Raw genomic sequence first — 55697 nt, forward strand, 5'->3', positions numbered from 1 at the left:
CCCCAATTCAGGGGATTCGCGACACTCACAATGTCATTTTTTGTATCTTTTGCATCGACATGACTTTGGTCATAGAGCCGCTGATCAGCATCCTCGATCAGCGGTCCCCTTTGACAGCCATGACCGATTCAAGCTCGGAATGCCTGTGGCTTGACCATCTCCCCGAGGCAGTGGGCGCCAACGCCCTGACTACAATGCCAAGGGCGTACCCAGCCGTCCTTCAGCTCTCGGGTATGGATAGTGCGATCCGACCGCTCAACGAAGAACAAATGGCGAGGACATTTCTGTATGAGTTGTGATTCATGCTGGACATGAAGCACGCGGTACGCATTACGTTGAATCTGACAACAGAGGCACAAGCCTTCGCAGGGAGCCAAGTCTCATGAAATCCGTTCTGGTGGTATGCATCGGCAACATCTGTCGCAGTCCCATGGGGGAAGCACTGATCGCTGCCGCATTGCCACAGGTTCAAGTCACGTCTGCCGGGACGGGCGCTCTGGTCGGTCACCCCGCAGATCCGATCGCGCGCAAGTTGATGGCCGCACGCGGCATCGACATCGAGAACCACCGCGCACGCCAACTCACAGGGCAGATGTGCCAGCAGGCCGATCTCATTCTTGCGATGGACGAAGCGCAACGAATCCACATTGGCCAACGCCACCCGCTGACCCGCGGCAAATTGTTCCGGCTGGGTGAGGTTGCGCGCGTCGACATTCCCGACCCCTACCGCCTGGGCCTTCCAGCTTTCGAACACGCCCTGCAGCTCATTGCTGACGGTGCCCATGCTTGGGCCGAACGCATCCGCAAACTCTCATGACCGCTTCCGCTTCTACATCGGCCCCTTTGGCACCCAACACGATACGCCCACGCGACGATGATGACGACGTCATCAATTTGTCCGAGTACTTCGACATCCTGCTTGACCGCAAATGGCTGGTGGCAGGTGTCACGGCTGCAGCTCTTGCGCTCGGAGTTGCTTACGCACTTCTGGCGACACCGATCTACCAGTCCAATCTGCTGATTCAGGTCGAAGATTCTGCCCCCGACGCCAAGAACTTTCTTGGCGACACTGCGAATCTCTTCGATGTGAAGACGCCGGCCACGGGTGAAATCCAAATCATCCGTTCGCGGATGGTCATCGGGGGTGCGGTTGAAGCAAAGCAGTTGTACATCGACGCTCAGCCACGTTATCTGCCCGTCATCGGAGAATGGCTTGCGAGACGCGCGAAAGAACTATCAAATCCCGGCTTTCTGGACATGGGCGGATATGTTTCTGGCACCGAAGCTATCGACATTGCCAAGTTCAACTTGCCCTCCACGTTTGAAGAGCAGAAGCCTTTCACGATCACAGCGCTGGCCGGTGGCCAGTACACACTGGCCCATCCCGATCTTGCGGAGCCGCTAACCGGCACTGTTGGCAAGGTACTTAATCAGCAGTTACCCGAAGGCACCATCACATTGGTGGTTTCGCGACTTGAGGGCAAGCCTGGCGCCGAGTTTCTGGTTTCCCGTGCGTCACTGCTCGCCACTACCGAAGATCTTCAGAAACGCCTTCAGCTCTCCGAGCAGGGCAAGCAGTCCAACGTGATCAACGTTTCGCTCGAAGATAGCGACCGCGATCGCCTCCAGCGCACACTCAATGAGATCGGCGCCCAATACGTCCGTCAGAACGTCGAGCGCAAAGCTGCCGAGGCTGAAAAAACCATCGAGTTCCTTGATCGGCAGCTTCCCGAATTCAAGCAGCAACTTGAAGACTCTGAGGACGCCTATGCACGCTTTCGCAATAAAAACGGCACTGTAGCTTTTGATGAAGAGGCCAAGGCAGCCTTGACCATGTCGGTGCAATTGCAAACCAAGCTCTTGGAGTCCCAGCAGCTGCGACGCGAATTGCTGTCGCGGTTTACCGAAAGCAACCCGAAGGTGCGCATGCTCGACGGGCAGATTGCAGCTGTTCGCCATGAAATCGAAGGCCTCGAAACCCGTGTCAGCGCGATGCCCGCCATTCAGCGCGATGCCCTGCGACTTGAACGCGATGTTCGTGTCAATGGCGAACTTTACAAGTCGATGCTCAACAGCTCACTGCAGCTGCGTCTTGTGAAGGAGGGCAAAATCGGCAACGTGCGGCTGCTGGACACTGCCGTCGAACCCAGAAAGGCGGTCAAACCACAAAAGCCATTGGTCGTTGCACTGTCTCTGGTGCTGGGGCTATTGACCGGTGTTGCACTTGCCATCCTTCGGAGCAAGCTCTCGAGCGGCATCCGCAATCCCCAGGAAATCGAGGACCGTCTTGGCCTGAACGTCTATTCCGTCGTGCCACTGGCACTCGAGCAAGAAACGATCTTGGAGCACATTGCGGGTGGTGCGAAGGGCGTCCAACTGCTGGCGGTGACCTCCCCCGAAAGCCTTGCCATTGAGAGCCTCCGCAATCTGCGTGTCTCTTTGCAACTGACATTGATGGAAAGCGGCAATAACCGCGTGCTGATTACCGGTGCGACACCGGGGGTGGGCAAGAGCTTCGTCTCCGGTAATTTCGCCGTCATCATGGCGCAAGCCGGCAAGCGCGTACTGCTGATTGACGCCGACCTGCGCAAGGGTCACCTTCAAAAGGCCTTCGGGCTGCCACGCAAGGGCGGGTTGGCGGAAGTGCTGGCGGGCGACATGACGCCCGAGCAGGCGATCCATATTCAAGTGATCCCGAACCTCGACGTCCTGACGACTGGCGCCTACCCGTTCAATCCCGCGAACATGATGCTGTCGTCCGCCCTGGGTGAGCTGCTGAACGATTTCTCGGAACGCTACGACCTGGTGGTGATCGACAGCCCGCCGGTGTTGGTGGCCGCTGATGCTGCCGCGGTTGCTGCACATGCAGGCGCCGTGCTGCTGGTCGCCCGTGACAACCTGACCCAACTGGGTGAGCTGAACGAGAGTATCAAGCGGCTCGCGCATGCAGGCCAGCAAGTCAACGGTGTGGTCTTCAACGGCATGGACCTTTCGCGTCGGCACTACGGCAGCTATGGCTACAAGTACGGTGGCTATCGGTACACCGAGTACAAGTACAAGGAAGAAGCTGCGTAGAAGTCGCGAAGAGCCGAACTCGCTGGGCCCAATACGGCGCCTCTGCGCTGCGCCGTATGGATCTTGGTGAAGCTGTACCGTTTTCGGAGCGCTGCTCGAACACCGATATCAATTAGGGCGAACGGACGATGGCCAGTCGCTGCACCATCGAAGCGAGAACAGCACCGATCAGCAGGCCGACTCCATCCGCCCACAGATCGCTCCACTCGGCCATGCGATCAGGTGTGAGCGACTGCAGCACTTCAATCAAGGCTCCGTAGCCGAGCAGTCCCAACAGCGATAGCAGGATGTGTCCCGGCCACGCCCAATACGCGAGGAATGCCAGGACCGCAAAGCCTAGCGCGTGGTTGCTTTTGTCCCAGCCCGTACCTGGCACCGAGAGAGACGCAGGCATCAAGCTGAGCACCAACAACGCCAGCATGGCACTGGCCAGCAGCCAGCGCCACAAGATCACGTGGGCTGCGAGACGAGCCCACAACACACTCAAGCCGACGCCTCTGCCAGCACCTGCCCGATGACCTGACAGCTCTTGTCCATCTCGGCCGAGGTGAGTGTCGGATGCACAAGAAACATCAGGCTTGTTTCCCCCAGTACGCGTGCAACAGGCAATCGCTCAGTCGGTCGCCAGCCCGTGTCATCGAACGCCCGCTCCAGGTAAACCTCGGAGCAAGACCCTTGATAGCAGGGCACGCCATGTGCCTGTATCGCCTCGACGATCCGATCGCGGCTCCAGCCGGTTGCCAATTTTTCCGGCTGCACGTAAACGTAGCACTTGTAGTGTGCATGGGCACTGCCCGCCGCATCTTGCTCTACAAAGGCAGGCACACGCACCGCTGGATGAGGACTGGCAGCCTTCCACAGGGCCTGTGCATGGCACGTACGTGCAGAAGTCCAGTCGCTCATCCGGCGCAGCTGGATTCGCCCGATAACCGCTTGCAGTTCCAGCATTCGCCAGTTGGTGCCGAAGCTCTCATGCACCCAACGAAAGCCCGGCGGATGCTCGCGCTCGTAGACGGCTTCGTAGCTCTTTCCGTGATCCTTGTACTGCCACATAGTGCGCCACAACGCTTCGTCGTTGGTCGTCACCATTCCACCCTCCCCGCCCGTAGTCATGATCTTGTCTTGGCAGAACGACCAAGCGCCAGCATGACCGATGGAGCCGACGGATCGCCCCTTGTAGCGGGCACCATGCGCCTGAGCGCAGTCTTCGATTACCTTGAAATCATGCTTGGTCGCAAGCGCCATGATCGGATCCATGTCACACGGCCAACCGCCCAGGTGCACGCAAATGACGGCCTTGGTGCGCGACGTGATGACCTGCGCAATGGTCTTGGCCGACAGGTTGCCGCTTTCTGCATCGACATCCGCGAACACCGGCGTTGCGCCCGCATTCACCACACACGACACGCTCGCGATGAAGGTGCGCGGCGTGACGATGACCTCGTCACCCGGTCCGATGCCCATGCCATTGAGGATCACGTCCAGGGCCAGCGTGCCGTTGGCCAGTGCGAGCGCATGCGCGGTGCCCGCCCAAGCGGCGAATTCCTTTTCGAACAGGCGGCATTCCTGCCCCGTCCAGTAGTTGACCTTGTTGGACAGGAGCACGCGTTGCACGGCATCGGCCTCTTCGGCGGTGAAACTCGGCCAAGGGGAGAAGGGGGTGTTCAACACAACAGTTCAACCTTTTTTGATGAATGGTTTGGCGGGGTTGCCGACCACAGTGATGCCGGGCGGCACGTCGCGCGTGACCACCGCGCCCATGCCGACCAGGGCACCGCGGCCAACCACCAGAGGCTTGCCTGGCTTGCCTTGCTTGATGACAGCGCCGGCCCCGATGTAGGCGTGGTCCTCGATGTGCACATTGCCATTGCACTTGGCACCGGGCGCGAAAGTAACGAAGTCGCCGACCACGCAATCGTGTTCGACATAGCTGTACAGGTTTGCGTGAAAGTGCCTGCCGATGCGGATGTTGGAGGTGAGCGTAACGAACGGACTGAGCGCAGCGCCCTCGCCCAGCGAGACATCGTCCATGACCAGTGTGTTGGCAGCCCGGACCGTCCAGGGCTGCACGCCATCGGCCGCGCAACGGTCAGCCAGCACCTGGCGGACGACGCTGTTCGAAATGGCAATCACGATGTGTCTTGTGCTCGCATCGGTCCGCAGGAAATCCGCATAGCGCAGCACGCGTTGTCCATTGACCTCAGCGGCTTCGGGCTGGTCGTCCACAAACACCAACTGGGATGCCGGAATGCCTTCGCGTGCCAGTTGTGCGCGAGCCAACGGCATCACGCCGCGGCCACAGCCACTGGCGCCGTACACGGCATAAAGCGGCAACGTCATTGCTCGTGCTCCATTCGCGATCCGGTAAAGCGCGGCATCGTGGCCTCGCCCGCCGCACTGATGCCATCACGCACCAGCACCTTGCGCACTGTCAGCCACAAGATCTTGATGTCGAGCCAAAGCGAACGGTTGTCCACGTACCAAACGTCGAGCTTGAATTTCTCGTCCCAGCCCAACGCATTGCGCCCGTTGATCTGCGCCCAGCCGGTGATGCCGGGGCGTACTTCATGACGACGGGACTGCTCGGCGGAATACAGCGGCAGGTAGTCCATCAGCAACGGACGCGGGCCAACCAGGCTCATGTCGCCCTTGAGCACGTTCCAGAGTTCGGGCAATTCGTCGAGGCTGCTGGCGCGCAGGAAGCGGCCGAAGGGCGTCAACCGGTCCGCGTCGGGCAACAGTTCTCCATCAGCACCGCGCGCATCCGTCATCGTGCGGAACTTGATCATGTTGAACGGCCGCCCATGCATGCCAGGCCTCGTTTGGCGAAAGAACGCGGGGCTGCCCAGCTTGCGGCGCACCTGCCATGTCAGGAACAGCAGCGGAAGACCTAGAAGCAGCAACGCCACGCAAGCGAGCACGATGTCAAAAAGGCGCTTCATCTGGATTTCGACCTGTTCGCCAGCCGCGTGAAGATGGCGCCGAATTTTGCGACGCCAACCTTCAGGGCCAATTGTTCACGGTAGTAGCGCTGCGCCTGCTGCCCCATGGCCGCCAAGACGTCAGGCGGCATGGCTGCGAGCGCATTGGCGGCGTCGGCCAGTGCGCTGGGGTTTTCGGATTCAACGACCACGCCACCGCCCGACTGCGCAACCAACTCGGCCGCATCGCCATCGACCGCCATCAACAGCGGTTTGCCGACGGCCATGTAGGCCTGTGTCTTGGAAGGGATAGTGATTTCGAAGAGCGGGTCCTTGCGAAGGTGCACCAGCAGCGTGTCGGCTGCGTTCAGCAACGCACCCACTTCCGACATCGGCACCGGCGGCAGAAAGGCCACGTTGCGCAACCGCAGGTCTGCGGCGCGCTGCTTGAGCCGGGCCACTTCCACGCCGCCACCCAGCAGCACGAAGCACACCCGCGAGTTGCGCGCTTGCAGCAGAACAGCCGCCTCAAGCACGGCGTCTAGCGCCTGGGCCTTGCCCATGTTTCCCGCAAAGAGAACGCGGAACTGATCCAGCCCCGGAAAGCTGGCCGGCGGGTGGCCTTGCGGTGAAGCCAGCGCGACTTCGTCGGCCCAGTTGTAGATCACTTCCACCTTGGACTCGGGCACGCCACGCTCCGACAGCAAGCGCTTGAAACCCGGTGAAAGAACCGCGATGTGGTCCACGCGGCGATACACCCATTGGCACACCGCAGCCACCGCACTCAAGGCCCGGGCGTTGTTGACCATGCCCGTGGCACGCAAGGTGTCGGGCCACATGTCCTGGATGTCGTAGACCACGGGAACGCGGCGCAACAGCCGCAGCAGGCCGGCGGTGATGCCCACCGTGAGCGGCGGATGGTAGGCGTAGATGACATCGGGCCGGCGCGCCATGAACAGGCCATAGACCAGCGACGACGCGGCGAAGCTCGCGTAGTTCAACACCCGCTTGATCGCCGACTGGTCATGGTTGGGATAGAGCGGCACGCGCGTTACCTGCACGCCGTCGATCGTTTCGCGCTGCAGCAACTTGATGCGGTAGCCCGGATACACTTTGCCGCCCGGGTAGTTGGGGAAGCCCGTCAACACTTCGACCTCGAAGCCCTGGCGCACCAGTTCGCGGGCGAACACGATGCCCTTGAACGTCGGCTCCGGATCGAACCACTGCATTAGCAACAACACGCGAATTGCCATGCGTCAGTACTTCTTCCAGACCACGCGATTCACGTAGTCGGTGTAGCTGTGAACGATGCGCAGCACCTTGTCCGACACGTTGGGCATGCTGTAGTCGGCCACCTGGCGCAGGCCGCGCGCCTCGCCTCGCGGCTGGCTCTCCAGAATGGCCAGCCCCTGGCGCACACGGTCCACCTCAAGGCCCACCATCATCACGGCCGCCTCTTCCATCCCTTCGGGCCGCTCATGCGCTTCACGCAAGTTGAGCGCCGGAAAATTCAGGATCGACGACTCTTCGTTGATCGTGCCGCTGTCGGACAGCGTGGCGCGTGCCGAGAGCTGCAGCTTCACGTAGTCGTGAAAGCCCAGCGGCTTCAACAGGCGCACCTGCGGATGAAAGCGTGCGCCGGTCGCGTCGATGCGTTTCTGCGTGCGCGGGTGCGTCGAAACAATGACCGGCAGACCATGATCTTCGGCCACGGCATTCAGTACCGCCACCAGCTTGGCAAAGGACTGCGGCGATTCGATGTTCTCTTCGCGATGCGCACTGACCACGAAGTACTGCGCAGCCTCCAGGCCCAGGCGCTGCAACACGTCGGACGCCTCGATGCGCGGGCGATAGTGCGTGAGCACCTCGAACATCGGGCTGCCGGTCTTGATGACCAAATCGGGCGGCAGCCCTTCGCGCAGGAGGTAGTCGCGCGCGATCGTGCTGTAGGTCAGGTTGACGTCCGCCGTGTGGTCCACGATGCGGCGGTTGGTTTCTTCGGGCACGCGCTGGTCGAAGCAACGGTTGCCCGCTTCCATGTGAAAGATCGGAATCTTGCGGCGCTTGGCCGGAATTACCGAGAGGCAGCTGTTGGTGTCGCCCAGCACCAGCATGGCCTCGGGTTGCACTTCGCCCAGCACCTGGTCCACCGCGATGATGAGGTTGCCGATGGTGTGCGCCGCGCTGGTGGCGTTGGCTGCGCTATTCAGGAAGTGGTCGGGCTTGCGCACGCCCAAGTCGTCGAAGAAGACCTGGTTGAGTTCGTAGTCGTAGTTCTGGCCGGTATGCACCAGCACGTGGTCGCAGTGCTCGTCGAGCCGGGCCAGCACACGCGACAGGCGGATGATTTCGGGTCGAGTGCCGACCACGGTCATGACTTTGAGTTTTTTCATGGGGAATGGATCCAAAGCCGAGCGACTACAGCGGGCAAGCGAAGGTGTCCGGCCGCGCGCGATCGAATACCTCATTGGCCCAGAGCATCACGACCATTTCTTCGGTGCCGATGTTGGTGATGTCGTGCGTCCAGCCCGGCACCGTCTCAACGATTTCAGACGTGTCGCCCGCAGTCACCAACTCGTGGGTTTCGCCGGTGTGCATGTGCCGGAACTTGAAGCGCGCCTGTCCCTTGATGACGAGGAACTTCTCGGTCTTGCTGTGGTGGTAGTGGCCGCCACGCGTGATGCCGGGGTGCGCGGTGAAAAACGAGAACTGCCCGGCGTCTGGCGTCTTGAGCATCTCGACGAACACACCCCGCACGTCCCCGTGTTGCGGCACCGTGTAGGCAAACGACTCAGGCGGCAGGTAGCTCACGTAAGTCGAATAGAGCGCGCGCACCAGGCCCGCTCCCACGCGTTCGATCATGAGCGTATTGCGGCTGTCTTTGAACGACTGGATCTGCCGGGCCAGCTCGCCCACCGTGGTGGTGTATTGCGGCGTGACCGTCGCGAAACCGTCTGCGTCCACGGTGGCGTCGGCGCCATCCATGAGCTGGACGAAACGCTCGATGACATCGTCGACGTACACCAGCGTGACCGGCGCTGCCGGGTCGTTGACCTGGATCGGGAGGTCGCGCGCAATGTTGTGACAGAAGGTGGCCACCGCAGAGTTGTAGTTGGGCCGACACCACTTGCCGAACACGTTGGGCAAGCGAAAGATGTGCACCGAAATGCCAAGGCTGCCGGCAGCGGCTTGCAGCGCTTCTTCCGCACCGCGCTTGCTGTTCCCATACGGGTTGTCGCGGCCCGCCTGTGTAGACGACGTGTAGACGATCGGCACCTTCTTACCAGTCGCCTTCGCCATGTTACCGACGGCGCTGCAGAGGCTCTGCGTGAGCTCCGCGTTGCCGGTGGCGAATTCCTGCGGGTCTTGCGGGCGGTTGACGCCAGCGAGATGGAACACGAAGTCCACGCCTTCCAGCAGAGCTGGCAATTGCTCCACGCTGTGGTCACGCGTGAAGCGGACCACCTGCACGTCCTTGCGCTCGGCCAGGTGCAACTGCAGGTTCTTGCCCACGAAGCCGCCGGCGCCGGTAATCAACACCTTCATCAGATCACCCCTGTGCCTCGGCAGGCTCACCGCGCGCGATGCGCTGCATGAAGTCAAGCTTGAGCAGCAGCTTCTTCATGCCGTCGACATCGAGGCGGGTGGTGTTGTGCGAGTTGTAGTCTTCACCGTGCGAGCTGCGCGTGATACGCTGTTCGCCCTGCTCCACGAACTTGGCGTAGTTCAGGTCGCGGCCATCGGGCGGCACGCGGTAGTAGTCGCCTTGGTCTTCGGCGCAGGCCATTTCTTCCCGGCTCAGCAGCGCTTCATAGAGCTTCTCGCCATGGCGAGTGCCGATTTCGCGCACTTCGTGATCCGGCTTTTGCATCAACTCCAAGATCGCCTTCGTCAGCACCTGCACCGTGGCAGCCGGCGCTTTCTGCACAAAGATGTCGCCGTTGTTGCCGTGCTCGAAGGCATGCAGCACCAGTTCGACAGCGTTCTCCAGCGTCATCATGAAACGGGTCATGGACGGGTCGGTCACGGTGATGGGCTTGCCCGCCAACACCTGCTCCACGAACAACGGAATGACCGAACCGCGGGAGGCCATGACGTTGCCATAGCGGGTGCCACAGATGACTGTGTTGGTGCTCTCCAGATTCCGGCTGGCGGCGACCATCACCTTTTCCATCATGGCCTTGCTGATACCCATGGCGTTGATGGGGTAGACCGCTTTGTCGGTGCTGAGGCAGACGACGCGTTTTACGCCTGCGGCGATTGCGGCCTCCAGCACGTTCTCTGTCCCAAGGACGTTGGTACGGACTGCCTGCATGGGATGGAATTCGCAGGATGGGACTTGCTTGAGAGCCGCTGCGTGAAAGACGTAATCCGCACCGCGCATCGCGGCACTCACGCTGCGTGAGTCCCGCACATCGCCGATATAGAACTTGAGCTTGGGATGGTCGTAGCGCTTGCGCATGTCATCCTGCTTTTTTTCGTCTCGACTGAAAATGCGAATCTCAGCGATTTCGGTGTCTAGAAACCCCTTGAGAACGGCATTACCGAACGAACCGGTGCCGCCTGTGATTAACAAAATTCTATTTTTAAACATCTTAAACTTTTGCCTCAATCTTAGAAATAAGACCTTTCAAAAAGTCAAATCTATTTCTTGGTTGATTGTCCGACACCAAATCTTTTATTGATCCTTGCAAGCTTGAGAAATTTTCTTGAAAATAATCCAAGCCAGCTAAAAATCCATGCAAATCAGCAGCCTTAACAATGGCAGGGTCCTCATAAAATGCCGGCATACCATGTGTGACAATCGGCAATCCACGCGACATCAGTTGAAGCGATTTATTGGACATTGTCACCGCCTCGATATCAGCAACATTTTTCTTGTACGGAATGATTGCCGCGAAAAAACTCTCAAGTGGAAGCTCATCCAGTTTCGCTGAAGAAATAACCACCACATTTTTGGCCGACTCAATCTGGGCAAGCTGATCTCTCGCATAGAGCCCTTGCGGCCCCACAATATAAAAAACCACGTCCGGCCGCAATGAAATGGATTGCTGCAACAGATCAAAATCGATGCGGGTATCAATATGGGCCCACAACAACACCGCATTCCTCTGACTACCAAGGACTGGTTTCCTATACTCCGTATCGGCCCAAGGGAAAAACAATTCCGGAGCACACCACTCGGAGATCTGCCGCATCAATGGATAAGACACGGTCAAAACCAAATCGCTATTAATGCAAGTTTTTTTTAAACTTTCTCTGGCATGAACTCCAGAAAAAAACTTAGACTGGGCTACGAAGTCGTCATTAATAATAGTGACTATCTTGCTATTTGGAAAAATATCTCGCAAGAAAAAATAATCATAGTTGAAGTTAATAATGACAGCATTATTTGGAATTTTTGCACCAAGCATGGTGCGAATACTTCTTTTTTCCACGAGTGCATTTAGCAATCTCAGCAGAGGAAAAACTCGCAGCTGATGATGGATTAGTTGGCGAGTTCGAGCAAGAATCAAATTATCACCGACATGCACGAGCTCTTTCTGAGTGTGAGGCTGCCAAACAAAAAGCGGCTTTTGACAAAAAAGAACTCTCCCCCCAAATTTTCTGATTAAATCAGCCAGTTGATGGCGAAGTCGCGGAGCTTCATTCCAATTACTTTTGCTAAAAAAAATGTAATCATCCATTTTATTTTCGAATGCCTTAAGCCCCAACGGCCTCGAATTGAGAGTTTTCCAAAATATTGACGACAATTGACTCGGCCGCCTTGCCATTGCCATAAAAACTAGTTCCCGGAAGGAAATGGCGATCGGATTTCAATGCATTTGCTATTTTTTTCGGATCGGAACCCACAACGTCATTTAGACCCGCATCTACTAATTCAACCCACTCCGTTTCGTCCCGAAGAGTGATGCAAAATTTCTCATTGAAATATGCCTCCTTTTGGACTCCCCCGGAATCTGTCGCTACGAGCTTGCAATGTGCTTCCAGCCAAATCATTTCCAAATAACCAACCGGATCAACCCCATTAACGTTATTCGGCAGCACCAGCCCCATCTGCGCCAATTTTCCGCGAGTACGTGGATGGAGGGGCAAAATAATCGGAAGCTCTGAGCTCTCCAATCCTTGAAAAATTCCCCGCATTCGCGCAGCATCGTCGGTATTCTCGGCGCGATGCACCGTGCATAGTACAAACTCGTAGGCCGCAATGCGGAGTGCATCAAACCAGGCGGGCTTTCGTGCACGCGGTTTGTAAAAGGCAGCAGCATCACACATCACGTCACCTACTACTTGGATTTTTTCGTGCGGCACGCCTTCATTTAGCAAATTTTTACGAGCCAATTCGGTGGGAGCGAAAAGTAGCGAGGAGACATGATCGGCCAAGATGCGATTGATTTCCTCCGGCATACGGCGGTTGAAAGAGCGTAAACCCGCTTCAACGTGCGCTACCGGGATATGCAATTTGCTGGCAGCCAACGCGCCCGCCAGAGTGCTATCGGTATCACCATATATCAAAACCCAATCTGGCTTTTCAGTCAGCATCAATTCTTCGAGCTTCTCCAACATTCGGCCAGTGTTTTTTCCATGAGTCCCACCACCTATACCTAAATTATGCGTCGGGTGTGGAATTTCGAGCTCATCAAAAAAAACGTCCGACATATTTGCGTCGTAGTGCTGGCCTGTGTGAACAAGCAGCTCACGAACCTCTGGATAAAGCTCTCTAAATGCGCGGGAAACAACTGCGGCTTTAATGAATTGAGGCCGCGCACCAACCACCGTAATAATTTTCATATGCACCCATTTAGACGTAAAAATCGAAACGCAGCCCCGTAAAAGCCATAAATAAAATCAAGGCCGCATTACTCAAGCCTCAAATACATCGACGACAAACTGGGCGGGGGCTCAAAAAATTTCCACTCTAAAAATAGAATCTTTTGAGGGCAGCCTTCTCGGCGAAGACAAAAATCAACCAGCCCTAGGGATATAGCGTCTTTTGTTAATTCTCGAGTCTATTGATCCCGATATGACATTAGCGCAACAAATGACGAATAAAACCCCTTGGAGCCCAAATACCGTGAAGCCCCCGGCCTCAGCCAATTGATGAATCGCCAGTGAAGAAATAAAAGCAAATGATAACAAATAGGAGAATTCGTTTTTTGAAGTTTTTACTAACCTATAGGATTTATACCAAATCCCAAACAAAAACAACAAAAAAAATGAAGTAGCCAATATCCCGACATCAGCAAGTGAATTTATATAGTAATTATGGGCACTATATACAACACCATCTTCGACATACTTGTATGATCCGGGGCCAACTCCAAAGAAAAAGTTTTTATAAAAAACTGAAAAAGCATCTTGCCAAATGACATCCCGATTATTGAAAACATCGTCGCGCGCAAGTCCATCCGCCAGATAACTGTTACCGGATAAAAAGAAAAGCCCCATTGCCGGAATGACAACAAATAAAAAAAACCCGAGCTTTACTCGCCAAGAACTAAATAAAACAAAATAAATAAAAATCAAAGTGACAAACGCGACAAGCGCGGCTCGCGACAGCGTTGCAGCGACTCCCACCCCAGCAAGGACTAATAAAACAACGCACACTTTTCTGAACGCCGAACTATTTGTCGCTTTGATTTGATGGCAAAGCAATGCGGCATAAACTGAAAAAAGGATCCCCAATCCATTTGGATTGCTGTATACGCCGGTATATCGAGAACCCTCCAAATCCACGCTATCTGTCAGTTCGTTTAGACTGTAATTATAATAATTGATATTAATCGCCCCCACGCCAATCAGAATTGAAACGAATACGAGCGCGCTACAAAAAACAAAACAAGCGAAAAACAACCCCTCCACTCCGTTCTTTCTTATATGCAGCACAACCAAATGCATGACGATGAATGTAACAAATACATTGCTTACGGCCAAATTTAGACTGTGAGCTGGGTTTTCTCCTATGACGCAAGAGACGAAAAACAATAAACTATAAATCGCAAGCGCGCTGTAATAGGGGTTTTTTTTAAACCTCAAAAATCCACGGATATGCAGCACGCACAAGACCAATATCAACAAGTAAATTGCTAATTTTCCAATAGCCCTTGAATTTGGGTCTATAAAATGCACTGTATTCAAAAGAATACCGCCGATCACAAAATACAACAGCCCCACAGAGAACGAGGGGCGTTTTATTTGTACTCCAGAAAAACCAGTCATGCCCATAAAAATCAAACCCAATCATCGATGAACTTAAAAATCGAACATGTCAGGGATATCCTATTTTTTTATCCAGAAAATATCTAGAAAATACACGAACACACTTAAAAAGAAGAATTGGAAATAAAACAAACCAAACTATCCGAGCAGCATACGCTTCGCTAAATTTTTCTGCTAACGCCACACCAGAGGCAGTCAGCAACATGAAAAAAATAGAAATATAAATTTCGCGGCGACGGATGGGCCGCCAAACAACGCAAGAGAGCTCTGTTCGCGCGATTAAAAATACGAAGTATGCGAATGCATTGGATATCGCAGCACCAGCTGCCCCATATTCGGGGACAAGGAGTCGACAAAAAATAACGTTGAAAACGAATGCTACGGCGGCCGCAATCAATGAGTATCCCGATCGTTTTTTTATATTTAAACCAACCACTGTTGTTTCAGACAACGTATACAGCAGCGGTTGAGCCATGCAGCACACAACTATATATTTAACGGCCACGTAATCCACAGGCAATATATAGTCGATTACCCAAGCAACCACTCCAACAAAAGAAAAAATCAAACAAGCCAACAGCAGTACATGCTTTACTACAGCATCAACTTTTCCCAAGTCTTCTTTAGCTGCAACCCATTTATAAACCGTAGGCATCCATATTGTGGAAAATATCGACTGGAAAATTATTCCAAGTCCCGCAAAATTCATAGCCATCGAATAAATGGCAAGCTCTTTAAAATTCGAAAAATTTCGCAACGCCACAACACTTGTGGCACTCAAAACCCAATAAACCAACCCCGCCCCGATCAGCGGCAGGCCAAACCGGAGAAATCTCAATAATTCTCCCTCTTGAATTTTTTTGCCAATAGCAGGCATCCAATCGGATCGACTATTCCAGCCAAAAACCACGGCCGTCAAGGTTAGCGAAATAAAGTTGGCATATAACAGATATTCGTATTCTTGCCCCGCTCCAAGGGTCACATATCCGAGCAGCAAAACTATTAATGCAAACTTTGGCAGAACTTGACTAACTGAATATGCTAGCCCCCGTTCTTGCATGCGTATTACAAGAGAAAAAAAACGAGTCAAATAACTTAACGCCACGCAACCGCTTGTTAAGAAAAACCAGGACGACCTGATTTCACCGTATAACAGATTCGATATTAATCCAGAAAACGGAATGGTTATAAGCGTAACAGTCAATAGAAAAACAAATCCAGCACTGAAACAGGTTTTAAATAACCTCAAGCGATCTTCAGCTTCGTGGAATTCTCGTATGTAGGCCTGATCAAGTCCGAGAGTAAATATCAACATCGAGAGTGATACGGATATCTGAAATACGCTGTTTCTCCCAATTTCTTCCGGGCGAAAATGCCATGCAATTAATGGTACGGCAATAAAACTCAATGCTGCGCCCAAAATAGGTCCCAGCGCGAACTCAAGCACCTTCTTTCGATTCATGAACTTTGCATAAAATATGCCATTACATATCGATTAGGATATATTGTTTTTATAAATCTCTTTTAACCTACCAACAACTGCAGCCTCACTGAAGCGAAAAGCACATGATTTTCGAATTTCGAACGCATCATAACTGCCTCGGGCCGAAGCCATTTTTGACATCGCGCCTGCCATCTCTTCAACATTATCGATTGGGACGAGCACACCATCTTGAGTTCGAACAATTGATTCCGGCCCGCCGCAACGCGTCGCAATAACGGGTTTTCCTAGCGCGAGCGCTTCAATCACAACGACTCCGAATGTCTCATACCGACTGGCAACCACTAAGACATCAGACTCCGCCATTAGAGTTAACACTTGCTGGCGTGTTAAGAGGCCGCTAAATTTAATTTTCTCCAAGACATTTAGATCGCGCGCTAATTTCCTCAGATTATTTCTTTCAGGACCATCACCGCCGATAGTAAGAAAAATATTCGGATTTGTCTTGGCGGCCATTGAAAACGCTCGGATCATATTTGCATGCCCTTTGTTTTTGTTCAAATTTGCGATGCTTATAAATTCGAAAGAATCCTTCCTAATTCTTTCTAACATGGGAAAGTCTAAAAATCGTTGCTTAACGATATTAGGAAGCTCTTTCCACGTCCCTCGTTGCTCTTCCATAAGCCTGTCAAGCAGGATTGCCAACGACTCGGAAACCGCAAATCGCTGAGACGCGGAGTGCGCATTTTTTTTTGCGAGCATCATTTCTTTTTTTGAAATGACATTTCGACCAAACGCACTGCTATGCTCGGTAACAACAAATGGTATTTTGTGTTTTTTGCATAACGCAACTGCTACGGAGCTGGCGTATAGAAGTGAATGGACATGGACAATATCCGGCAAGCCATTCTCTGAAATATAGCGATCATAAAGACGCCTGCCATGCCATTCAAAAATTTTAGAGAAAAAAAATGGGCTTCGCGGAAGCCAGTTCATACCGTGCGACCGATATGTGATAACCCCTTCATCTTTTTCCTTGGCGATTTTTCGCTGGCCACTCCATATTGAGCGCCACGCCTTCAGTGACCTTAGCGCGGGATAAATAACACCTACCTTGCATCCATTTTTTTGTAGCGCAATAGCCTGTTCTCTAAAAAAACTCCCGTTGATATCGTTTTCATTGCTTGGATACCAAGACGGAATTATTAGAACATGCATCGAATTTTTACCTTCTATTAACTACGGACTTCCCGAAGGAATTCACAATACATTCTTGATCTCCACGCGATAGATAAGGATGCATGGGAAGGCTTAGAACTTGGCTCGCAACCAAATCACCAATTGGCACTCGAACGTTAAAATCGGCCACAGCAGGCTGCAGATTCAAAGGAATGGGGTAATGCACAACGGTCGGCACCCCCGCCAGCTTCATACGGGTCTGCAATGCCTCTCGATCACTCACGCGCACGGTGTATTGCGCCCAAGCACTCATGTTGTGCAGCTCAATATAGGGAGTAGCAGTAACACCAACCTCGCCCAACAAACGTCCGTATTCCGCAGCCACGTGCTGACGACTCGCGATTTCGTCCTCGAAGATCCCAAGCTTGGCCAACAAGACAGCTGCCTGCAAAGTATCCAGCCGGCTGTTCACTCCCACACGAATATGGTGGTATCTCCGATCCTGCCCATGCCGGGCAATCTGCCGCATCACCTTCGCCATTTCGTCATCGTTGGTGAATATTGCGCCACCGTCCCCATAGCACCCCAACGGCTTGCTCGGAAAGAAGCTCGCACACGCTATGGTGCTGAGATTGCAACTCTTGCGCCCCTTGTAAGTAGCGCCAAAACTCTGCGCCGCATCTTCAATCACCGGAATTCCGTGTTTGGCGGCAATCGCATTGATGGCATCGAAGTCCGCACACTGCCCATACAGGCTCACCGGAACAATGGCCTTGGTCCGCGGAGTGATCGCAGCTTCCAGCAATGCCGGATCCAGGTTGTAAGTGCGTGCATCGATGTCCACGTACACCGGCTTGGCGCCCAGCAGCGCCACCGTCTCGGCGGTGGCGATATACGTAAAGCCCGGCGTTATGACTTCATCGCCCGGCCCAATGCCAAGCGCCATTTGCGCAATCTGCAATGCATCCGTGCCGTTCGCCACGGTGATGCAATGCTTGGCGCCCGTATAAGCAGCCAGCTTCTCTTCCAGCTCGGCCACTTCAGGCCCAAGGATGTATTGACCGTGCGCCAGCACACGCTGAATCGCGGCGTCGATCTGGTCCTTGATGCGGGCTTGCTGGGTCTTGAGGTCGATGAATTCGATCATGGAGTCTTGGCATCCAACTTGGTCACGGCATTGCCGTCGAGTACATAACGCGCACCGGTGTGCGCGCAAACGGCTTCGGCTGCGCCTTGCAGCGGCAACGCGAGTTGCTCGCCGAATTCGCTCATCCAGCCGATCTGCTTGGCAGGCACGCCGACCATGAGTGCATAGGCCGGTACGTTCTTGTTGATCACGGCACCGGCACCCACAAAGGCATATTCGCCCACGGTGTTGCCACAGACGATGGTGCAGTTGGCACCCAGCGTCGCGCCGCGCTTCACGAGGGTGCGGCGGTATTCGTCCTTGCGCGTGACGGCCGAGCGCGGGTTGTAGACATTGGTGAAGACCATGCTTGGCCCGCAGAACACGTCGTCTTCCAGAGTAACCGCGTCATAAACGCTGACGTTGTTCTGGATCTTGACGTTGTGGCCGATGGTCACATCGTTGCCGACGTAGACGTTCTGTCCGAGCGAGCAGGCCTCGCCGATGGATGCCTGTGCGCTGACGTGCACCCAATGCCAGATCCGGGTGCCGTCGCCGATACGGGCGCCCTCGTCGATGATCGCGGAGGGGTGGGCTTTGTATGCCATGTCGAGTTCGCGGTGCGTCAGGCGAGCTGCCGCACGAACGGATGCACTTCGCCCTGCTCGCCTTGAACAGGCGTGGCGCTGCGAATCACGTTCACGGTCTCAATGCAGTGGCGCGCATCCTCGAGGCCATAACCGCGGCCGGCCAGGATTTCCTTGTAGCTCACCGTGTGCAGGTCGGTGAAACCTTCGGAGAACTCAAGCTTCTCGCCGCTCACGTCGATATTGCGGAAGGTCGTCTTCTTGCCCTTCACGTCGGCCGGCAGATCGTTAGCGTCGATGGACAGGAACCAGCGCACGCGTGCGCGCTCGTATTCGAGGTAGCCCGCCGCCTTGGCCGTGCCGCTGTAGTGCACCACGTTGCGTTGCAGCTTGCCGAAGATGAAGTGCAGCATGTCGTAGAAGTGCACGCCGATGTTGGTCGCCACGCCGAACGACTTGCGGTTGTCGCCCTTCCAGCTTTCCATGTACCACTTGCCGCGCGAAGTGATGTAGGTGAGCTCGACGTCGAACTTGGTGTCCGCCGGCGCCGCTGCCACCTTGTCGCGCAGCTTCAGGATGGCTTCGTGATGGCGCAGCTGCAGGATGTTGAAGACGCGCTTGCCGGTTTCCTTTTCAACGCGTTGCAGTTCGTCGACGAGGTCCGGAGTGGGCACCAGGGGCTTCTCGCAAATCACGTCGCAACCCAGGCGCAGGCCGGCGGCAATGTGCGGGTGGTGCAGGTAGTTGGGGCTGCAGATCGCCACATAGTCCAGCGCCGTGGCGGGGTTGCGCTTGAGCTGCTGCGCGTGCTCGTAGAACCGTTCGAACTCGGTGAAGAACTCGCTCTGCGGCGAGATGCTGTCGATGATGCCGACCGAGTCGTTGATGTCGTAGGCCACTGCGAGGTGGTTGTCCGTGTCCTTGATGGCACGCATGTGGCGCGGAGCGATGTAGCCGGCGGCGCCGATGAGAGCAAAGTTTTTCATGTCTGGGAAGAAGCGGAGAAACGGGAAATGGCTTACAGGCGGAACACGGAGAAGCCGCTGTCGCGGGCATCCTGTGCGTTGAACAGGCTTTTGACGTCGACCAGCACTGGCTGCTCGCCTCGGCACAGGGCACGCAGTTCGGACATCGTCGCGCTGCGGTACTCGTTGTGGCCCACGGCAACGACGAGCGCATCGACCGGGTGGTCCGCATCGACCTGGCCGAGTTGAAGGCCGTATTCGCGCGCCACTTCTTCAGCATCAGCCCATGGGTCCACAATTTCTACGGAGGCACCCCAAGCTTCGAACTCGCGCACCATGTCGACGATCTTGCTGTTGCGGATGTCCGGGCAGTTTTCCTTGAAGGTGATGCCCAACACACCGATGCGGCAACGTGGCACGTCCATGCCGTTCTTCAGCATCAGCTTGATGGTGTTGCGGGCCACGTAGCGCGACATGTTGTCGTTGATGCGGCGCCCGGCCAATATGACCTGCGGGTGGTAGCCGACCTGCTCCGCCTTGTGCGTGAGGTAGTACGGGTCCACGCCGATGCAATGGCCGCCCACGAGGCCCGGACGGAAGGGTAGGAAATTCCATTTACTGCCTGCGGCCTCGAGCACGTCGAGGGTGTCGATGCCCAGGCGCTCGAAGATGACGGACAGCTCATTGACAAGCGCGATGTTCAGGTCGCGCTGTGTGTTCTCGATCACCTTGGCGGCTTCGGCCACCTTGATGCTGGCGGCCTTGTGCGTGCCGGCGGTGATGATCTCGTTGTAGAGCGCATCCACCACATCGGCCACCTCGGGCGTGCTGCCACTCGTGATCTTCTTGATCTTGGTGAGTGTGTTGACCTTGTCGCCGGGGTTGATGCGCTCTGGGCTGTAGCCGCAGAAGAAATCGACATTGAATTTCTTGCCGCTGAATTTCTCCAGCACGGGCACGCACACTTCTTCTGTCGCACCTGGATAGACCGTCGATTCGAAGATGACGATCGCCCCCTTCGACATGACCTTGCCGACGGTTTCGCTGGCCTTGACCAGCGGCGTCAGGTCGGGCCGATTCGCGTTGTCGATCGGCGTAGGCACGGTCACGACAAAGACAGCGCAGTCACGCAAATCATCTGCATGTGAGGTGAACGCCAGTTGCGTTGCCGCCTTCAACTCTTCGCCGGTGGTCTCGAGCGTGTGATCGTGTCCACCCTGCAGCTCAGTAATGCGTTTGGCATTGATGTCGAAGCCGACCACCCGACGCTTCTTGCCAAATTCCACGGCGAGAGGAAGGCCCACGTAGCCGAGACCGATGATCGCGATAGGTTGAGTTGATTGGATGACTTGCATATTTGAAAGCGCTGGAGACGAAAAATTGGCGACAGACTCAATCAAGAGTCATGCCGCCACACCGCGTTCGCGGCTGCTGACTTCAAAGTGGACAGACCCGTGATGCGAACCTCAAGAACTCGCTCCGGATCCAGACTCGATTAGCGGTGCCTGATGTAAACCTCGCTGGCGTTGTTGACCACCTGTGCCGACGGCAGGATCAAACTGACCACGCGGTTCCACTTGACCAGCGGCACCGGGTCGACATAAACCACGTCATGCGACTGCAACCGGAACTGGCTTGCCAACGCCAACGTCGCCGGGTTCTTGGCGTTCAGATGGAAGATGGCTGGTGCGCCGGTCGCGCCTTGACGAATCACGTAGATCTGGCCGGCGTTGGAGGTGGTCGTCATCGGACCACCCGCCTCGCCCAGGGCCTCGCTAAGGCTCAACCGGCCATTGCTGCGCATGGACAGGGCAACGGGCGCCATGATTTCGCCCATCACGAAGACCTTGGAATCTTCCCGATGCGCCACGCGGACGGTGTCACCGTTCTTCAGTGGGATGTTGTTCCCGTCGTAGCCAGCCTCGCGCAGCCGGGTCATGTCGATCGGGACTGAGCGGCCATCGCGAATGAGCGTGACGGCCGCGCGATTGGCATTGGCCGTCATGCCACCGGCACGGTTGATTGCCTCGTTCAGCGTCATGGGCACATCAGTGAAGATCTGAGACCCCGGAACGCGCACTTCGCCTTCCACATAAGCTCGCCGGCTTCTGAAGGACTGGATGCGCACCGTCACTTGCGGATCGCGAACATGCGGCCGCAGCAGCTTTCCGATCAGGTCAGAAGCGTCGCCTTCGCTCAGACCTGCCACGCGCACGCGACCGATGTAGGGAAAGGCAATCTCACCATCCGCATCGACGATGAAGCCTGGCGCCACCTGCACACCAGTCGGGTCGGCCGACTGCGAAATCACAGCACCCGCATTGGGCAGCAACTCAGGGTGGTCGTACACGATGACGCCCACGACGTCACCCGACCCGATGGTGTAGCGAGCCCCTTTGCCGAATAGCGCCTTCACCTCAGGCGGCACCCCCTTAGGCGACACCTCCGCCAACGTACGCACCAGCGCCAGCGAGATGGGCGTGATTTCGCCTTCAGGCGCTTCATCGGGAAGGTAGCGGAACTGCGACGGCAACTCGCCGCCCGCTTCGTATGGCTCCACCGAACCCATGCCGGGCACCACGGCACAGCCCTGGAGCAACACCGCGCCGGCAAGCGCCACCCACGCGAGGGCTTTCGCATTTCTTCTCAATTCAGGTCCCTTGAAAGTCAGTCAGTCGTATCAACAACGAAGCGGCGAAAGAACGGCAATTCCCGGAGGCATGCGAGGCTCGCACATCCGCTCTCTTGTATCGCGCTTCTCTTTCAAACACTTGTGATCGCCGCCACTATGCGGCACCATTTATGTAAAAATTTGAACAGCTATAGTCGCGCTGAAACTGGCAAATTCAGGCAACAAAGGTGCAGAATTCATCGCGGGGTCACGCACGAATCTGGCGCACCCAGGGTGAATGCGCTCTGACAGACAGAAGTCTTGAAGGTCGATTTCGCGCGGCCGCTCCCCACTGCTCCCCTCTCATCGTACCAGTGCAGTGCACTGTCAATGGGGCTTTGCCTGCGTTCCAGGATGCTTCCGGAATGCCCGTACGGCGCCGTTTTGCCTTCTTTTCGAGAGCAAACCACGACGTATCCGACCGGTTCTACCCATCCCGCGAAATTGGAAACAAGACGTTCCAAAGCGTAGTCGGCAAGGTTTAGCTACGGAGACTGGGTACCCTCCGTCCGTTCCAGGCAAGAGCCGCTAGCGGTCATGCCTCAGTTGCAGTCCAGCATCACCCGCCGCGCCGCCCGTCTTGGCCTCCCGCTTCCGCAGGCATACTGGCACCCCTTTCAACAGCAGGTCTTCAGCACCCTTTCTGAATCATGAGCATCCTCAGCGAATTCAAGGAGTTTGCCGTCAAGGGCAACGTCATCGACCTCGCCGTCGGCGTGATCATCGGGGCGGCGTTCGGCAAGATCGTCGACTCGCTCGTGGCCGACATCATCATGCCGCTCGTGGGCATGGTGTTCGGGAAGCTCGACTTCTCGAACCTCTACGTGATCCTGGGCACGGTGCCGCCAGGCGTGACGAACACGCTGGCGGAGCTGAAGAAGGCCGGCGTGCCCGTGCTGGCGTATGGCAACTTCATCACGATTGCTGTCAATTTCGTGATCCTCGCCTTCATCATCTTCATCATGGTCAAGCAGATCAACAAGCTGCGCAAGACCGAAGAAGCGGCCCCGGCAGCGCCGGCCGCCACGCCGGAAGACATCACGCTGCTGCGCGAAATCCGCGACAGCCTGAAGCGTCCCTGAGCTTTTCTTACTGGCCGCGCGCTCAGGCGCCGGCCAACGTTCGAGCCATGCGCAACGCCTCGACGAGGCTCGAGGCATCGGCCACGCCCTGGCCCGCAATGTCGAACGCCGTGCCGTGATCCGGGCTGGTGCGCACCAGCGGCAGCCCGAGCGTCACGTTCACGCCCTTCTCCACCCCGAGGTATTTGACCGGGATCAGGCCCTGGTCGTGGTACATCGCGATCACCACGTCGAACTCGCCGCTGGACGGCACGCCGGCCTTGGCGCGCGCGCGCATGAAGACGGTGTCGGGCGCATGGGGCCCGTGGGCGTCGATGCCCTCGGCGCGTGCGGCCTCGATGGCCGGCGCGATGACGGTGCGCTCTTCCGAACCGAACAGGCCGCCCTCGCCCGCGTGCGGGTTGAGCCCGGCCACGCCGATGCGCGGCGGCCGGCCGAGCGCGTGGGTCAAGGCGCGATGGGTGATGCGCAGCGTGTCCAGCACGCCGTCGAAGCGCACGGCCTCGATGGCGTCGCGCAGCGACATGTGGATGCTCACGAGCACGGTGCGCAGCTCGTCGTTGGCCAGCATCATGCGCACGGGCACGTCGGCCACGGTGCGGCCCAGGTGGGCGGCGGCCTCGGCCTGCAGCAGCTCGGTGTGGCCGGGGTACGGAAAGCCGGCCGCGGCCAGCGCTTCCTTGTGCAGCGGCGCGGTGACAAGGGCCGATATCTCGCCGCGCAACGCAGCCCGCGCGGCCCACACCACGCAGTCGCCAGCGGCGCGCCCGGCCTCGGCGCTGACGCGTCCCTGCGCGATGCCTTTCGGCGGCGCGATCACTTGCAGCACCGGGATGCACCCCGGCGGCACGGCCGCCACTTCAGCGACGCTGGCGATCTCCACGATGGGCCATGCCAGCCGCCCCGGCGCCGCGAGCGCCTGCGAGGCTTTTCGCAGCGTGCCGACGTCGCCGGCCACGAACGCACCGCGCACGGCGTCGGGCGCGTCGCGGAAGGCCTTGGCAATGATCTCGGGGCCGATGCCCGCCGGGTCGCCGAGCGTGATCGCGATCGGCGCCTTCATGCGGGGTTGTCGATGTCGATGAATTCGTGTTTCAGCCCGAGCTGCGCCGCCACATGGGCCGCCACGGCCTGCGCGCCGTAGCGCTCGGTGGCGTGGTGGCCGCAGGCCAGGAAGGCCACGCCCAGCTCGCGGGCGTAGTGCGCCTGCGGCTCGGAAATTTCGCCGGTGATGAAGGCGTCGGCGCCAGCCGCGATGGCGGCCTCGAAGTACCCCTGGGCGCCGCCCGTGCACCACGCGATGTTCTTGATCGGGCGGTGGGCCGTATCGACCAGCGTGACGGGGCGTTTCAGCACCTTCTCGACATGGGTCGCCAGGGCCTTGGCGCTGGCGAAGTTCTCGCCGTTCTCGCGCGCACCCAGGAAGCCCAGTTCCTGTTCGCCGAAGCGCCCGGCCGACCCCGGGTGCGCCACGAGCCCCAGCTGCAGGCCGAGCTGCGCGTTGTTGCCCAGTTCGGGGTGCGCGTCGAGCGGCAGGTGGTAGGCGAAGAGGTTGACGTCGTCGCCCAGCAGCAGGCCCAGGCGCTGCTTCATCCAGCCGGTGACGCAGCCGTCCTGGCCGCGCCAGAACAGGCCGTGGTGGACGAAGATGGCATCGGCCTCGGCGTGGATCGCGGCCTCGATCAGCGCGCGGCTGGCGGTCACGCCCGAGACGATCTTGCGGACCACGGTGCGCCCTTCGACCTGCAGGCCGTTGGGTCCGTAATCCTTGAAGCGCCCGGGGGCCAGCAGCAGGTCGAATGCGTGAAGCAGTTCGTGGCGTGTGGTGCTCATCGCGACATTGTCGCGCTCCCTGCGGCCGGCGCGCCATCGCGCATCGGGTGGCCGCGTGCGGCCAGGGGCCACAGGGCCAGCAGGAAGCCCAGCGCCGCCAGCGCGGCGACGTAGTGCGCCGGCGCCATGGTGTCGTGCTGCAGCCAGAGCGTGAGGATCACCGGCGTCAGGCCGCCGAAGACGGCATAAGACATGTTGTAGGCGAACGAAAGCCCCGTGAAGCGCACCGGCGCCGGAAAGGCGCGCACGCCCGCGATCGGCACCGTGGCGATGGTGCCCACGAAGAGACCCACCAGCCCGTAGTGCCAGAACAGCGTGGCCGGCGTGCCGGGCAGCCCGGTGTAGAACAGGTAGGCGGTGGCAAAGAGGCCGCCCCAGCCGATGAGCATCACGGCACGCGTGCCGATGCGGTCGCTGGCCCAGCCGACGATCACGCAGCCGATGGTCAGGGTCAGCGTGGCGAGCGCGTTGGCCTCGAGCGCCAGCGCCGCCGGAATGTGGTGCACCTTCTGCAGGTAGGTGGGCGTATACAGCACCACCACGACGATGGCGGCCGACAGCACCCAGGTCTGCAGCCCCACGTACACGCTCGCCAGGCGGTGCTCGCGCAGCACGGTGCGCAGCGGCAGCTCGCGGGCGACCGTCTTGCGACCGGCCAGCTCCTTGAAGACCGGCGTCTCGTGCAAAAAGCGGCGCAGGTAGACCGAGAACAGCCCGAACACACCGCCCAGGATGAAGGGAATGCGCCAGGCGAAGTCGTTCACCTGCTCCGGCGAGTAGTGGCGGTTGATGGCCACGGCCACCAGCGAGCCCAGCAGGATGCCGCCGGTGATGCCCGAGGTCAGCGTGCCGATGCCGAAGCCATAGCGCTTGGCTGGCACGTGCTCGCCCACGAACACCCATGCGCCGGGCATCTCGCCGCCGATGGCCGCGCCCTGCAGCACGCGCATGGCCAGCAGCAGCAGGGGCGCCGCGACGCCGATGCTCGCGTAGGTGGGCAAGAGGCCGATCACCAGCGTGGGCGCCGCCATCAGGAAGATCGACAGCGTGAACATGCGCTTGCGCCCCAGCAGGTCGCCGAAGTGCGCAATGACGATGCCGCCCACGGGCCGCGCGAGGTAGCCCGCGGCGAAGATGCCGAAGGTCTGCAGCTGGCGCAGCCAGTCGGGCATGTCGGCGGGGAAGAACAGCGCGCCCAGCACGGTCGCGAAGAAGACGTAGATGACGAAATCGTAGAACTCGAGCGTGCCGCCGAGGGCGGACAGGGCCAGGGTCTTGTAGTCGCGCGCATCGAGCGTGCGCGCCGGAGCGGGCGTGGCGCCGTCCGTGTAGGTAGCTTCTGAGGTCATGGCAGCAGGGGTATCGTGGCCGCTCGCCTGCCTTGAACCGGATAGGGGCAGAGCGTGGCACGCCGACGAAAGAATCGCCTGGCCGCGTCCGCCGGGTGGGCGGCGCGGAAGGCCTGAGGGGGCGATCCGGGTCGGATCGCCTGCCGATACTAAGGGTTAGCCCGTATTCACGCCCCGCAGGCCGTGCAATCTCGACCCTGCCGCGCGGTCTATGGCGCCAGGCCGGTTGAGGGACAATTGCAACCGGCGCCGTCTTTCAGCGCTTTTCCAACGCTCTTTCTTCAAGCTTTCATGAAACGCACCTGGCTGCTCTTTGCCCAAGCCGTGACCGTCCTGCTGGCGGCCTACTTCGTCGTCGCGACGCTCAAGCCCGAGTGGATCCACAAGCGCTCGACCTCGCTGGGCGGCGTGGTGTCGATCGTGGAAGCGCCCAGCGGCGCGCCGGCCGTGCCCGCCGCGGGCAGCCTGAGCGCGGCTGCCAAGAAGGCTTCGCCGGCGGTCGTGAGCATCAACACCAGCAAGGCCGCGCAGCGCCACCCGCGCAGCAACGACCCCTGGTTCCGCTTCTTCTTCGGCGACCAGGCCGACCAGCCGCAGGTGGGCCTGGGCAGCGGCGTGATCGTGAGCACCGACGGCTACATCCTCACCAACAACCACGTGGTCGAGGGCGCCGACGAGATCGAGGTCACCCTGAACGACAGCCGCCACGCACGCGGCAAGGTGATCGGCACCGACCCCGACACCGACCTGGCCGTGCTCAAGATCGAGCTCGACAAGCTGCCGGTGATCGTGCTGGGCAACTCCGACGAACTGCTGGTGGGCGACCAGGTGCTGGCCATCGGCAACCCCTTCGGCGTGGGCCAGACCGTGACCAGCGGCATCGTCTCGGCGCTGGGCCGCAACCAGCTGGGCATCAACCAGTTCGAGAACTTCATCCAGACCGACGCGGCCATCAACCCCGGCAACTCGGGCGGCGCGCTGATCGACGTCAACGGCAACCTGCAGGGCATCAACACCGCCATCTACTCGCGCTCGGGCGGCAGCATGGGCATCGGCTTCGCCATTCCGGTGTCGATGGCCAAGATCGTGCTCGAGGGCATCGTGAAGGAAGGCCAGGTGCGCCGCGGCTGGATCGGCGTCGAGCCGAGCGACCTGTCGCCCGAACTGGCCGAGACTTTCGGCGTGAAGGCCGACGCGGGCGTGATCATCACCGGCGTGCTGCAGAACGGCCCCGCCGCCAAGGCCGGCATCCGCCCGGGCGACGTGATCACATCGGTGGGCGAGAAGAAGACCGACAGCGTGCAGGCCCTGCTGACCGCCGTGGCCGGCCTCAAGCCGGGCGACACCGCACGCTTCGCGCTGCAGCGCGGCACCGACAAGATGGAACTGGACGTGACGCCGGGGCTGCGACCGAAGAGCCCGATCCGGCAGCAGTTGCCCAACAACGAGTAGGCGAGAAACGACAGCGGCTCCGGCCGCAGATCAGACAGCAACAAAAAAGCGGCCCGAAGGCCGCTTTTGTTTTGGGGGCAGGAGCCGATCGATCCGGGGGATCAGGAACTGCCGGAAGACCCCGAACCCGCGCCCTCTTCTTCACCCTCGGGCGCCTTGCCCGTTCCTGCGAAGTAGCGCGCCCCGATGATCCCCACCTCGTACAGCAGGCACATCGGCACCGCCAGCGCGAGCTGCGAGACCACGTCGGGTGGCGTGAGCACCGCGGCCACCACGAAGGCGATCACGATGAAGTAGCCGCGGAACGAGCGCAGCTTCTCGATGGTGACCATCTCGAAGCGCACCAACAGCATCACCACGATCGGCACCTGGAAGGCCACGCCGAAGGCGATGTACAGCGACAGGATGGCCTCGACGTACGACGAGATGTCGGGCGTGGCCGCCACCGCCGCGGGCGTGAACTTCTGGATGAAGCCGAACATCTTGTCCAGCACGAACAGCTGCACGAAGGCGATGCCGCCGTAGGCCAGCACGCTGCCGAAGAAGATCAGCGGCAAGGCGAAGCGCTTCTCGTGGCTGTACAGGCCCGGCGCGACGAACATCCAGGCCTGGTACATGAGCCAGGGCAGCGCCAGCAGCACGGCCGCCATCATCAGCACCTTGAGCGGCACGAAGAACGGCGAGAACACGCCGATGGCGATCAGCTTGGCGTCCGGCGGCATGTGCGCGCGGATCGGCATGGCGATGATGTCCATGAGCCCGCTCGGGCCGGGCCAGATCGCCAGCAGGATGCCCGCGACCACGAGGCCGTAGACGCAGTACAGCAGCCGGTCCCGAAGCTCGACCAGGTGCTGCACGAACGGCTGCTCGGTGCCCGCCAGCTCGTCTTCTTTGTTCTTGTTGTCGGAATCGGCCATGGGAGAGGAGAAAGCGTGGGAGAAGACACAGGCGCACGGGGCGCCCGGGAACGCCGCGGGGCGTGCGCGTGGTCAGTTGATCTTGTGGGGGCGGAAGCGGGCGACCCGCGCCGCGCCCGACAGCGCCTTGGTGCGCACGCCGTTGCGCGCCTTGTACCAGTTCGGCGTGGCGCCCTGCTTCAGGCGCCAGTTCTTGCGGGGGTGCCTGTATTCGGGCACCGCCTGCTCGGGCTCGGCCAGTGCCGACAGGGTGTCGCCGGACGCGCCGGAAAACTGCTTCTCGAACTCGCTGGCGCCGGTGTGGATGCTGTGCTCCACGTCGCGTGCCGCGTCCTCGACCGTGGTCTTCATCTTGCGGAGCTCGTCGAGCTCCATCGAACGGTTGACTTCGGCCTTGACGTCGTTCACGTAGCGCTGCGCCTTGCCGAGCAGGGCGCCCACCGTGCGTGCAACGCGCGGCAGCTTCTCCGGCCCGATCACGATCAGCGCCACGACGCCGATGAGCGCCAGCTTCTCAATGCCGAGGTCGATCACGGATGTGTGCCTGCGGTGCTCAGGACTTCTGGCGCGCTTCGACGTCGATCGTCGACTTGTCGCTGTTGGCCGGCTGGCCGGTCACTTGCTGCGTGGGGGCCGGTGCAGCGGAGGCGTCGGGGGAGGCCGAGCCGTCCTTCATGCCGTCCTTGAAGCCCTTGACGGCGCCACCGAGATCCGAACCCATGTTCCGCAGCTTCTTGGTGCCGAAGATCATGACCACGACGAGCAGCACGATCAGCCAGTGCCAGATGGAAAAAGAACCCATGGAGAACTCCTAAGAATGTGTCCGATTTTAGTCGGGGGGAATGTGACAGTTTGGCTTAACCCTGCTCAGCCGCGAAGCCAGGGGCGAGGGCCGCCCATGACGTGCACATGGAGATGGTGAACCTCCTGCCCGCCCTCGGCGCCGGTGTTCACGACGACGCGGTAGCCGCCGTCCGGATAGGGCCGGCAGCCCTGCTCCAGCGCCAGCTGGGGGGCCAGCGTCATGATCTTGCCCATGAGCGCCGAATCCTCGGGCGTGAGCTGCGCCATCGAGGCGATGTGTTTCTTCGGCACCAGCATGAAATGCACCGGCGCCCAGGGCGAGATGTCATGGAAACCGAACAGGTCGTCGTCTTCGTAGACCTTGCGCGAGGGGATCTTGCCTTCGATGATTTTGCAGAAGACGCAGTTCGGATCAGATGACATCTTTGGGTTCCATGGGACGGCTGTCGTTCATGCGGATCATGCCTTTCACGATCCGGTAGAGGAACCACAGCGAAATCAGGCTCCAGGCGATCCAGCCCGGCACGAACAGCAGCAGCCAGAGCCACGAGGTGACGATGTACAGCAGGCCGGCCCACAGCACCGAGCGGATGCGCCAGCTGAAGTGCGAGGCCTGCCAGGTGCCGGCCGCGTCGTCGCGCTTCACGAAATCGATCAACAGGGCGATGAGCAGCAGCAGCACGGAGGCCTGCGCGCCCGGCACGACCGCGCCGATGGCCACGATCAGGTGCAGCACGTAGCTGACCCAGCCCCAGGTCTTGAGGGAGTCGTCGGGTTCCACGTTCACGATGTCATTGGCCATGGTCGATGCCCTTTCAATCGATCATTCAGTCGTTGGAAGCTTCGCGGGCCTGCACCTTGCGCAGGGCTTTTTCCTCGATGCCGCTGGTGCCCTCGCGGCGCTCGAGCTCCGCGACCACGTCGGCCGGCGAGAAACCGTAGTGGGCCAGCGCCACCATGGTGTGGAACCACAGGTCGGCCACTTCGTTCACTATTTTCGAGCGGTCGCCGCCGTGGTCCGCGTCCTTGGCGGCCATCACGACCTCGGTGGCTTCCTCGCCGATCTTCTTGAGGAAGGCGTCGGGGCCCTTGTGCAGCAGCCGGGCGACGTAGCTTTTCTCGGGGTCGCCGCCGTTCGCGGGCAGGCGGCTCTCGAGCACCGCGGCCAGGCGGGCGAGCGCGTCGGAGGTGTTCGAATCGTTCACTGTGGCGCTCATTTGTAGATCGACTCCGGGTCTTTCAAGACCGGTTCGACCACGGTCCACTGGCCCTTCTCGTACTTGCTGAAGAAGCAGCTGTGGCGGCCGGTGTGGCAGGCGATGCCGGGCTCGTGACCCAGCTGGGTCACCTTGAGCAGCACCACGTCGTTGTCGCAGTCGAGGCGGATCTCGTGCACGGTCTGCACGTGGCCCGACTCCTCGCCCTTGAACCACAGCTTGTTGCGCGAGCGGCTGAAATACACCGCGCGGCCCAGCTCGGCGGTCTTCTCGAGCGCCTCGCGGTTCATCCACGCGAACATGAGCACGTCGTTCGTGCCTTGTTCCTGGGCGATCACGGGCACTAACCCGTTCGCGTCCCACTTCACTTCATCGAGCCAATTCATGGGGATATTGTCGAGGATAGGAAAAGACCCTTCCGGTCCCGCTCAGGCGTCGATGCGCACGGGAATCCCGCGCTCGGCCATGCGCGCCTTGGCCTCGCCCACGGTGTGCTCGCCGTAGTGGAAGATGCTCGCGGCCAGCACCGCGTCGGCGCCGCCCTTCTGGATGCCGTCGGCCAGGTCGTCGAGGCTGCCGACGCCGCCCGAGGCGATGACGGGCACGTTGACCGCGTCGCTCACGGCGCGCGTCAGGGCCAGGTCGAAGCCGCTCTTGGTGCCGTCGCGGTCCATGCTGGTGAGCAGGATCTCGCCCGCGCCGCGGCGCGCCATCTCGGTCGCCCACTGCACCACGTCCAGGCCGGTGTTCTTGCGCCCGCCGTGGCTGTACACGTCCCAGCCCGCGCCGCGCGTGGCGGCGTCTTCGGGGCTGCGGCGCTTGGCGTCGATGGCGACCACGATGCACTGCGAGCCGTACTTCTGGGCCGCGTCGCTGATCACCTGCGGGTCGGCGATGGCGGCCGAGTTGAAGCTGGTCTTGTCGGCACCCGCGTTGAGCAGCCGGCGCACGTCGGCCACGGTGCGCACGCCGCCGCCCACGGTCAGCGGAATGAAGACCTGCGAGGCCACCGCTTCGATGATCGGCAGGATCAGGTCGCGGCCGTCGCTGGTGGCCGTGATGTCCAGGAAGGTCAGTTCGTCGGCGCCCTGTGCGTTGTAGCGCGCCGCGATCTCGACCGGATCGCCGGCATCGCGCAGCTCGAGGAAGTTGACGCCCTTGACGACGCGGCCGCCGGTGACGTCGAGGCAGGGAATGATGCGTTTGGCAAGCATGGGGTGGTGAACCAGGGAGAAATCAGAGAACGCAAAGCTGTTGCCAGCCCTGCCATTGGGCGCCGGGCGCCAGCACGACGGGTTCGTCGATGCGGGCCGCCTCGACGCACAGCATGTGGCGGAAGCCCTCTGGGGGCATGTCCGCGAGTGTCGCACCGAGCGCGGCGCCGGGGTTCCAGACCACGGTTTCGGTGCAGGTTTCGCTCTGGGTGATTTCGAGCGTGCCGCCGGGCTGCACCAGCCGCAGCGGCTGCGCCGGGGCCGCGTAGACGCTGTCGAACTCGGCGTCGAACTGCAGCGCGGCGGCGGTTTCGGTCTGGCGCACGTCGCGCACCGCGTCCCAGCGGGCGGCGCCCTGCAGGCCTTCGAGGCGCACCGCGGCGATGTCGTCCACGCGCAGGTAGGTGTGCAGCGCGGCCGAGAACGGCCAGGGCGTGTCGCCGGTGTTGGTCAGGGTGAGCGCGGTGCGCAGCTGGCCGGCTGCGAGCGTGGCGTCCATCCGCGCCTCGAAGGCATGCGGCCAGAGCCGGCGGGTGGCTTCGTTGTCGCGCAGCACCAGCCGCAGCGTGTCGGGCGCGCCCGATTCCTCGCGAATCCAAGGCAGATTGCGCATGAAGCCATGCTTGGGGAGCATGCCGCGCTGGTTGAACTGGGGGCAGCACAGGGGAATGCCGCCGCGGATGGCAGTTTGGCCGTCAAAAACGGCCTTCGGACTCAGATACAGTCGCTCCCCACCGCGGGCCGGGGCCCAGGAAAGCACCTGGGCGCCATGCAGCGCCACCGTCAGCGTGCTGCCATCGGCCGCCACGGCGTGCAACGCCGGCTGGCCTCGAAACTCGATCGAGCGGATATCCATGTGAGGAATTGTAGGCAGCCGCCGCATCCTGACAGCGGGCCATTGCGTGCATCCGCCTTTCTTGGATACCCTGTGCCGGGTCGGTCCCGTGCACTCGAAAAGAACCACTCTCACACGACAAAGGGGATACGCATGAAGAAAAAGCTGCCCATGGCCGCCTGGATCCTGATCGCCATGGTGCTCGGCATCATCGTCGGTTACATGATCTTCACCAGCTTTCCCGACAAGAAGGCCGCCAAGGAGATCGCGGACTACGTCTCCATCGTCTCCGACGTCTTCCTGCGCCTGATCAAGATGCTGATCGGCCCGCTGGTGTTCTCCACGCTGGTGGTGGGCATCGCGCACATGGGTGACGCCAAGTCGGTGGGCCGCGTGTTCGGCAAGGCCATCGGCTGGTTCCTCACCGCCTCGCTGATCTCGCTGGTGATCGGCCTGGTGATGGCCAACCTGCTCAAGCCCGGCGAGAACCTGGGCCTGCCGCTGCCGGACATCGGCGCCTCGGCCAACCTGGCGACCAACAAGTTCACCTTCAAGGACTTCGTGAGCCACACGGTGCCCAAGTCGTTCGTGGAGGCGATGGCCAACAACGAGATCCTGCAGATCGTGGTGTTCTCGATGTTCTTCGGCGTGGCGCTGGCCTCGCTCGGCGACAAGGCCAAGACGCTGGTGGCCGCCATTGAGGAGCTGTCGCACGCCATGCTCAAGATCACGGGCTACGTCATGAAGCTCGCGCCGCTGGCGGTGCTGGCGGCCATGGCCGCCACCGTGGCCGTGAACGGGCTGGGCATTCTCGTCAAGTTCGCCGTGTTCATGCGCGACTTCTACCTGGGCCTGTTCGTGCTGTGGGGCGTGCTGATCATGGCCGGCCTGCTGTTCCTGGGGCCGCGCGTGTTCAAGCTGCTGGTGCTCATCAAGGAGGCGTTCCTGCTCTCGTTCGCCACCGCGAGCTCCGAAGCCGCGTACCCGAAGATCCTGCAGGCGCTCGACCGTTTCGGCGTGAAGCGCAAGATCTCCAGCTTCGTGATGCCGATGGGCTATTCGTTCAACCTCGACGGCTCGATGATGTACTGCACCTTCGCCGTGCTGTTCATCGCGCAGGCCTACGACATCCACATGCCGATCAGCACGCAGATCACCATGCTGCTGATCCTGATGCTCACCTCCAAGGGCATGGCCGGCGTGCCGCGCGCCTCGCTGGTGGTGATCGCCGCCACGCTGAACCACTTCGACATTCCCGAGGCCGGCCTGCTGCTGATCCTGGGCGTGGACACCTTCCTGGACATGGGCCGCTCGGCCACCAACGCGGTGGGCAACTCCATCGCCACGGCCGTGGTCGCCAAATGGGAGGGCGAGCTGCTGTCCGAGAGCGATGCCGAGGCCAACGCCAAGGTGCTCGACGAGGAAGCCGCCGCCACCCTCGCCCATCCGGCGCACGCGTGAGGCGCCACGCCATGACGCGCATCGCCACGCTGCCCTCCGCTGCCGCCGCATGGCTGCTGGCGGCCGTGGTCCTGGCCTTGCCGGCCGGCCCTGCGCAGGCGCAGGCGCAGGAACTCCTCACCGGCACGCTGGCCAAGGTGCGCGAGAGCGGCACCATCGCCATCGGCCACCGCGAGGCCTCGGTGCCCTTCTCGTACCTCAACGCGCGCAAGGAGCCAATCGGCTATTCCATCGAGCTGTGCCGCGCGCTCGTCACGGCCATCGAGGACACGGTCAACAAGAGCCTCACGATCAAGTGGGTGCCCGTCACCTCCGACTCGCGCATCGACGCGGTCGTGAGCGGCCAGGTCGACCTCGAGTGCGGCTCCACCACCAGCAACCTGGAGCGCCAGAAGCGCGTGGCCTTCTCGCCGACCATGTTCGTCTCGGGCACCAAGGTGCTGGTGAAGAAGGGCGCGCCGATCCAGTCGTTCCGCGACCTGGCCGGCAAGAAGGTGGCCGTGACGGCTGGCACCACCAACGAGAAGACGCTGCGCGACCTGTCGCAGAAGTTCAAGCTCAACATCGAGCTGAAGGTGGCGCGCGACCATGCCGAGTCGTTCGCGCTCGTGAAAGAAGGCCAGGCCGACGCCTTCGCCACCGACGACGTGCTGCTCTACGGCCTGATCGCCCGCGACGCCGCCAAGGCGCAGTACGAGGTGGTGGGCGACTTCCTCTCCTACGACCCGTACGCGGTCATGTACCGCAAGGGCGACCCGCAGCTCAACAAGGTGGTGGTCGATACCTTCCAGGTGCTGGCGGAAGACGGCGAGATCCACCGCCAGTACAAGCGCTGGTTCATGCGCAAGCTGCCTTCGGGGGAAAGCCTCAACCTGCCGATGAGCGCGCAGCTGGAAACGATCATCCAGACGATGGCGGTGAAGGCCGAGTAGGCCCGTCTGCCCTTCGTCCCTAGCGCGTCGGCCACTCCCAGCGCGGGATCTCGCTCATGTCGAGGTTCGCGATGCGGGTCTCGCCGAAGCGCTTTTCGAGCACCACCGGCTGCAGGCCGTCGCTGTCGTCCAGGGCGGCGATCAGGCGCGCCGCATGCGACACCACGATCACCTGCGACGACCGCGCGGCCTGCGCGATGAGGCGGCCGAGCGCGGGCAGCAGGTCGGGGTGCAGGCTGGTCTCGGGCTCGTTGAGCACCAGCAGCGCAGGCGGACGGGGCGTCAGCAGCGCCGCGATCCACAGCAGGTAGCGCAGGGTGCCGTCCGACAGTTCGGCGGCCGTCAGGGGCCGCAGCAGGCCGTGCTGGTGCATCAGCGTCTCGAAGCGGTCGCCGTTCGCCTGCACCTCGATGCGGGCGCCCGGGAAGGCGTCGTCCACGGCGCTGTCGAGCGTCTCGCCGTCGCCGATCTCGCGGACGGTCTGCAGGGCCGCGGCCAGATCGCCCCCATCGTTCGCCAGCACAGGCGTGTAGGTGCCCAGTTGCGGCTGACGCGCCGGGGCGTCGGCGTCCGAGCGGAAGTGGTCATAGAAGCGCCAGGAGCGCATCTGCTCGCGCAGCGTGAGCATCTCGGGCGCGTCGCGCGGGTCGGCGTGCTCGGTCATCATGCTGGCGAAGGCGGGAATCGGCCGGCCGACGGCCTGCCAGCCCTTGCCGTCGCGCAGGCGCAGCGCGGCGCCCTTGCGGTCGACCAGGTGCGTGGAGGGGCGCAGCAGCGGGCCGCTCCAGATCGCCTCGTGCTTGATCTGCGGGTCGTGCGAGAAGGCCGAGGACGGGCTCGGCGGCGGCAGGCCGATGTCGATGGCGTAGCCGAAATCGTCGGCCTCGGCGCCGGCGAAGCCCAGCTTCAGCGCCACCGGCTCGCTGCGCGTGGTGCCCTGCACCGGCTGCTCGCCGCGCAGCATGGCCGCCGAAAAGCGCTCGGGCCCGGCCCACAGCGTGGAAGACAGCCCGCCCTCGCGCACCAGCGAGCGGATCACGCCACCGTTGGCGATGTCGGCCAGCAGCCGCATCGCACGGTACACGCTCGACTTGCCGCTGCCGTTGGCGCCCGTGACCACCGTGAGGCGGCCCAGCGGCACCGTCAGCTGGCGCAGCGAGCGGTAGTTGGCAATGGCAAGCGCGGAGAGCACGCGCTGCTGGGGAAAAGCGTCAGGCGCCGGCCAGCGCGTCCGCGCGCGCCTGGGCGGCGGCGAAGTCGAGGTCGCCCGAGTAGATGGCGCGGCCGCAGATCACGCCCTCGACGCCTTCGGACTCGACCGCGCAGAGCTGGTCGATGTCGGCCATGTTCGACAGGCCGCCCGATGCGATGACCGGGATGGTCAGCGCCTGCGCGAGCTTGACGGTGGCGTCGATGTTGATGCCCGAGAGCATGCCGTCGCGGCCGATGTCGGTGTAGATGATCGATTCGACGCCGTAGTCCTCGAACTTCTTGCCCAGGTCGGCCACTTCGTGGCCCGTGAGCTTGCTCCAGCCGTCGGTGGCGACCTTGCCGTCCTTGGCATCGAGCCCCACGATGATGTGGCCGCCGAAGGCGCTGCAGGCGTCCTTCAGGAAGCCGGGGTTCTTGACCGCGGCGGTGCCGATGATCACGTAGCGCAGGCCGTCGTCGATGTAGCGCTCGATGGTGTCCAGGTCGCGGATGCCGCCGCCCAGCTGCACCGGAATGTCGTCGCCGACCTCCTTCAGGATCGCCTTGATCGCCGCGTGGTTCTGCGGCTTGCCGGCGAAGGCGCCATTCAGATCGACCAGGTGCAGCCGGCGCGCGCCGGCCTGGACCCATTTGCGGGCCATGGCGGCGGGGTCTTCGCTGAAGATGGTGGACTGGTCCATGTCGCCCTGCTTGAGGCGAACGCAGTGGCCGTCTTTGAGATCAATGGCGGGAATGAGGAGCATGGAAGTGACGCGAGTGTGCGAAAGCCGGGCTGCGAACGGTGCGGCCCGGGCGGGAATATAAGGTCAGGGATTCCAGTGGAGGAAGTTGCGATACAGCTGCAGCCCATGGTCCGCACTCTTCTCCGGGTGGAACTGGGTTGCAAAAATGTTATCGCGTGCGATGGCCGCGGTAAAGCATGCCCCGTAATCGGCCTCGCCCACGCTGTGCCGGGCATCCGCCGGACATGCGTAGAAGCTGTGCACGAAATAGAAGTAGCTCTGGTCGGGAATGCCCGCCCACACCGCGTGCGGCTGGGCCTGGCGCACCTGGTTCCAGCCCATCTGCGGCACCTTGAAGCGGCTGCCGTCGGGCTGCAGGCGGCCGGCCAGGTCGAACTTGACGACCTCGCCGGGAATGAGCCCCAGGCCGTCGGTTGGGCCTTCGTCGCTGCGCGACAGCAGCATCTGCATGCCCACGCACACGCCGAAGAGCGGCTTGCTGGCCGCGGCCTCGAGCACCGATTCGAGCAGGCCCGAGTCGCGCAGTTCGCGCATGCAGTCGGGCATGGCGCCCTGCCCCGGCAGCACCACGCGGGTGGCCTGGCGCACCACGTCCGGGTCGGAGGTGACGAACACCTCCACGCCCACCTGGTCGGCCGCATGGCGCACAGCCTGCGACACGGAGTGCAGGTTGCCCATGCCGTAGTCGACGACCGCGACGGAATTCTTTGCTACAGATTTCATAGCTGTTCGCTGAGGGATTTCAGAGCGAACCCTTGGTCGAAGGAATAACGCCGACGGAGCGCGGATCGAGTTCCAGCGCGCCGCGCATGGCGCGCGCGAAGGCCTTGAACACGGTCTCGCACTGGTGGTGCGCGTTCACGCCCTTCAGGTTGTCGATGTGCAGCGTGACGAAGGCGTGGTTCACGAAGCCCTGGAAGAACTCGTAGGTGAGCTGGCTGTCGAAGGTGCCGATCATCCCGCTGGTAAAGGGCACGTGCATCACGAGGCCGGGGCGGCCCGAGAAGTCGATGACGACGCGGCTCAGCGCTTCGTCCAGCGGCACGTAGGCATGGCCGTAGCGGCGGATGCCCTTCTTGTCGCCGATGGCCTTGGCCACGGCCTGGCCGAGCGTGATGCCCACGTCTTCCACGGTGTGGTGGCCGTCGATGTGCAGGTCGCCCTCGCAGTCGATGTCCAGGTCGATCAACCCGTGGCGGGCGATCTGGTCGAGCATGTGATCGAAAAAGCCGATGCCCGTGGAGAGCTTGGCCTTGCCGGTGCCGTCGAGGTTGACGCTGACCGTGATCTTCGTCTCGGCGGTGTGGCGGGTGACCGTCGCGATGCGATCGGTGCTGCCCGGGGTCGTGGGGGTGGTCATAGTGAGGCTTCGAGCGCCGCCAGCATCTGCGCGTTCTCGTCGGCCGTTCCGACGGTGAGGCGCAGGCAGTTGGCGAGCAGTTCATGCATTTTAGAAACGTTCTTCACCAGCACCCCACGGGCCTTCATGCCCTCGAAGGTACGGGTGGCATCGGGCACGCGCAGCAGGATCATGTTGGCGTCGCTGGGCCAGGTCTTCACGCCCGGCAGCCGGGCCAGCGCGGCCATGAGCTGGTCGCGCCCCTCGCGGATCTGGCGCGCCTGGGCCTCGAACACGGCGGCGTGCTCCAGCGCGAACAGCGCGGCCTCGCAGTTGAGCACGCTGATGTTGTACGGCGGGCGCACCTTGTCGATCTCGGCGACCAGCGCGGCGGGGCCCATGAGGTAGCCCAGGCGGATGCCGGCCAGGCCGAACTTGCTCAGGGTGCGCATCAGCAGCACGTGGCGGTGGTTCGCGAGCCGATCGATGTAGCTGCGGGCGGCAAAGGGCTGGTAGGCCTCGTCGATCACCACCAGGCCGCCCTGCACGCCCTGGGCCTGCACGATCTTCTCGATGACGGCGTCGTCCCAGAGGTTGGCGGTCGGGTTGTTCGGGTAGGCGAGGTAGACGATGGCCGGCTTCTCGCGCGCGATGGCGGCCAGCATGGCGGCCTCGTCGAGCTCGAAATCGGCCGTGAGCGGCACGCCGACGAAGCGAAGGCCCTGCAGCTGGGCGCTCATCGCGTACATGACGAAGCCGGGCACGGGCGCCAGCACGGCGGCGCCGGGCTGGTCGCAGGCGATGCCCAGCAGCGAGATCAGTTCGTCCGAGCCGTTGCCCAGCATCAGCCTGAAGCCTTCGGGCAGGCCCGCATGGGCGGCCAGCGCGCGCTGCAGGTCGGCGCCGCGGTCGCCGGGGTAGCGGTTGAGCGCCAGTGCGCCCAGGCGCGCGCCGAGTTCGGCCTGCAGCGCGGGCGGCAGGCCGTAGGGGTTCTCCATCGCGTCGAGCTTGAGGAAGCCGCGCGCGTCCTGCACCGCGTAGGCGTGCATGGCGCGCACGTCGGCGCGGATGCGGTCGAGAGGCAGGCGGTTGTCGGAGGCGGAAGAATCGGAAACGGTCATCGGGTGCAGCGGTAGCTGTTGCGGAGGGCGCCGGCCATGACCAGTTGCACGGGCATGTCGGCTTCGTAGCTGTCGGCGTTGCGGCTCAGCTCGGTCTGGTAGAGCGAACGGGCCATCGAGGGTTCGAGGCGGCGGCCCTCGATGCAGAACGGCGGCACCTGGCCGTTGCGCTGCGACGACTCGACACCCTCGCGCAGGCCTTCGAGCACGCCGACGAGGTAGTAGCTGGCGTAGGCCTTGCCGTCCTTCTCGTTGGCTTCGAGCGTGCGCAGCTCGCGGATGCTCATGGCCTGCGCGCCGGCGCCGATCGCACCGGCCGCCAGGGCGAGCAGCAGCGCCGGCAGGCGCGGCAACAGCAGGACGGCGGCGCGTTGCATGGCCTCGCTGGCTTACTTGCGGTAGCGCGGCGGCGGCGCGTACGCGCCGTCGGCCGGGAAGGCGCTGGGCTGCGACGGCGAGGCGTCGCGGCGGGTGCGGCGCGGGGCGTTCGGCTCTTCGAGCTCGAACAGCGCGGCGCCGATCACGCCGATGTTGCGCACGTCGCCGGCCTCGGTGTTCGCGGCGTAGGCGCGGCCCGGCGTGGCGAAACGGAAGGCGGCCACTTCGCTCTGGCTCTTGCGGAAGCCTTCGATGTTGAGCGTCTGCTGCGGGCGCAGCACGTAGCCGCCGTTGCGCAGGCTGCCAGGCTTGCCGTTGAGCACGTCCAGGCCGTCAACGGTGGCGATCACCTCGTAGCTGCGGTCGCTGAGGTTGCGAAAGCGCAGCGTGTAGCGCGCGCCTTCGACACCGGCGAGGCGGAACATGTCGTTGCCGCTTCGACGTGCGCGCTGCAACGGCAGCGGACGGTCGTTCTCGTCGAGCACCGACCATTCGATGTCGCCCTGGGCCAGCTGCAGGTTCAGCCGGCGCTCGGGGTTGCTGCCCGCGTCGCGGCGCACGCTGGCCGCGTCGTTGTAGCCGATCGAGGCCACGTCGTCGGGCTGGTCGGACAGGCGCTTGGCAGCCACCGTGCGGGTCTTCGACTCGATGCCTTCGCCCCATTGCGTGCCGAGCTGGGCCGGCGCGGGTGCAGGCTTTGCAGCACTGGACGTGGCCGCCATCGCGGTCGTCTCGGCGCGGTTTTGCGGCATCTGGGTGCAGGCGGCCAGCAAGGCGGCACCGGCAACGAGGCCGGTGGCGAAGCGGAAAAATCGCGAGCGATAGAGGCGTTGAATCATCTGGCGTGCTCCTCCCTGAAGCGGGGTTGTTGGAGCCTCAGATCTTACGCAGGCGCATGCGCGCGGCTTCGGCGTGCGCCTGCAGGCCCTCGCCTTCGGCCAGCGTGACCGCGATCGGGCCCAGCACCTGCGCGCCAGCCTCGCTCACCTCGATGAGGCTGGAGCGCTTCTGGAAGTCGTACACGCCCAGCGGGCTCGAGAAACGCGCCGTGCCGCTCGTGGGCAGCACGTGGTTCGGGCCGGCGCAGTAGTCGCCCAGGCTCTCGCTGGTGAAGTTGCCCAGGAAGATCGCGCCGGCGTGGCGCAGCAGCGGTTCCCAGCGGTGCGGCTCGCTGCTGCTCACCTCGAGGTGTTCGGGGGCGATGCGGTTGCTGATCTCGCAGGCCTCTTCCATGCTCTTCGTGTGGATCAGCGCGCCGCGGCCGTTGAGCGAGGCGGCGATGATCTCGGCGCGCGGCATGGTCGGCAGCAGGCGGTCGATCTCGGCCTGCACGCGGTCGATGTAGGCGGCGTCGGGGCACAGCAGGATGCTTTGCGCCAGTTCGTCGTGCTCGGCCTGGCTGAACAGGTCCATGGCCACCCAGTCGGGCGGCGTGGAACCGTCGGCCAGCACCAGGATCTCGCTCGGGCCGGCGATCATGTCGATGCCCACGGTGCCGAACACGCGACGCTTGGCGGCGGCCACGTAGGCGTTGCCGGGGCCGGTGATCTTGTCGCAGGCCGGGATGGTGGCCGTGCCGTAGGCCAGCGCGGCCACAGCCTGCGCACCGCCGACGGTGAAGCCGCGCGTCACGCCGGCCACGTAGGCGGCGGCGAGCACGAGCTGGTTCTTCTCGCCCTTCGGCGTGGGCACGACCATGATGATCTCGCCCACGCCCGCGACGTGCGCGGGAATGGCGTTCATCAGCACGCTCGACGGGTATGCGGCCTTGCCGCCCGGCACGTAGATGCCCACGCGGTCCAGCGGCGTGACCTTCTGGCCGAGCAGCGTGCCGTCGGCGTCGCGGTAGCTCCAGCTTTCGCCCGAGGCTTTCTTCTGCGCCTCGTGGTAGCTGCGCACGCGGCGCGCGGCGGCTTCGAGCGCGTCGCGCTGCACAGCGGGGAGCGCCTCGAAGGCGGCCTTCAGTTCGGCCTGCGTGAGTTCGAGCTCGGGCAGCGTCTTCGCGTCGAGCTTGTCGAAGCGGTTGGTGTACTCCAGCACCGCCTCGTCGCCGCGCTTTTGCACGTCGGCGAGGATGTCGGCCACCACCTTCTCGATCGCCGCGTCCGCGTCCGCGGACCAATGCAGCCGCGCCTTGAATTCAGCGTCGAAGCTGGCTGAGTTCGTGGACAGTCGGGCGGGGGCTGCTTGCAGAGTCATGGGCTTGAGGTTCAGGCGGAGGGAATGGCGGACGCGAAGGCGTCGATGATGCGGCGGATGGGTTCGCGCTTGAGCTTGAGCGCGGCCTGGTTGACGACCAGCCGGGCGCTGATGTCCATGATGCGCTCCACCTCGACGAGGTGGTTGGCCTTGAGCGTGTTGCCGGTAGAGACCAGGTCGACGATGGCGTCGGCCAGGCCCGTGAGCGGCGCCAGTTCCATGCTGCCGTAGAGCTTGATCAGGTCGACGTGCACGCCCTTGCTGGCGAAGAAGTCGCGCGACAGGCCCACGTACTTGGTCGCCACGCGCAGGCGCGAGCCCTGCTTCACGGCCGAGGCGTAGTCGTAGTCGGCGCGCACGGCCACGCTGAGGCGGCAGGCCGCGATGCGCAGGTCCAGCGGCTGGTACAGGCCCTGGTTGCCGTGCTCGAGCAGCACGTCCAGGCCGGTCACGCCCAGGTCGGCGCCGCCGTACTGCACGTAGGTGGGCACGTCGGAGGCGCGCACCAGCACCACGCGCACGTCGGGGCGGGTGGTGTCGAGGATGAGCTTGCGCGATTTCTCGGGGTCTTCGGTGACCTCGATGCCGGCGGCGGCCAGCAGGGGCATCGTCTCTTCGAAGATGCGGCCTTTGGAAAGAGCCAGGGTGATCATGCGGCGGCTCCGGTCACGCGTTCAATGTCGGCACCGAGGCCGCGCAGTTTCGATTCCATGCGGTCGTAGCCCCGGTCGAGGTGGTAGATGCGGTCGACCAGCGTCTCGCCCTCGGCCACGAGGCCGGCGATGACGAGGCTGGCGGAGGCGCGCAGGTCGGTGGCCATCACGGTGGCGCCCGAGAGCTGTTGCACGCCCTCGACCATCGCGACCTTGCCTTCGACGTGGATGCGCGCGCCCAGGCGCACCATCTCGTTCACGTGCATGAAGCGGTTCTCGAAGATGGTCTCGGTGACCATCGAAGCGCCGCGCGCGATCACGTTCAGGGCCATGAACTGGGCCTGCATGTCGGTCGGGAAGCCGGGGTATTCGGTCGTGCTGAAGCTCTGCGCCTTCAGGTGGTCGTAGGCCGGGCCCTGCGAGCCGATGCGGATGCCGTTGGGCTCGGTCAGGACGGTGCAGCCGGCGTCGCGCAGCTTGTCGATCACGGCGTCGAGGTGGTCGCCGCGCGCGTGGCGCAGGAAGGCCTCGCCGCCGGTGGCCGCCACGGCGCACAGGAAGGTGCCGGCCTCGATGCGGTCGGCCACCACGGCGTGTTCGCAGCCGTGCAGCTTCTCGACGCCCTGGATGCGGATGTGGCTGGTGCCGTGGCCTTCGATCTTCGCGCCCATGCGGATCAGCATCTCGGCGAGGTCGACGATCTCGGGCTCCTGCGCGGCGTTCTCGAGCAGCGTCTCGCCCTCGGCCAGCGCGGCGGCCATGAGGAAGTTCTCGGTGCCGGTGACGGTGACCATGTCGGTCAGGATGCGCGCGCCCTTCAGCCGCGTGCGGCCCTCGGGCAGGCGCGCGACCATGTAGCCGTGCTCGACCACGATCTCGGCGCCCATCGCCTGCAGGCCCTTGATGTGCTGGTCGACCGGCCGCGAGCCGATGGCGCAGCCGCCCGGCAGCGACACCTTGGCGTGGCCGAAGCGCGCCAGCAGCGGGCCCAATGCCAGCACCGAGGCGCGCATGGTCTTCACCAGTTCGTAGGGGGCCTCGGGGTTGCCGAGCTCGCCGGCGTTCAGACGCACGGTGCCGTTGTCGTCGGCCTCGGCCGTCACGCCCATGTTGCGCACCAGCTTGAGCATGGTCGACACGTCCTGCAGGCGCGGCACGTTGTGCAGCACCACGGGCTGGTCGGTCAGCAGCGCTGCGCACAGCTCGGGCAGCGCGGCGTTCTTGGCGCCGGAAATGAGCACTTCGCCGCGAAGCTCACGCCCGCCGCGAATCAGAAGTTTGTCCATGAAGGATCCAGCGAAATCAGGAGGCCCGCAGGGGCCGGAAAGTCATTTGTCCACGGCGGCCCATTCGGCCGGCGTGTAGGTCTTCATCGAGAGCGCATGCACCTCGTCGGTGTGCATTTTCGCACCGAGGGTGGCGTAGACCCGCTGGTGGCGCTGGATGGCGCGCTTGCCCTCGAATTCGGCCGAGACGATGGTCGCGTACCAATGTCGGCCGTCGCCCTCGAGCGTGATGTGCTCGCACGGCAGATGGGCAGCGATGATGGCTTGGAGTTCGTCAGCGGTCATGGGGTCTTGGAAGGCGGGTTCAGCCGCGGATTTTGTAGCCGATGCGCAGGAGGTGGACGGCAATCGCGCTCACCACCAGCCAGGCGGAACCGACGATGCCGAAGCTCAGCCAGGGCGAAGCGTCGCTCACCCCGAAGAAACCGTAGCGGAAGCCGTCGATCATGTAGAAGAAGGGGTTCAGGTGGCTCACGCTCTGCCAGAACGGCGGCAGCGAGCCGATCGAATAGAACACGCCCGACAGGAAGGTCATGGGCATGATCAGGAAATTCTGGAACACGGCCATCTGGTCGAACTTCTCGGCCCAGAGCCCGGCGATGAGGCCGAGCGTGCCCAGCATGGCCGAGCCCAGCAGCGCGAACACCAGTATCCACACCGGCGCCACGAAGCTCGGCACGGCGAAGAAGACGGTCACGGCGAACACGCCCACACCCACCGCCAGCCCGCGGATCACCGAGGAGCCCACGTAGGCGAAGAACCAGCCCCAGTGCGACAGCGGCGTGAGCAGCACGAACACGAGGTTGCCCATGATCTTGCTCTGGATGATCGAAGACGAGCTGTTCGCGAACGCGTTCTGCAGCACGCTCATCATCACGAGGCCGGGGATCAGGAAAGCGGTGTAGCCCACGGTGCCGTAGACCGTCACGCGGCCTTCGAGCACATGGCCGAACACCATGAGGTACAGCAGCGCGGTGAGCACCGGCGCGCCGACGGTCTGGAAGCCGACCTTCCAGAAGCGCAGCGTTTCCTTGTACAGGAGCGCGCGCCAGCCTGTGACAGCCATCATCGCGAGACCTCCAGCGGCGTCTGCTCGCCCGCCATCAGGTCGATGAACACGTCTTCCAGGTCGGCCTTGCGCATTTCCACGTCTTCCACCGCGACGCCGGCTTCGCGGATCGCGGCCAGCAGTTGTTCGACTTCATGCGCGTTCTGCGCCGGCAGCTGCACGATGCGCCCGGTGATGCGCGCGTGCTGGGCGATGGCCCAGGGCAGCATGGCGTCGGTCTTGAAGCGCAGCACGTTGCTTGCGGCCGATTTCAGCAGCTCGCTGGTGCGGTCCAGGGCGATCACCTTGCCGAGCTTGAGCATCGCGATGCGGCTGCACAGCGCCTCGGCCTCTTCGAGGTAGTGGGTGGTGAGCAGCACGGTGCTGCCCTGCTTGTTGAGCTTGGCGACGAACTGCCAGAGCGTCTGGCGCAATTCGACGTCGACGCCGGCCGTGGGCTCGTCGAGCACGATGACCGGTGGCTTGTGCACCAGCGCCTGCGCCACCAGCACCCGGCGCTTCATGCCGCCCGAGAGCTGGCGCATGTTGGCGGTGGCCTTGTCGGCCAGGCCCAGGCTTTGCAGCAGCTCGTCGATCCAGGCTTCGTTGTTCTTGATGCCGAAGTAGCCCGACTGGATGCGCAGCGACTCGCGCACGTTGAAGAAGGGGTCGAACACCAGCTCCTGCGGCACGATGCCGAGCTGGCGCCGGGCTTCGGCGTAGTCACGCTGCACGTCGAAGCCGTGCACGCTGATCGCGCCCGCCGTGGGCCGCGACAGGCCCGCCAGCATGCTGATGAGGGTGGTCTTGCCCGCGCCGTTGGGGCCGAGCAGGCCGAAGAACTCGCCCGGCTCGATCTGGAAGGAAACCTCGTCGACCGCACGCAGCCCCTGCTTGCCTTGGGCGCGTTGCTGACGGGAGGGAGGGTAGGTCTTGGAGACCGACTGGAATGAGATCGCGGGCATGGGAGCCCGCGATTTTACGGGCGATGGGTTTTTCGGCGCTGTTCAGGGGTGAACGCGGGGAGCCGGCCACGCTAGGCATCGGCCCGAAGTTCACCCACAATCCCGCCGGTGCCGATTTTGCGCACCGCAACCGCCCATCGCGAGGAACGCCAATGAAGTGTTTGACCCGCAGCCCCCTCTCAACCGTTGCCGCCCTGCTCCTGGCGATGGTGCTGACTGCTTGCGGGGGAGGAGGTGGTGGCGGCGGAGGTGGTGGCGGCATCGCCCTTGTTGGTGGCGGCGCAGGCGCTGGCGCAGGGGGTGGCACCGCCCAACCTTGCACTTCATCTGCCGGTTCGGCCCAGCTGCCAGCCCGCGATGCACTCATTGCGCGCGCCAAGTGCCTGGAGCTGGACACGCCCTACGTGCCACCACCCGGCGATGTGCTGGAGCACAACACGTCTGGCTATGCCAAGGCCATGTGCTCGGCGGTCTTCATCACCGGACTCGATCCAGCGGTCGCCGCCGAAACCGTCGGGTACTTCACGGGGCCGTACGAACAGCGCAAGAAGGTGGGAGCGCCGGTCGTCGACCGCACCAAGAAAGAGGTCCGGATCACGATGCCCAACGGCGGTCCGACGCTGGTGGCCCGCCACTTCGGCTCGCAGGGTTGCATCACGCTGCCGCCCGGCAAGGACGACGTTCTCTTCACCCCCGTCAATGTCAAGAGCGCGCTGGCCGACCCCACGACCGTGCCCTGGCCCATGGGCGATGTGCTGCCGAACGACCCGCCGCCCGCCGACGTCGACATGGCCAAGGTGAACCAGGCCCTCGGCGCCGCCTTCGAAACCACGGAGGCCTACACCGCCGCCTTCGTGGTCACGCACAAGGGGCGGCTCATCGGCGAGCGCTACATGAGCGGCATCAGCGCGACAACGCCGCTCGAATCATGGTCGATGGGCAAAAGCGTCGTGGCCACGATGATGGGCGTGCTGATCAAGCAGGGCGTGTACAAGCTCGACCAGCCCGCGCCGATTCCCGAATGGCAAGGTGCCGGCGACGGCCGCCAGCAGATCCGCATTGCCGACATCCTGCGCATGTCCAGCGGGCTGCGCATCAAGGCCCCGGACGATCCGGACTTCGATCCCAACGGCACCTACCCCGATCACATCTACTACTACACGGGCCGGATCAACGCATTCAACTACGCCGCGACCCGACCGCAGCAATGGCCGCCCAACACGGTGGGCCGCTACCGCAACACCGATCCGGTGCTTGCCAATTACCTGGTCCGTCTTGGAGTCGAGAAGCGCGGCGAGGAGTACCTCTCGTTCCCGCAACGCGCCATCTTCGACAAGATCGGCATCCGCTCCATGGTGATCGAGACCGATCCCTACGGCAACTTCCTCACGCAAGGCTACGACTTCATGTCGGCGCGCGATTGGGCCCGGCTGGCCAACCTCTACCTGCAGGACGGCGTGTGGAACGGGGAGCGCATTCTTCCCGAGGGGTTCGTCAATTTCGTGAGCACGGCCGCACCAGCCTGGGCCGCAGACCAGCGCCCCATCTACGGGGGATTCTTCTGGATCAATGGGACGGGGGCACTGGCGGTGCCGACGACGGCCTACTACATGCTCGGCGCAGGGGGCCAGTTCGTGCTCGTGATTCCGTCGCACGATCTCGTCGTCGTGCGCATCGGCCACTCCAAGGGGGAGCGATTCGCGACCTCGACCCTGAACAAGGCACTCACGCTGCTGACCGCAGCAGTGCCACGCACGCGCTAGGGTGTGGGGGTCAGGGTGCAGCGGGCAGAAGGCCCGCGATGCCGTACAGCGCGGCCAGCTCGCGCAGGCGCGGCGACAGGCCCTTGACTGAGAACCCCCGGCCCAGCGCGCTGGATTCGCGCCGGCACTCGAGCAGCACCGCCAGCGCGGAGGAATCGAACTGGGCCAGCGCCGTGGCGTCGACCACGGTGGACGACGAATCGGTCTGGCCCTTGAGCCCCTGCTGCAGCATGCGCATGCAGGCAGGAGCCTCGTCGTGGGTAAGTCGGGAGGGAAGGACCAGCATGGCGTGCGCCCGTCAGCCCTTGCCGTTGCCCTTGTTGCGCGCGGCCAGCGCGGCAATCAGGCCATCGATGCCGCTCTTGTTGATTTCCTGCGCGAACTGGGTGCGGTAGGTGTCGACCAGCCACACGCCCAGCACATTCAGGTTGTAGACCTTCCAGCCGGCGCCCTGCCCCGGCGTTTTTTCGAGGCGGTAGTCCAGCTGCACCGGGTCGCCGCGGCCCTTGACCTCGGTGCGCACGAGCACGTCGGTGTCGGTGGGCGCGCCGCGGAACGGGCGGATGGTGACGGTCTGGTCGCTCACCTGGTCGAGCGCGCCGGCGTAGGTGCGCACCAGCAGGGTCTTGAACTCGTCCTGCAGGCGCTTTTGCTGCTCGGGCGTGGCCTGGCGCCAGGCCGGGCCGACGGCCGAGGCGGTCATGCGCTGGAAGTTGACGTTGGGCATGATCTTGCTGTCGACCAGCAGCATGATCTTGTTGATGTCACCGGCCTTGATCGACGAGTCGGCCTTGATGGTCTCGAGCACGTCGGTCGACAGGCGCTTGACGAGCGCGTCGGGGGCCTCGTCGGCCGCGTACGCGGGCTGGTGCACGAAGGCGGTGGCGGCGCCGAACAGCAGCGCGCCGGCCAATGCCAGGCGGCCCAGGTCGCGTCGTTGCAGCAAGATCTTGTTGTTCATGGTGAGTCCCTCAGGTTGAATTGTCTTCCCTGCACGGTGCAGCCAATGGCCCCGTGCTGAGACAGGAACGGTTTCGACAGGCGCCAGGCCGACCGGGTTCCTGAAGCGGAGGTGAAGCCTTGCAACCGGATGCAAGCAGGACCACCCCGTCCGCCCCCTTTTGCCGTCACTTGCCGGCGTTGTCGTCGTCCGGCGGGTTGCCGTCGTAGACCTGGTTGCGGCGGCGCTGCAGGAACGCATCGCGCGTGAACGAATATTTGTCGAGCGCGGCTTCGTCGAGCAGGCGGGTGGCACCCAGGTAGCGCGAGCGGGTGTCCACGACACGCAGGCCTGCCAGCGAATTGCGCCAGGCGATGTCGTGGATGTGACCCTGCGCGTCGCCGTACATGTCGAGCGGCCGGGCGATCGTGTCGCGCAGCGTGGAGGGGCCGAGCAACGGCAGCACGACGTACGGACCGGCGCCCACGCCCCAGTAGCCCAGCGTCTGGCCGAAGTCTTCCTCGTGGCGCGGCAGGCGCGCCTCGGAGGCGACGTCGAGCAGGCCGCCCAGGCCGAAGAAGGTGTTGACGTTCAGCCGCATGAAGGTCTCGGCGCTGTTCTGCAGCTTGAGCTGGGCCACGTTGTTGGCCAGGCTCCAGATGTCACCGAGGTTGCTGAAGAAGTTGGTCACGCCCTGGCGCACCAGCGAGGGCACCACGTTCTGGTAGGCAGTGGCCACGGGCTCCAGCACGGCCTCATCGACGGTGTCGTTGAAGCGCGTCATGCCGCGGTTGTACGGCTCGAAGGGGTCGGTCGGGCTTGCGCCGGATCCGGTGGCGCATCCGGCCACGAGGGCGAAACCGACGGTGGCGGTGGCCCAACGGGCGGAGCTAGCTACACTTTTAATAGCAGTCGACGAAAAAAGTCGTGTGGTCATTTCTTGTTGGCTGTTCCCGGCGCCGTATTCCCCTCGGCTGCCTTGCTGTACAGGAACTGGCTGATCAGGTTCTCCAGCACCACGGCCGATTGGGTCGCGGTGATGGTGTCGCCGGCTTGCAGGTTCTTTTCCTCGGCGCCCGCCTCGATGCCGATGTACTGCTCGCCGAGCAGGCCACTGGTCAGGATCTTGAGCGAGCTGTCCTTGGGAAAACTGTAACGGTTTTGCAGCGCCAGCGTCACATCGGCCTGAAAGGCCTTGTCGTTGAACGCGATGGATTCCACACGACCGACCACCACACCAGCGCTCTTGACCGCGGTCTGGGGCTTGAGCCCGCCGATGTTGTCGAAACGCGCGGTGACCGTGTAGGTCTTCTGGAAGTTCAGGCTCAACAGGTTGGCCGACTGCAGCGCCAGGAACAGCAAGGCGGCGCCGCCGATCAGCACGAACAGGCCGACCCAGATGTCGTTGGTGGAACGTTGCATGGTTTGCACTCTCTGTCTAGAACGATGGAGCCGAGGCCCCTTTAGATACTGAACATCATGGCGGTGAGCAAGAAATCGAGCCCCAAGACCGCCAGCGACGCCATCACAACGGTGCGCGTGGTGGCGCGCGACACGCCCTCGGGCGTCGGCTGGGCCTCGAAGCCCTGCAGCAACGCGACGAAGGTCACGGTGAAACCGAACACGATGCTCTTGATGACGCCGTTGCCGACGTCGCGCCAGACATCGACGCCGCCCTGCATCTGGCCCCAGAACGCGCCCGGGTCGACGCCCAGCATCAGCACGCCCACGACATAGCCGCCCATGATGCCGACCGCGCTGAACACGGCCGCCAGCAGCGGCATGGTGATGACGCCGGCCCAGAAGCGCGGCGCGAGGATGCGCTGCACCGGGTCGACCGCCATCATTTCCATGGCGCTCAACTGCTCGTTGGCTTTCATGAGACCGATCTCGGCCGTCAGCGAGGTGCCGGCCCGGCCGGTGAACAGCAGGGCCGCCACCACGGGACCGAGTTCGCGCACGAGGCTCAGCGCGACCAGCAGGCCGAGCGCCTCGGACGAGCCGTAGCGCTGCAGCGCGTAGTACATCTGCAGCCCGAGCACAAAGCCCACGAACAGACCCGACACGCCAATGATGGCGAGCGAGTAGTTGCCCAGGAAATGGATCTGGTCACGCACCAGCCCGAAGCGGCGCATGATCTGCGCGCCCGGGCCGAGCAGGCGCAGGAACAGCTTGGCCGCATGGCCCATGTCGGCCAGTTGGCTGCGCACGGCAAAGCCGACGTCGGCGGGCTTCCACCAGGTCATGAGCGCCCTCCTTCGCCATTGCCGAAGTCGTCTTCGATGCTGACACCGGGGTAGTGGAACCGCACCGGCCCGTCAGGCAGTGCATTGACGAACTGGTGCACCAGCGGATCGACGCTCTCGCGCACCTCGTCGGGCCGCCCCTGCGCGGCGATGCCGCCGTTGGCCAGGATGATCACGTGATCGGCGATGCGGAAGGTTTCCTCGAGGTCGTGCGACACGATGATGCTGGTGAGGCCGAGCGCGTCGTTGAGCTGGCGGATCAGCCGCGCGGCCGTGCCCAGCGAGATCGGATCGAGCCCCGCGAAGGGCTCGTCGTACATCACGAGGTCGGGGTCGAGCGCGATCGCACGCGCCAGCGCCACGCGCCGCGCCATGCCGCCCGACACCTCGCTGGGCATCAGGTCGCGCGCGCCGCGCAGGCCGACGGCGTCCAGCTTCATGAGCACGATGTCGCGCACCAGCGCTTCCGACAGCTGCGTGTGCTCGCGCAGCGGAAAGGCCACGTTGTCGAACACGCTGATGTCGGTGAACAGCGCACCGAACTGGAACAGCATGCCCATGCGGCGCCGCGCCGCATACAGCGTCGCGACATCGAAGTGACCGACATCCTTCCCGTCGAACAGCACCTCGCCGCGTTGGGCGCGCTGCTGGCCGCCGATGAGGCGCAGCACGGTGGTCTTGCCGCCACCCGATGCCCCCATCAACGCCGTCACCTTGCCGCGCGGCACGGAAAACGACACGCCGTCGAGGATCGCGCGCGCGCCGTAGCCGAACGTGACATCGCGGAACTCGACGAAGGAGGAAGACGTGGGTGTGGCTGGGTCCATCTCAATAAAAAAGCCGGGCGCCTTCTCAGGCATCCCGGCATGCGGTTTCCGCGGATGATAACGGGGCCGCGAACGGCGCCGCTTCACTGAAACAAAAATCAGCGCGGTAAGTCGCTGAATCCCATCAAAAATTCGTCGACCGAACGCGCCGCTTGACGGCCTTCGCGAATCGCCCACACCACCAGCGATTGGCCGCGGCGAATGTCACCTGCGGCGAACACCTTGGGCACATTGGTGGCATAGCCGCCGATGAAGTCGACCGTGGCGCGCGCGTTGCCGCGGGCGTCCTTCTCGACACCGAAGGCGTCGAGAACGGTGGCCACGGGGCTGATGAAGCCCATCGCCAGCAGCACCAGGTCGGCCTTGAGGATCTGCTCGCTGCCGGGCACTTCCTGCATCTTGCCGTCCTTCCACTCGACGCGCACGGTCTTCAGGCCGGTGACCTTGCCCTTCTCGCCGATGAACTCCTTGGTCGAGATGGCGAACTCGCGCTCGCAGCCTTCTTCGTGGCTGGAGCTGGTGCGCAGCTTGATCGGCCAGTAGGGCCAGGTCAGCGGACGGTTCTCTTCTTCCGGCGGCTGCGGCATCAGTTCGAACTGCGTGACGCTCACGGCGCCGTGGCGGTTGCTCGTGCCCACGCAGTCGGAGCCGGTGTCGCCGCCGCCGATCACGATGACGTGCTTGCCGTCGGCGCGCAGCTGGCCCTTGACCTTGTCGCCCGCGTTGACGCGGTTCTGCTGCGGCAGGAACTCCATCGCGAAATGAATGCCGTCGAGGTCACGCCCCGGCACGGGCAGGTCGCGCGATTGCTCGGCGCCGCCGGTGAGCACCACGGCGTCGAAGTCTTTCTGCAGCTGCTCCGGCGTGACGGTTTCCTTGGCCAGGTTGGTGACCTTGGAGCCCTTGCCCAGCGGGTCTTTCGCGGCACCGACCATCACGCCGGTGCGGAAGGTCACGCCTTCGGCCTTCATCTGCTCGACGCGGCGGTCGATGTGCGACTTCTCCATCTTGAAGTCGGGAATGCCGTAGCGCAGCAAGCCGCCGACACGGTCGTTCTTCTCGAACAGCGTGACGTCGTGGCCGGCGCGCGCCAGTTGCTGCGCGGCAGCCATGCCGGCCGGGCCGGAGCCCACCACGGCGACCTTCTTGCCGGTCTTGTGCTTGGCGACGCGCGGCGCCACCCAGCCTTCGTCCCAGGCGCGGTCGATGATCGCGTGTTCCAGCGACTTGATGCCGACTGCGTCGTCGTTCACGTTGAGCACGCAGGCGGCCTCGCAAGGCGCGGGGCAGATGCGGCCGGTGAACTCGGGGAAGTTGTTGGTCGAGTCGAGCACCGCGAAGGCGTTCTGCCAATCGTCGCGGTACACGAGGTCGTTGAAGTCCGGAATGATGTTGTTGACCGGGCAGCCGCTGTTGCAGAACGGCGTGCCGCAGTCCATGCAACGTGCGCCCTGCACCTTGGCCTGGTCGGTGTTCAGGCCGACGACGAATTCCTTGTAGTGCTTGACGCGCTCTTCGACAGGCTTGTAGCCCTCTTCGATGCGCTCATGCTCCATGAAGCCGGTGATCTTTCCCATCGTGCTTTCCTCTGTTCTTCGTATCTATGGCGCGCTCAGACGGCGGCCGTGGCGGGCGCGGCCAGTGCGTGCGGCTCGAGGCCGACGTGGGCGTTGTTGCCGCTGCTGGCCAGCTCGACCTGGCGGTCGTGCAGTTCGGCCAGCGCGCGCTTGTACTCGTTCGGAAACACCTTGACGAACTTGGTGCGCGACTCGGCCCAGTTGTCGAGCAGCTCGCGCGCGCGCTTGCTGCCGGTCCAGCGGTGGTGCTCTTCGAGCAGCTTCTTGAGCTGCGCTTCGTCGGTCTCGCCGCCGTGCCAGATCTTGCGATGCACGCTGGCGGTCTGCTCGGCCGAGGTGAGCACCTTGTCGAGCGACACCATCGAGAGGTTGCAGCGCGAGGCGAACTGGCCGTCTTCGTCGTAGACGAAGGCGACGCCGCCGCTCATGCCGGCCGCGAAGTTGCGGCCCGTCTTGCCGAGCACGGCCACCGTGCCGCCGGTCATGTATTCGCAACCGTGGTCGCCGGTGCCTTCGATGACCGCCGTGGCGCCCGACAGGCGCACTGCGAAGCGCTCGCCGGCCACGCCGCACAGGTAGGCCTCGCCGGTGGTCGCGCCGTACAGCGCGGTGTTGCCGACGATGGTGTTGCGCGCGGCTTCACCGCGGAAGTCGAGGCTGGGGCGCACCACCACGCGGCCGCCCGAGAGGCCCTTGCCGGTGTAGTCGTTGGCGTCGCCGATCAGGTACAGCGTGATGCCGCGTGCCAGGAAGGCGCCGAACGACTGGCCGCCCGTGCCTTCGAGCTGGATGCGGATCGAGTCGTCGGGCAGGCCTTGCGGGTGCACCTTGGTCAGCGCGCCCGAAAGCATGGCGCCCACCGAGCGGTTGACGTTGCGCGCCACCTCGATGAACTGCACCTTCTCGCCCTTGTCGATGGCGGGACGCGACTTCTCGATGAGCTTCACGTCCAGCGCGCGCTCGAGGCCGTGGTCCTGGTTCTCGACATGGAAGCGCGGCACGTCGGCTGGCACGGTCGGCAGCGCGAACAGGCGGCTGAAATCGAGGCCCGAGGCCTTCCAGTGCTCGATGCCCTTGCGCATGTCGAGCAGGTCGGCGCGGCCGATCAGGTCGTCGAACTTGCGGATGCCCAGCTGGGCCATGATCTGGCGCACTTCTTCCGCGACGAAGAAGAAGTAGTTGACGACGTGCTCGGGCTTGCCCGAGAACTTCTTGCGCAGCACCGGGTCCTGCGTGGCCACGCCCACCGGGCAGGTGTTCAGGTGGCACTTGCGCATCATGATGCAGCCCTCGACCACCAGCGGCGCGGTGGCGAAGCCGAATTCGTCGGCGCCCAGCAACGCGCCGATGGCGACGTCGCGGCCGGTCTTCATCTGGCCGTCGGCCTGCACGCGGATGCGGCTGCGCAGGCGGTTGAGCACCAGCGTCTGCTGCGTCTCGGCCAGGCCGATTTCCCACGGGCTGCCCGCATGCTTGATCGACGACCAGGGCGAAGCGCCCGTGCCGCCGTCATGGCCGGCGATCACGACGTGGTCGCTCTTGCACTTGGCCACGCCTGCAGCGATGGTGCCAACGCCGATCTCGCTCACCAGCTTCACGCTGATGCTCGCGTGCGGCGCGGTGTTCTTCAGGTCGTGGATCAGCTGTGCAAGATCTTCGATCGAGTAGATGTCGTGGTGCGGCGGCGGCGAGATGAGGCCCACGCCCGGCACGGCATAGCGCTGCTTGCCGATGTACTCGGTGACCTTGCCGCCGGGCAGCTGACCGCCCTCGCCCGGCTTGGCACCTTGCGCCATCTTGATCTGGATCTGGTCGGCCGAGTGCAGGTACTCGGCGGTGACACCGAAGCGGCCCGAAGCCACCTGCTTGATGCGCGAACGCAGCGAGTCGCCGTCGTTCAGCGGCAGATCGACCTCAACGTTGGCCGCGCCGATCACGCTCTTGAGCGTGTCGCCTTGCTTGATCGGGATGCCCTTCAGTTCGTTGCGGTAACGCGCCGGGTCTTCACCGCCTTCGCCCGTGTTGCTCTTGCCGCCGATGCGGTTCATGGCAATGGCGAGCGTGGCGTGCGCCTCGGTGCTGATCGAGCCGAGCGACATCGCGCCGGTGGCGAAGCGCT

The 55697-nt window shown here is 62.7% G+C and carries 60 protein-coding genes (1 of these 60 running past the window's edge); 8 read left to right on the forward strand and 52 right to left on the reverse strand.

Features of this window, described 5'->3' with window-relative positions; genetic code table 11:
• The 3 genes from AC07Y4_RS17300 to AC07Y4_RS17310 all read left to right on the forward strand — a co-directional run.
• On the forward strand, nt 1–299 hold a 299-nt coding region (locus AC07Y4_RS17300; protein ID WP_495274838.1), incomplete at its 5' end, for a hypothetical protein.
• An 83-nt stretch (nt 300–382) separates the two neighbouring features.
• Nucleotides 383–817, forward strand: a complete 435-nt coding sequence (locus tag AC07Y4_RS17305; RefSeq protein ID WP_495274839.1) for a low molecular weight protein-tyrosine-phosphatase — start codon at nt 383–385, stop codon at nt 815–817.
• Entirely contained in the window at nt 814–3075 is a 2262-nt protein-coding gene (locus AC07Y4_RS17310; protein WP_495274840.1) for a polysaccharide biosynthesis tyrosine autokinase, read from the forward strand. The genes AC07Y4_RS17305 and AC07Y4_RS17310 overlap by 4 nt, the downstream gene beginning before the upstream one ends.
• A 112-nt stretch (nt 3076–3187) precedes the next feature.
• Here the strand turns inward: AC07Y4_RS17310 and AC07Y4_RS17315 are convergent, their stop codons facing one another.
• The 18 genes from AC07Y4_RS17315 to AC07Y4_RS17400 all read right to left on the reverse strand — a co-directional run bounded on the left by AC07Y4_RS17315 (nt 3188) and on the right by AC07Y4_RS17400 (nt 22083).
• Nucleotides 3188–3529, reverse strand: coding sequence for a VanZ family protein (locus AC07Y4_RS17315; protein WP_495274841.1), 342 nt, complete (start codon nt 3527–3529; stop codon nt 3188–3190).
• 29 nt (nt 3530–3558) lie between these two features.
• The gene (locus tag AC07Y4_RS17320) at nt 3559–4746 is read right to left on the reverse strand and encodes a DegT/DnrJ/EryC1/StrS family aminotransferase (protein ID WP_495274842.1); all 1188 of its coding nucleotides are present in this window, start codon (nt 4744–4746) and stop codon (nt 3559–3561) included.
• A gap of 6 nt (nt 4747–4752) precedes the next feature.
• Nucleotides 4753–5415, reverse strand: a complete 663-nt coding sequence (locus tag AC07Y4_RS17325) for an acetyltransferase (protein ID WP_495274843.1) — start codon at nt 5413–5415, stop codon at nt 4753–4755.
• Nucleotides 5412–6017, reverse strand: coding sequence for a sugar transferase (locus AC07Y4_RS17330; RefSeq protein ID WP_495274844.1), 606 nt, complete (start codon nt 6015–6017; stop codon nt 5412–5414). The genes AC07Y4_RS17325 and AC07Y4_RS17330 overlap by 4 nt, the downstream gene beginning before the upstream one ends.
• A complete protein-coding gene (locus tag AC07Y4_RS17335; protein WP_495274845.1) occupies nt 6014–7249 on the reverse strand; it encodes a glycosyltransferase family 4 protein in 1236 nt (411 codons plus the stop codon). The genes AC07Y4_RS17330 and AC07Y4_RS17335 overlap by 4 nt, the downstream gene beginning before the upstream one ends.
• Before the next feature lie 3 nt (nt 7250–7252).
• The gene (locus AC07Y4_RS17340; protein WP_495274846.1) at nt 7253–8389 is read right to left on the reverse strand and encodes a UDP-N-acetyl glucosamine 2-epimerase; all 1137 of its coding nucleotides are present in this window, start codon (nt 8387–8389) and stop codon (nt 7253–7255) included.
• 25 nt (nt 8390–8414) lie between these two features.
• Nucleotides 8415–9542 carry a UDP-2-acetamido-2,6-beta-L-arabino-hexul-4-ose reductase gene (gene wbjC, locus AC07Y4_RS17345; protein WP_495274847.1) on the reverse strand — a complete coding sequence of 376 codons (1128 nt, stop codon included), beginning with the start codon at nt 9540–9542 and terminating at the stop codon, nt 8415–8417.
• 4 nt (nt 9543–9546) lie between these two features.
• On the reverse strand, nt 9547–10590 hold the full coding sequence (locus tag AC07Y4_RS17350; RefSeq protein ID WP_495274848.1) for a polysaccharide biosynthesis protein: 1044 nt from the start codon (nt 10588–10590) through the stop codon (nt 9547–9549).
• Nucleotide 10591: 1 nt separating this feature from the next.
• Nucleotides 10592–11683, reverse strand: coding sequence for a hypothetical protein (locus tag AC07Y4_RS17355; RefSeq protein WP_495274849.1), 1092 nt, complete (start codon nt 11681–11683; stop codon nt 10592–10594).
• 16 nt (nt 11684–11699) lie between these two features.
• Complete coding sequence (gene wecB / locus AC07Y4_RS17360) at nt 11700–12788, reverse strand: non-hydrolyzing UDP-N-acetylglucosamine 2-epimerase (RefSeq protein ID WP_495274850.1); 1089 nt, start codon at nt 12786–12788, stop codon at nt 11700–11702.
• Nucleotides 12789–12962: 174 nt separating this feature from the next.
• Complete coding sequence (locus AC07Y4_RS17365; protein WP_495274851.1) at nt 12963–14216, reverse strand: O-antigen ligase family protein; 1254 nt, start codon at nt 14214–14216, stop codon at nt 12963–12965.
• 49 nt (nt 14217–14265) lie between these two features.
• On the reverse strand, nt 14266–15678 hold the full coding sequence (locus tag AC07Y4_RS17370; protein ID WP_495274852.1) for a lipopolysaccharide biosynthesis protein: 1413 nt from the start codon (nt 15676–15678) through the stop codon (nt 14266–14268).
• 33 nt (nt 15679–15711) lie between these two features.
• Nucleotides 15712–16875 carry a glycosyltransferase gene (locus AC07Y4_RS17375; RefSeq protein ID WP_495274853.1) on the reverse strand — a complete coding sequence of 388 codons (1164 nt, stop codon included), beginning with the start codon at nt 16873–16875 and terminating at the stop codon, nt 15712–15714.
• A gap of 7 nt (nt 16876–16882) precedes the next feature.
• Nucleotides 16883–17983 carry a DegT/DnrJ/EryC1/StrS family aminotransferase gene (locus AC07Y4_RS17380; protein WP_495274854.1) on the reverse strand — a complete coding sequence of 367 codons (1101 nt, stop codon included), beginning with the start codon at nt 17981–17983 and terminating at the stop codon, nt 16883–16885.
• Complete coding sequence (locus tag AC07Y4_RS17385; protein WP_495274855.1) at nt 17980–18570, reverse strand: acyltransferase; 591 nt, start codon at nt 18568–18570, stop codon at nt 17980–17982. The genes AC07Y4_RS17380 and AC07Y4_RS17385 overlap by 4 nt, the downstream gene beginning before the upstream one ends.
• A 17-nt stretch (nt 18571–18587) precedes the next feature.
• Entirely contained in the window at nt 18588–19535 is a 948-nt protein-coding gene (locus AC07Y4_RS17390) for a Gfo/Idh/MocA family protein (protein WP_495274856.1), read from the reverse strand.
• Between the two features lie 32 nt (nt 19536–19567).
• Entirely contained in the window at nt 19568–20869 is a 1302-nt protein-coding gene (gene tviB, locus AC07Y4_RS17395) for a Vi polysaccharide biosynthesis UDP-N-acetylglucosamine C-6 dehydrogenase TviB (RefSeq protein WP_495274857.1), read from the reverse strand.
• A 140-nt stretch (nt 20870–21009) separates the two neighbouring features.
• Nucleotides 21010–22083 (reverse strand): polysaccharide biosynthesis/export family protein, encoded by a 1074-nt coding sequence (locus tag AC07Y4_RS17400; protein WP_495274875.1) that lies wholly within the window; start codon nt 22081–22083, stop codon nt 21010–21012.
• A gap of 752 nt (nt 22084–22835) precedes the next feature.
• Between AC07Y4_RS17400 and mscL the strand changes: the two genes are divergently transcribed.
• Entirely contained in the window at nt 22836–23267 is a 432-nt protein-coding gene (gene mscL, locus AC07Y4_RS17405; protein WP_062473649.1) for a large conductance mechanosensitive channel protein MscL, read from the forward strand.
• Between the two features lie 22 nt (nt 23268–23289).
• On the opposite strand, the gene pdxA is transcribed toward mscL, so the two are convergent.
• The 3 genes from pdxA to AC07Y4_RS17420 are packed head-to-tail and all read right to left on the reverse strand — an operon-like array spanning nt 23290 to nt 26449.
• Nucleotides 23290–24330 carry a 4-hydroxythreonine-4-phosphate dehydrogenase PdxA gene (pdxA, locus tag AC07Y4_RS17410; RefSeq protein WP_495274858.1) on the reverse strand — a complete coding sequence of 347 codons (1041 nt, stop codon included), beginning with the start codon at nt 24328–24330 and terminating at the stop codon, nt 23290–23292.
• Nucleotides 24327–25100: a Nif3-like dinuclear metal center hexameric protein gene (locus tag AC07Y4_RS17415; protein WP_062473645.1), complete on the reverse strand. Its 774-nt coding sequence runs from the start codon at nt 25098–25100 to the stop codon at nt 24327–24329. The genes pdxA and AC07Y4_RS17415 overlap by 4 nt, the downstream gene beginning before the upstream one ends.
• On the reverse strand, nt 25097–26449 hold the full coding sequence (locus AC07Y4_RS17420; RefSeq protein WP_070059916.1) for an MFS transporter: 1353 nt from the start codon (nt 26447–26449) through the stop codon (nt 25097–25099). The genes AC07Y4_RS17415 and AC07Y4_RS17420 overlap by 4 nt, the downstream gene beginning before the upstream one ends.
• A gap of 291 nt (nt 26450–26740) precedes the next feature.
• Between AC07Y4_RS17420 and AC07Y4_RS17425 the strand changes: the two genes are divergently transcribed.
• On the forward strand, nt 26741–27901 hold the full coding sequence (locus AC07Y4_RS17425; RefSeq protein ID WP_062473641.1) for a S1C family serine protease: 1161 nt from the start codon (nt 26741–26743) through the stop codon (nt 27899–27901).
• Between the two features lie 101 nt (nt 27902–28002).
• On the opposite strand, the gene tatC is transcribed toward AC07Y4_RS17425, so the two are convergent.
• The 9 genes from tatC to AC07Y4_RS17470 form a co-directional block, all read right to left on the reverse strand.
• Nucleotides 28003–28818, reverse strand: a complete 816-nt coding sequence (gene tatC, locus AC07Y4_RS17430) for a twin-arginine translocase subunit TatC (RefSeq protein WP_095743773.1) — start codon at nt 28816–28818, stop codon at nt 28003–28005.
• Nucleotides 28819–28890: 72 nt separating this feature from the next.
• Nucleotides 28891–29352, reverse strand: a complete 462-nt coding sequence (gene tatB, locus AC07Y4_RS17435) for a Sec-independent protein translocase protein TatB (RefSeq protein WP_062471652.1) — start codon at nt 29350–29352, stop codon at nt 28891–28893.
• Nucleotides 29353–29371: 19 nt separating this feature from the next.
• Nucleotides 29372–29620 carry a Sec-independent protein translocase subunit TatA gene (gene tatA / locus AC07Y4_RS17440; RefSeq protein ID WP_070059921.1) on the reverse strand — a complete coding sequence of 83 codons (249 nt, stop codon included), beginning with the start codon at nt 29618–29620 and terminating at the stop codon, nt 29372–29374.
• Nucleotides 29621–29685: 65 nt separating this feature from the next.
• A complete protein-coding gene (locus tag AC07Y4_RS17445) occupies nt 29686–30045 on the reverse strand; it encodes a histidine triad nucleotide-binding protein (protein WP_070059922.1) in 360 nt (119 codons plus the stop codon).
• Entirely contained in the window at nt 30035–30424 is a 390-nt protein-coding gene (locus tag AC07Y4_RS17450; protein ID WP_099795316.1) for a DUF4870 family protein, read from the reverse strand. The genes AC07Y4_RS17445 and AC07Y4_RS17450 overlap by 11 nt, the downstream gene beginning before the upstream one ends.
• Nucleotides 30425–30449: 25 nt before the next feature.
• Nucleotides 30450–30839: a phosphoribosyl-ATP diphosphatase gene (locus AC07Y4_RS17455; protein WP_139701050.1), complete on the reverse strand. Its 390-nt coding sequence runs from the start codon at nt 30837–30839 to the stop codon at nt 30450–30452.
• Nucleotides 30836–31225, reverse strand: a complete 390-nt coding sequence (gene hisI / locus AC07Y4_RS17460; RefSeq protein ID WP_056572729.1) for a phosphoribosyl-AMP cyclohydrolase — start codon at nt 31223–31225, stop codon at nt 30836–30838. The genes AC07Y4_RS17455 and hisI overlap by 4 nt, the downstream gene beginning before the upstream one ends.
• 42 nt (nt 31226–31267) lie before the next feature.
• On the reverse strand, nt 31268–32053 hold the full coding sequence (gene hisF / locus AC07Y4_RS17465; protein ID WP_095743770.1) for an imidazole glycerol phosphate synthase subunit HisF: 786 nt from the start codon (nt 32051–32053) through the stop codon (nt 31268–31270).
• A 22-nt stretch (nt 32054–32075) separates the two neighbouring features.
• Nucleotides 32076–32909, reverse strand: coding sequence for a D-hexose-6-phosphate mutarotase (locus AC07Y4_RS17470; RefSeq protein WP_495274859.1), 834 nt, complete (start codon nt 32907–32909; stop codon nt 32076–32078).
• A gap of 132 nt (nt 32910–33041) precedes the next feature.
• Between AC07Y4_RS17470 and AC07Y4_RS17475 the strand changes: the two genes are divergently transcribed.
• Both AC07Y4_RS17475 and AC07Y4_RS17480 read left to right on the forward strand, forming a co-directional pair.
• Nucleotides 33042–34349, forward strand: a complete 1308-nt coding sequence (locus AC07Y4_RS17475; RefSeq protein ID WP_070059926.1) for a dicarboxylate/amino acid:cation symporter — start codon at nt 33042–33044, stop codon at nt 34347–34349.
• 11 nt (nt 34350–34360) lie between these two features.
• Complete coding sequence (locus tag AC07Y4_RS17480; protein WP_495274860.1) at nt 34361–35281, forward strand: amino acid ABC transporter substrate-binding protein; 921 nt, start codon at nt 34361–34363, stop codon at nt 35279–35281.
• A gap of 19 nt (nt 35282–35300) precedes the next feature.
• Here the strand turns inward: AC07Y4_RS17480 and AC07Y4_RS17485 are convergent, their stop codons facing one another.
• The 14 genes from AC07Y4_RS17485 to AC07Y4_RS17550 all read right to left on the reverse strand — a co-directional run bounded on the left by AC07Y4_RS17485 (nt 35301) and on the right by AC07Y4_RS17550 (nt 46539).
• Nucleotides 35301–36473 (reverse strand): AAA family ATPase, encoded by a 1173-nt coding sequence (locus AC07Y4_RS17485; RefSeq protein WP_495274861.1) that lies wholly within the window; start codon nt 36471–36473, stop codon nt 35301–35303.
• 19 nt (nt 36474–36492) lie between these two features.
• Complete coding sequence (gene hisA / locus AC07Y4_RS17490) at nt 36493–37236, reverse strand: 1-(5-phosphoribosyl)-5-[(5-phosphoribosylamino)methylideneamino]imidazole-4-carboxamide isomerase (RefSeq protein WP_495274862.1); 744 nt, start codon at nt 37234–37236, stop codon at nt 36493–36495.
• 63 nt (nt 37237–37299) lie between these two features.
• Nucleotides 37300–37959, reverse strand: a complete 660-nt coding sequence (hisH, locus tag AC07Y4_RS17495) for an imidazole glycerol phosphate synthase subunit HisH (protein ID WP_062471685.1) — start codon at nt 37957–37959, stop codon at nt 37300–37302.
• Nucleotides 37960–37978: 19 nt separating this feature from the next.
• Nucleotides 37979–38596: an imidazoleglycerol-phosphate dehydratase HisB gene (gene hisB, locus AC07Y4_RS17500; protein ID WP_062471688.1), complete on the reverse strand. Its 618-nt coding sequence runs from the start codon at nt 38594–38596 to the stop codon at nt 37979–37981.
• Nucleotides 38593–39696: a histidinol-phosphate transaminase gene (hisC, locus tag AC07Y4_RS17505; RefSeq protein ID WP_495274863.1), complete on the reverse strand. Its 1104-nt coding sequence runs from the start codon at nt 39694–39696 to the stop codon at nt 38593–38595. Before hisC ends, hisB begins: the two co-directional genes overlap by 4 nt.
• On the reverse strand, nt 39693–40073 hold the full coding sequence (locus AC07Y4_RS17510) for a hypothetical protein (RefSeq protein WP_070059929.1): 381 nt from the start codon (nt 40071–40073) through the stop codon (nt 39693–39695). The genes hisC and AC07Y4_RS17510 overlap by 4 nt, the downstream gene beginning before the upstream one ends.
• Before the next feature lie 12 nt (nt 40074–40085).
• The gene (locus AC07Y4_RS17515) at nt 40086–40913 is read right to left on the reverse strand and encodes a hypothetical protein (protein WP_095949881.1); all 828 of its coding nucleotides are present in this window, start codon (nt 40911–40913) and stop codon (nt 40086–40088) included.
• Between the two features lie 37 nt (nt 40914–40950).
• Nucleotides 40951–42273, reverse strand: coding sequence for a histidinol dehydrogenase (gene hisD / locus AC07Y4_RS17520; RefSeq protein WP_095949880.1), 1323 nt, complete (start codon nt 42271–42273; stop codon nt 40951–40953).
• Nucleotides 42274–42284: 11 nt separating this feature from the next.
• Complete coding sequence (hisG, locus tag AC07Y4_RS17525; protein ID WP_390346376.1) at nt 42285–42926, reverse strand: ATP phosphoribosyltransferase; 642 nt, start codon at nt 42924–42926, stop codon at nt 42285–42287.
• A complete protein-coding gene (murA, locus tag AC07Y4_RS17530) occupies nt 42923–44212 on the reverse strand; it encodes a UDP-N-acetylglucosamine 1-carboxyvinyltransferase (RefSeq protein ID WP_495274864.1) in 1290 nt (429 codons plus the stop codon). Before murA ends, hisG begins: the two co-directional genes overlap by 4 nt.
• A 42-nt stretch (nt 44213–44254) precedes the next feature.
• Nucleotides 44255–44497: a BolA family protein gene (locus tag AC07Y4_RS17535; RefSeq protein WP_062471708.1), complete on the reverse strand. Its 243-nt coding sequence runs from the start codon at nt 44495–44497 to the stop codon at nt 44255–44257.
• A gap of 19 nt (nt 44498–44516) precedes the next feature.
• A complete protein-coding gene (locus AC07Y4_RS17540; protein ID WP_070059933.1) occupies nt 44517–45281 on the reverse strand; it encodes an ABC transporter permease in 765 nt (254 codons plus the stop codon).
• Nucleotides 45278–46225 (reverse strand): ABC transporter ATP-binding protein, encoded by a 948-nt coding sequence (locus tag AC07Y4_RS17545; protein ID WP_070059934.1) that lies wholly within the window; start codon nt 46223–46225, stop codon nt 45278–45280. Before AC07Y4_RS17545 ends, AC07Y4_RS17540 begins: the two co-directional genes overlap by 4 nt.
• Nucleotides 46226–46404: 179 nt before the next feature.
• The gene (locus tag AC07Y4_RS17550; RefSeq protein ID WP_495274865.1) at nt 46405–46539 is read right to left on the reverse strand and encodes a hypothetical protein; all 135 of its coding nucleotides are present in this window, start codon (nt 46537–46539) and stop codon (nt 46405–46407) included.
• 90 nt (nt 46540–46629) lie between these two features.
• Here AC07Y4_RS17550 and AC07Y4_RS17555 point away from each other — a divergent pair, with 90 nt between their 5' ends.
• Nucleotides 46630–47988 (forward strand): serine hydrolase domain-containing protein, encoded by a 1359-nt coding sequence (locus tag AC07Y4_RS17555; protein ID WP_495274866.1) that lies wholly within the window; start codon nt 46630–46632, stop codon nt 47986–47988.
• Nucleotides 47989–47998: 10 nt separating this feature from the next.
• On the opposite strand, the gene AC07Y4_RS17560 is transcribed toward AC07Y4_RS17555, so the two are convergent.
• The 8 genes from AC07Y4_RS17560 to AC07Y4_RS17595 form a co-directional block, all read right to left on the reverse strand.
• Nucleotides 47999–48274, reverse strand: a complete 276-nt coding sequence (locus tag AC07Y4_RS17560; protein WP_062471718.1) for an STAS domain-containing protein — start codon at nt 48272–48274, stop codon at nt 47999–48001.
• 12 nt (nt 48275–48286) lie between these two features.
• Entirely contained in the window at nt 48287–48949 is a 663-nt protein-coding gene (locus AC07Y4_RS17565; protein WP_354347910.1) for an MlaC/ttg2D family ABC transporter substrate-binding protein, read from the reverse strand.
• A 166-nt stretch (nt 48950–49115) separates the two neighbouring features.
• Complete coding sequence (locus AC07Y4_RS17570) at nt 49116–49865, reverse strand: MlaA family lipoprotein (RefSeq protein ID WP_070059937.1); 750 nt, start codon at nt 49863–49865, stop codon at nt 49116–49118.
• Nucleotides 49862–50350 (reverse strand): outer membrane lipid asymmetry maintenance protein MlaD, encoded by a 489-nt coding sequence (gene mlaD, locus AC07Y4_RS17575; RefSeq protein WP_062471729.1) that lies wholly within the window; start codon nt 50348–50350, stop codon nt 49862–49864. Before mlaD ends, AC07Y4_RS17570 begins: the two co-directional genes overlap by 4 nt.
• Before the next feature lie 41 nt (nt 50351–50391).
• Nucleotides 50392–51174 (reverse strand): lipid asymmetry maintenance ABC transporter permease subunit MlaE, encoded by a 783-nt coding sequence (mlaE, locus tag AC07Y4_RS17580; protein ID WP_062471733.1) that lies wholly within the window; start codon nt 51172–51174, stop codon nt 50392–50394.
• The gene (locus AC07Y4_RS17585) at nt 51171–52034 is read right to left on the reverse strand and encodes an ABC transporter ATP-binding protein (RefSeq protein ID WP_070059938.1); all 864 of its coding nucleotides are present in this window, start codon (nt 52032–52034) and stop codon (nt 51171–51173) included. The genes mlaE and AC07Y4_RS17585 overlap by 4 nt, the downstream gene beginning before the upstream one ends.
• A gap of 65 nt (nt 52035–52099) precedes the next feature.
• Nucleotides 52100–53578 (reverse strand): glutamate synthase subunit beta, encoded by a 1479-nt coding sequence (locus AC07Y4_RS17590; protein WP_062471739.1) that lies wholly within the window; start codon nt 53576–53578, stop codon nt 52100–52102.
• 35 nt (nt 53579–53613) lie between these two features.
• Nucleotides 53614–55697: the final stretch of a glutamate synthase-related protein gene (locus AC07Y4_RS17595; RefSeq protein ID WP_095949872.1), read on the reverse strand. The gene runs 2662 nt beyond the window's last position; 2084 of the gene's 4746 nt are visible here — the last part of the coding sequence; its start codon lies off the right edge, out of view — the gene reads right to left on this strand; the stop codon is at nt 53614–53616.

It is taken from the genome of Variovorax sp. GW460-12-1-14-LB1, from assembly GCF_059423605.1.

Coding starts and splice junctions, on each gene's coding strand:
- AC07Y4_RS17350 (WP_495274848.1), bottom strand. CDS start 10,590: ATGTTTAAAAATAGAATTTTGTTAATCACAGGCGGCACCGGTTCGTTC.
- AC07Y4_RS17390 (WP_495274856.1), bottom strand. CDS start 19,535: ATGAAAAACTTTGCTCTCATCGGCGCCGCCGGCTACATCGCTCCGCGC.
- AC07Y4_RS17515 (WP_095949881.1), bottom strand. CDS start 40,913: ATGATTCAACGCCTCTATCGCTCGCGATTTTTCCGCTTCGCCACCGGC.
- AC07Y4_RS17545 (WP_070059934.1), bottom strand. CDS start 46,225: ATGCCCGCGATCTCATTCCAGTCGGTCTCCAAGACCTACCCTCCCTCC.
- hisG (WP_390346376.1), bottom strand. CDS start 42,926: ATGATCACCCTGGCTCTTTCCAAAGGCCGCATCTTCGAAGAGACGATG.
- AC07Y4_RS17370 (WP_495274852.1), bottom strand. CDS start 15,678: ATGAATCGAAAGAAGGTGCTTGAGTTCGCGCTGGGACCTATTTTGGGC.
- AC07Y4_RS17585 (WP_070059938.1), bottom strand. CDS start 52,034: ATGCCTGAGAAGGCGCCCGGCTTTTTTATTGAGATGGACCCAGCCACA.
- AC07Y4_RS17560 (WP_062471718.1), bottom strand. CDS start 48,274: ATGCTGGTCCTTCCCTCCCGACTTACCCACGACGAGGCTCCTGCCTGC.
- tatA (WP_070059921.1), bottom strand. CDS start 29,620: ATGGGTTCTTTTTCCATCTGGCACTGGCTGATCGTGCTGCTCGTCGTG.
- AC07Y4_RS17415 (WP_062473645.1), bottom strand. CDS start 25,100: ATGAGCACCACACGCCACGAACTGCTTCACGCATTCGACCTGCTGCTG.
- AC07Y4_RS17445 (WP_070059922.1), bottom strand. CDS start 30,045: ATGTCATCTGATCCGAACTGCGTCTTCTGCAAAATCATCGAAGGCAAG.
- wecB (WP_495274850.1), bottom strand. CDS start 12,788: ATGAAAATTATTACGGTGGTTGGTGCGCGGCCTCAATTCATTAAAGCC.
- mlaE (WP_062471733.1), bottom strand. CDS start 51,174: ATGACCTGGTGGAAGCCCGCCGACGTCGGCTTTGCCGTGCGCAGCCAA.
- AC07Y4_RS17475 (WP_070059926.1), top strand. CDS start 33,042: ATGAAGAAAAAGCTGCCCATGGCCGCCTGGATCCTGATCGCCATGGTG.
- hisF (WP_095743770.1), bottom strand. CDS start 32,053: ATGCTTGCCAAACGCATCATTCCCTGCCTCGACGTCACCGGCGGCCGC.
- AC07Y4_RS17570 (WP_070059937.1), bottom strand. CDS start 49,865: ATGACCACACGACTTTTTTCGTCGACTGCTATTAAAAGTGTAGCTAGC.
- AC07Y4_RS17340 (WP_495274846.1), bottom strand. CDS start 8,389: ATGAAAAAACTCAAAGTCATGACCGTGGTCGGCACTCGACCCGAAATC.
- AC07Y4_RS17355 (WP_495274849.1), bottom strand. CDS start 11,683: ATGGATGATTACATTTTTTTTAGCAAAAGTAATTGGAATGAAGCTCCG.
- tatC (WP_095743773.1), bottom strand. CDS start 28,818: ATGGCCGATTCCGACAACAAGAACAAAGAAGACGAGCTGGCGGGCACC.
- AC07Y4_RS17385 (WP_495274855.1), bottom strand. CDS start 18,570: ATGGCATACAAAGCCCACCCCTCCGCGATCATCGACGAGGGCGCCCGT.
- AC07Y4_RS17325 (WP_495274843.1), bottom strand. CDS start 5,415: ATGACGTTGCCGCTTTATGCCGTGTACGGCGCCAGTGGCTGTGGCCGC.
- hisI (WP_056572729.1), bottom strand. CDS start 31,225: ATGAATTGGCTCGATGAAGTGAAGTGGGACGCGAACGGGTTAGTGCCC.
- wbjC (WP_495274847.1), bottom strand. CDS start 9,542: ATGAAGGTGTTGATTACCGGCGCCGGCGGCTTCGTGGGCAAGAACCTG.
- AC07Y4_RS17400 (WP_495274875.1), bottom strand. CDS start 22,083: ATGGGTTCGGTGGAGCCATACGAAGCGGGCGGCGAGTTGCCGTCGCAG.
- AC07Y4_RS17535 (WP_062471708.1), bottom strand. CDS start 44,497: ATGACCGCTGACGAACTCCAAGCCATCATCGCTGCCCATCTGCCGTGC.
- hisA (WP_495274862.1), bottom strand. CDS start 37,236: ATGCTCCTCATTCCCGCCATTGATCTCAAAGACGGCCACTGCGTTCGC.
- AC07Y4_RS17310 (WP_495274840.1), top strand. CDS start 814: ATGACCGCTTCCGCTTCTACATCGGCCCCTTTGGCACCCAACACGATA.
- tviB (WP_495274857.1), bottom strand. CDS start 20,869: ATGCAAGTCATCCAATCAACTCAACCTATCGCGATCATCGGTCTCGGC.
- AC07Y4_RS17480 (WP_495274860.1), top strand. CDS start 34,361: ATGACGCGCATCGCCACGCTGCCCTCCGCTGCCGCCGCATGGCTGCTG.
- AC07Y4_RS17420 (WP_070059916.1), bottom strand. CDS start 26,449: ATGACCTCAGAAGCTACCTACACGGACGGCGCCACGCCCGCTCCGGCG.
- hisH (WP_062471685.1), bottom strand. CDS start 37,959: ATGAAATCTGTAGCAAAGAATTCCGTCGCGGTCGTCGACTACGGCATG.
- AC07Y4_RS17510 (WP_070059929.1), bottom strand. CDS start 40,073: ATGCAACGCGCCGCCGTCCTGCTGTTGCCGCGCCTGCCGGCGCTGCTG.
- AC07Y4_RS17305 (WP_495274839.1), top strand. CDS start 383: ATGAAATCCGTTCTGGTGGTATGCATCGGCAACATCTGTCGCAGTCCC.
- AC07Y4_RS17425 (WP_062473641.1), top strand. CDS start 26,741: ATGAAACGCACCTGGCTGCTCTTTGCCCAAGCCGTGACCGTCCTGCTG.
- mscL (WP_062473649.1), top strand. CDS start 22,836: ATGAGCATCCTCAGCGAATTCAAGGAGTTTGCCGTCAAGGGCAACGTC.
- AC07Y4_RS17375 (WP_495274853.1), bottom strand. CDS start 16,875: ATGCATGTTCTAATAATTCCGTCTTGGTATCCAAGCAATGAAAACGAT.
- AC07Y4_RS17470 (WP_495274859.1), bottom strand. CDS start 32,909: ATGGATATCCGCTCGATCGAGTTTCGAGGCCAGCCGGCGTTGCACGCC.
- AC07Y4_RS17365 (WP_495274851.1), bottom strand. CDS start 14,216: ATGACTGGTTTTTCTGGAGTACAAATAAAACGCCCCTCGTTCTCTGTG.
- pdxA (WP_495274858.1), bottom strand. CDS start 24,330: ATGAAGGCGCCGATCGCGATCACGCTCGGCGACCCGGCGGGCATCGGC.
- AC07Y4_RS17335 (WP_495274845.1), bottom strand. CDS start 7,249: ATGGCAATTCGCGTGTTGTTGCTAATGCAGTGGTTCGATCCGGAGCCG.
- murA (WP_495274864.1), bottom strand. CDS start 44,212: ATGGACAAACTTCTGATTCGCGGCGGGCGTGAGCTTCGCGGCGAAGTG.
- mlaD (WP_062471729.1), bottom strand. CDS start 50,350: ATGCAACGTTCCACCAACGACATCTGGGTCGGCCTGTTCGTGCTGATC.
- AC07Y4_RS17450 (WP_099795316.1), bottom strand. CDS start 30,424: ATGGCCAATGACATCGTGAACGTGGAACCCGACGACTCCCTCAAGACC.
- hisB (WP_062471688.1), bottom strand. CDS start 38,596: ATGACCACCCCCACGACCCCGGGCAGCACCGATCGCATCGCGACGGTC.
- AC07Y4_RS17330 (WP_495274844.1), bottom strand. CDS start 6,017: ATGAAGCGCCTTTTTGACATCGTGCTCGCTTGCGTGGCGTTGCTGCTT.
- AC07Y4_RS17590 (WP_062471739.1), bottom strand. CDS start 53,578: ATGGGAAAGATCACCGGCTTCATGGAGCATGAGCGCATCGAAGAGGGC.
- hisC (WP_495274863.1), bottom strand. CDS start 39,696: ATGACCGTTTCCGATTCTTCCGCCTCCGACAACCGCCTGCCTCTCGAC.
- hisD (WP_095949880.1), bottom strand. CDS start 42,273: ATGACTCTGCAAGCAGCCCCCGCCCGACTGTCCACGAACTCAGCCAGC.
- AC07Y4_RS17455 (WP_139701050.1), bottom strand. CDS start 30,839: ATGAGCGCCACAGTGAACGATTCGAACACCTCCGACGCGCTCGCCCGC.
- AC07Y4_RS17565 (WP_354347910.1), bottom strand. CDS start 48,949: ATGAACAACAAGATCTTGCTGCAACGACGCGACCTGGGCCGCCTGGCA.
- AC07Y4_RS17540 (WP_070059933.1), bottom strand. CDS start 45,281: ATGATGGCTGTCACAGGCTGGCGCGCGCTCCTGTACAAGGAAACGCTG.
- AC07Y4_RS17380 (WP_495274854.1), bottom strand. CDS start 17,983: ATGATCGAATTCATCGACCTCAAGACCCAGCAAGCCCGCATCAAGGAC.